Below are 57671 nucleotides of genomic sequence, written 5' to 3' on the forward strand. Positions count from 1 at the left end.
AAATCGACAAGTTGAATGTTGAGCGCGCAAAGGCATAGGGGCGGGAGCCATTGTGCCCAGTAGCCAGGGGGAGTTGGCGGGGGAAAGAGTCTTAAAAAGGAGGACTACAATAATTAGAGAAAGAGCCTACGAAAACTTGTCAGCGCATGATGTAACAAGCTCTTTGACGCTCGATGCCAGGTTATTCGGCGATCAGGAGGAGGATAAGTTCAAGGTTCATCCAGGTGTCGCGCGGCGACCACAGCATGTTGAATTCGGCCTGGATAAAATAGACCGTCATCAACGGTTGGTGAGCGGCCAGCAGGTTCTGCGAGTTGCGTAATAACAACTATCGCGCCTGCTTTATGACCTTTCGAGCAGGCGTGTCATGGTGCAGACGATTTGCCTCCTTGGCACGGACACGTTCAATCACTTCTCGGGCATAGAACGCCGGTTTGTTAGATGTGTTTGCTCGCACGAACATCATCAGCCAAATCGGCGTTCTTGTTTACATGTTTCCCAAGATTACGTGATGGACCTCAAAAAAGCACTTTGGCCACATCGGTAAACCGCTTGGCGAAGTGGACGGTAATGCCTTCCTTCAAATAGTCGGGTAACTCTTCGAAGTGCCCCTGGTTGGCGTCCGGCAGGATCAATGTGTGAATTTTTTGCCGGCGCGCAGCGATGACTTTTTCACGCACGCCGCCGATCGGCAGCACATGCCCGGTGAGGGTCAGTTCGCCGGTCATGGCGATGCCTTTTTTCGGCGGCTGGTTACGCGCCAGCGACAGCAAGGCGCTGGCCATGGTCACGCCCGCGCTGGGGCCGTCTTTGGGGGTTGCGCCTTCCGGCACATGCAGGTGCACAAAGGCTTCGTCAAAGAACTTGGGGTCGCCGCCAAACTGTTTGAGGTGCGAGCTGATGTAACTGTAGGCGATTTCAGCTGACTCCTTCATCACCTCGCCCAATTGCCCGGTCAGCTTGAAACCGCGGTTAAGCGTGTGGATGCGGGTCGCTTCAATCGGCAAGGTCGCACCGCCCATACTGGTCCAGGCCAGGCCGGTGATAACCCCGGTACCGCTGATGACCTGTTCGTTACGGAACACGGGCATGCCCAGCGAAGACTCGAGGTCTTTAGGGCCTATCTTGATCACGGCCTTGGGGTCGTCCAACAGCTTGACCACAGCTTTGCGCACCAGTTTGCCCAACTGTTTTTCGAGCTGACGCACCCCGGCTTCACGGGCATAGCCGTCGATCACGGCGCGCAGGGCGCTGTCGCTGATGGTCAGGTTGGTTTTCGACACGCCTGCTTTGTCCAATTGCTTGGGCCATAAGTGGCGCTTGGCAATGGCGACTTTTTCTTCCGTGATGTAGCCCGACAGGCGAATGACTTCCATGCGGTCGAGCAACGGGCCGGGGATCGAGTCCAGGGTGTTGGCGGTGCACACAAACAGCACTTTGGACAGGTCCAGGCGCAAGTCCAGGTAGTGGTCGAGGAAGTCGACGTTCTGTTCCGGGTCCAGGGTTTCGAGCAGCGCCGAGGCCGGGTCGCCCTGGAAGCTTTGGCCCATTTTGTCGATTTCGTCGAGCATGATCACCGGGTTCATCACTTCGACGTCTTTAAGCGCCTGCACCAGCTTGCCCGGCTGAGCACCGATGTACGTGCGGCGATGGCCCTTGATTTCGGCCTCGTCGCGCATACCGCCTACGCTGAAACGGTAGAACGGGCGGCCCAGGGATTCGGCAATGGATTTGCCGACGCTGGTTTTACCCACGCCCGGCGGGCCCACCAACAGCACAATCGAGCCGCTGACCGAGCCTTTGTAGGCCCCTACGGCGAGGAATTCGAGAATGCGGTCTTTAATGTCATCGAGGCCCGCATGGTGGGCGTCGAGTACTTTGCGCGCATGCTTGAGGTCCAGTTTGTCCTCGCCCAACACGCCCCAGGGCACTGAAGACGCCCAGTCAAGGTAGTTGCGCGTCACCGCGTATTCAGGCGACCCGGTTTCAAGGATCGACAGTTTGTTCAGTTCCTCATCGATGCGCTTGCGGGCCTGGGCGGGCAGGGTTTTGCCTTCCAGACGCTGCTGGAACTGTTCGATATCCGCGCTGCGGTCATCCTTGGTCAGCCCCAGTTCCTGCTGGATCACCTTGAGCTGTTCTTTAAGAAAGAACTCGCGCTGGTGCTCACCGATCTTGAGGTTGACCTCGGCCGAAATTTCCTTTTGCAGGCGCGCCACTTCGACTTCCTTGCGCAGCATCGGCAAGACTTTTTCCATGCGCTTGAGCATGGGCACGCAGTCGAGCACTTCTTGCAATTCGTTGCCGGTGGCCGACGTCAGGGCCGCCGCAAAGTCGGTGAGGGGCGATGGATCGTTGGGGCTGAAGCGGTTGAGGTAGTTTTTCAGTTCTTCGCTGTACAACGGATTAAGCGGCAGCAGCTCCTTGATCGCATTGATCAGCGCCATGCCGTAGGCCTTCACCTCGTCGGTGGGCTCGCGGAATTCTTTCGGGTATTCGACTTCCACCAGGTACGGCGGGCGATGGTGCTTGAGCCAGGTGCTGATGCGCACGCGGGTCAGGCCTTGGGCCACAAATTGCAATTTGCCGTTTTCGCGGCTCGCGTGATGCACTTTCACCAGCGTGCCGTATTCCGGCAAGCTGTTGGTGTCGAAGTGGCGTGGGTCTTCGGTGGGCGTGTCGACAAAAAAAAGCGCCAGCGAGTGATGAGGCGACTTGCTGACCAGGTCGAGGGTTTCGGCCCAGGGTTCTTCGTTGACGATCACCGGCAGTACTTGCGCCGGGAAGAACGGCCGATTGTGGATTGGAATGATGTACACCTTGCCCGGCAGATTCTGGCCGGGCAGCGCCAATTCGGTCCCTCCCGAGTGTTCGAACTCGGTCGGTTCAACGTCGGATAGCTCAGCGGTGTTGTCCGCAAGATCTTGCTGGTCGCTCATGGGGGCACCTGCACAATGGGATATGAAACTTAGATGGGGCGTGGTGGCGGTGGTTTCAATGGTGAAGCGACTTTCATCCTGGTGTCAGGTGCCGCGATCGCACCAGCGCGTGTGGCTGAACCTGTTAAGCGCACAAAAAAAGGCGGCTATCCGAAGATAGCCGCCTTTTTCAAACCGTGCGGTAACGTTTACTCGGCCAGTTTGAACGCCATGATGTAGTCACCTTTTTGGGTGCCCAGGCCACCGTGACCGCCCGCCATGACGACCACGTACTGGGTGCCGTCTTTGCCGGTGTAGGTCATTGGGGTGGCTTGACCGCCTGCTGGCAGACGACCTTCCCACAGCACTTTGCCGTTGCTGACGTCGTAAGCGCGCAGGTACTGGTCGAGGGTGCCGCTCAAGAACGCAACGCCACCGGCCGTCGTGAACGTCCCGCCCAAGCTAGGAACGCCCATTGGCAGCGGGATCGGTACCGGTGAGCTGTCACGCACGGTGCCGTTTTTGTGTTTCCAGATCACGTTGTTGTTGGTCAGGTCGACCGCGGTAACGTAACCCCACGACGGTGCCTGGCAAGGCAGGCCAACCGGCGACAGCAGAGGCTCAAGGATCACGCCGTACGGAGCGCCCTTGTTCGGCTGCACGCCGGAGGTTTCGCCTTTACGCGGGCCCATGGCCGCCACGTCTGCCTGAGGCACCAGTTTGGACGTGAACGCCATGTAGCTCGGGTTCAGGAACGCTATTTGACGAACCGGGTCAACCGAGATGCCGCCCCAGTCAAACACACCGAAGTTGCCCGGGTAAACGATCGAACCTTGCAGCGATGGCGGCGTGTACATGCCGTCGTAACGCAGGGATTTGAAGTTGATCCGGCACAGCATTTGGTCAAATGGGGTCACACCCCACATGTCACGCTCGGTCAGTTGCGGCGGGATCAGGTTCAGGTCCGAACGCGGTTGGGTCGGTGCGGTATGGTCGCCTGCTACGGCACCGCTCGGTGCCGGCAGTTCACGGATCGGCACGATGTCTTCGCCATTACGACGGTCAACAACGTAGATGCTGCCTTGTTTGGTCGACGCCAGCAGCGCCGGTTTCACGCCGTCAGCCGTCTTCATGTCCATGAGGGTCGGTTGACCGCCCACGTCCATGTCCCACAGGTCATGGTGAGTGAACTGACGGTACCAACGAACTTTACCGGTGTTGATATCCAGAGCCGTCACGCCAGCGCTGTAACGCTCGGAATCTTCAGTGCGGTCGCCACCATATTGGTCAGGCATCTGGTTGCCCATCGGCAGGTAGAGCATGCCGAGGTCTTCGTCGACTGCGAACATCGACCACATGTTAGGCGAGTTACGGGTGTAGGTTTGGCCTTCGGCAATCGGCGTGGTGTCGTCCGGGTTGCCGCTGTCCCAGTTCCACACCAGCTTGCCGGTACGCACGTCATACGCACGGATCACGCCCGATGGCTCGTCAGTGGAAATGTTGTCGGTGACGTGGCCACCAATCACCACCAGGTCTTTGGTCACGGCAGGGGGGGACGTGGAGTAGTAGCCGCCCGGTGCAAAGTTACCGATGTTGTGGCGCAGGTCGACCGAGCCGTGGTCACCGAAGTCTTCGCAGACTTTACCGGTGTCGGCATTGATGGCAATCAGGCGGGTGTCGGCGGTTGGCAGGAACAGACGACGCGGGCATGCATTGCTCGACGTGACGGCAGCCGGCTCGGCAGCGCTGTGTTCAGTGCTGGCTTTGGCGTAGGCATTTTCGTCGTGATAGCTCACGCCGCGGCAGGTCATGTGCGCCCAGCCTTTGAAGTTGGCAGCATTTTGCGTGCTGATCTTCGGGTCGTAGCGCCAGATTTCCTTGCCGCTGTCCGGGTCAAGGGCAATCACCTGGCTGTGCGGCGTGCACACATAGAGCATGCCGTTGACTTTCAGCGGGGTGTTTTCGGCGGTGGTTTCGCCCGGGTCGCCTTCACCCGGGATGTCACCGGTGCGGAATGTCCAGGCTGGAACCAGCGTGTGGGCATTTTCAGGGGTGATTTCTTTCAGCGGCGAATAGCGATCGCCATAACCGGTACGCCCGTAGGACTGCCAGTCACCGTCCGGCATGGCCGGTGCGGTGTTGGTCATGCCCGGTACGGCATCACGGTCCAGTTGGCCCTTGATTTCGCCGGGGTGGGTGAACTGGCTAGCCAGTGCAGCTGCGCCAGCCAGCACAACGGCCACACTCAGTACACCAGTCGCGAGCGGGGCCGATTGGCCGCGCAGCACAGGGCGACGAAACCATGGCAGCAACAGGACGATACCGATGGCAAACCATAGCGCCAGACGCGGCACCAATTGCCACCAGTCCAGGCCAACTTCCATCAGGGCCCACACGGTGCTGGCAAACAGCACCAGCGCGTAAAGGCCCAGGGCGGCAGGGCGCCGAGCTATCAGCAATGCGCCCGACAGGCCAAAGCCGATACCGGCCAGCAGGTAGTACCAGGCCCCGCCCAATGTGACCAGCTTGATACCCCCGATCACCATGGCCAGGCCCATTAACACCAGCAGGATACCGAGCAAGGTCGGCAGCACGCGGCTTCTACTCAAAGCACCATCAGTGCTCATAGTGAGGTTCTCCGTGAAAACAAGTTTTAGTAGGTAGCGGTTAGCTTCAAGCTGCAAGCGTGTGGCTTGAAGCTTGAAGCGCTCGGTCAGAACGAACTTTGAATTTTCAGACCGCCGATCAGCGCGTCATCCAGTTGGCTCACGCCCCCCGGGTGGCGGATGTATTGCAGGTTTGGTCGAACGGTCAGCCAATTCGTGACCTGTACGCCGTAGTACAACTCAGCGCTGTATTCGGTGTCCTGAGGTGGCAGGTAGTTCGGGTTATCGAAATCGTAAAGGGCGCGGGCCTGATTGCTGGCCTCGGCGTTTTTGCGGTAAGCGGGGTTGACGTGCACCCGGGCCATGGCGAAGCCGATGTCGTCCTTGGCGCGCGAATCGAACACCCCTTTGTACACGATGCCTGCCTGGACATAGTGGTCGATGGGGTTGGTCTTTTTGTCATGCACGGTGGCATTGGCGAACACACTCAAGCCCCTCGACGTGTCGCTGGCGCGGGTGGTGAGTTGCTGTTGCACGCCCAACCACATGCCGTGTTTGCTTGAGCTGCTGCGATAGGCTTCACCGCTCAAGGCGGCCGGCTGGCCATGGGTGTCTTTGTACACGTCGCTGGCCTTGGCGCTGCTGTAGTAATACCCCGCTCGGTATTCGCCCGGCAGGCCGTTTACCTTCGGTGTCCACACCAGTTCAACGGGCAACACCGCACCTTGGGTGCCGCTGCCGCTGAGCTTGAAGCCGTTACCGCGATCCAGGTTGGACGGGTTCTGCTCATAGGCACCGATCTGTGCATACAGCTCTGGCGTCAGGTGGTACTTGACTCGCAGCGCCCATTGGCTAACCGGCCAGTTGTACCAGATGCTGCCCGCCCAGTTACCGACCTGCGAACCGCAAAATGCCAGGTTCTGGAAGTCACACGGGAAGCTGTTGAAGTCTTCGCCTTGACCAAAACGACCGGCCTTGATGTCGAGCTTCTGGTCGAAGAATTTTTGCTGGTACCACATTTGCGTCAGGCGCGTGGTCTGGCCACGGCCCCAGACTTCCTGGGCCGAGGTGAAGCCACCTACGCGCGGGTCGTTGATGCGGTCATTGCTGATGTTGTTGCCGCTGCGCTGGGTAATCGTCAGTTTGAACTCAGCATCGTGCCAGCCCAGAATTTTTTGCAGGTCCAGGTGCGTGCCCAGGCCGAACTGGTCGCTGTAGCGGGCTGTACGATCGTGGTCATAGCCGCCGCGCAGGTTCGAGCCCACTTCGCCCACGTAGTCGAGTGAAAACCCATAGCCCTGTTTGGCCAGCTCGGTACGGGTGCCGCCCCAATCGCCGAGCATCCACGGTGATTCACGGTCAAAGGCGGGCGTGGCGTGTGCGCACGTAGCCAGACCGAGGGCGGTCATGCCGCCAAGCAATGCCAGGGTTTTTTGCCCGGCCATAGGAAGCAGCGCGCGCGGTGCGTGCAAGTTCAGGAATGTAGACATAGGTTGAGGTGTGAGTCTTTATGGGTATGGCTGTACGGGGGTAGCGCTGTCTAGTAAGGCAGGGCCAGGTTTTGGCATTCAGGGTTGGATGAAACGTTTCAGCCCCTAATGCGCAAATGATAGAGCTCTGAAACGTTTAGAAACAGCGCTTTAAATGACAAGGTTCATTTCAGAATGGGTAACAGTGGCCTGCGACCGTTCGTCTCAGAGGCTTTTTGCCTCACGTTCGCCGGTGTTTGCGGGAAATAAGAGCGGGAAGGGAGATTGAAAAAATTGTAGGCGCGCGCTTGCTTGCGATCTTTTGCTCGTTAAAAAGATCGCGAACACGCGCGCGCCTACCTGAGTATTGCGGGTTTTAGAACGTGGTGCGCAGGCCTACTTCAACGCTGCGACCCGGTGCTGGAGCGATGTCGCGCAAGATCGAGCTGGCATAACGCACGGTCTGGTCGGTCAGGTTGTCGCCTTTGACGAAGGCTAGCCACTGACTGCCGCCGACATTGAAGGTGTACCCGGCGCTCGCACCCAGCGTGGTGTAGCCCTGGGTGCCCGATTCGTTGGCCGGTACGCGGCCTTGGTTGCTGGCGTGTTCAACATCGACCCGCGCTTGCCAGCGATTGAGTTCCCACAGCACACCGCTGCTCAGGCGCAACGGAGCAATACGTGGCAAGGCTTCGCCCGAGTCGAGGTTGGTGGCGCGGGTGTAGTCGCCCGACAGCTCAAGCGCGAATTTGCCGTAGGCACCTTCGCCCAGCTTCCAGTGATCTTTGGCTTCGAACCCTACGAAGCGTGCGCGCACGCCCGAGTAGGTGTATTCCGGTATGCCGTCTGCCTCCAACTCACCTTCATCATTGAGCGTGCGACCTGTGCCCAGCAGGCCGATGTAATTGGAAAAATGGCTGTAGAACACACCCACGCTGCCGTTGTGGGTGCCATTGTCAAAGCGCAAAGCCAGGTCGCTCGACACGGCTTTTTCTTTCGACAGGTTAGGGTTACCCAGCTCGTAAGTGCCGGTGGCAACGTGCGCGCCGTTGGCATACAACTCGTAGAAGGTCGGCGCACGTTCGGTGTAACCCAGCGTCGCGGCCAGCGACCAGATCGGCGTCAGGGTGAAGACCGCGCCAGAAGACAAGCTGCCCGCCGTGAAGCGCTTGGCGTTGTCGGCCGCTTCGAAGCGCTCTTTGCCCTTGGCATTCGGGTCAACCACGGTGTGTTCCAGGCGCCCGCCCAGGCTCAGCGTGAGTCGCTCAGTGGCTTGCAACTCTTCAAGAATAAACAGCGCACCCGTGGTGGTGTCGGTTTGCGGCACGAAGGCTTCTTCACCGAGGGCTGAAAACTCGTTGCGGTTCACTTGCGCGCCAATCACCCCGTTCAGTGGGCCAATCGGCACATGACGCGCTTCAACCCGCGCCTCGTAACCTTTGTTCTTGAACGTGGTGCCGACTTCGCCGCCTTCGATCTCGCGGTGTTCGTAGTCGGTGTAGCCGGCGTTCAGTTTGAGCGAGCTGAACGGCCCTTGCAGGTTGCGGATCTCCGAAGCGAAGGCGTAGTGATCTTGCTTCATGCGGATGCGCACGTCGTCTTCGGCAGGGGAACCGTAGTTGGCGTCGTATTGGCTGTAGGAGACGCCCGCGTAGCCGTCGTCCCATGTGTAGGAACCGCCAACCGCGCCGCCGTCCTGACGGCCACTGCTGTTACTCAGGCGGCCTTTCTTTTGATCGCTGTCGTCTTCGCTTTCGGGAGCGTGACGGTCGCGGGCGTAACCCGGGATTTTCAGGTCGTTGAATGTGCGAGCGTTGGCATCCAGGTGCAAGGCGAACGTGCCATCACCGGCTTCCAGTTTGCCTGCGCTGCTGCGCGTGGTGTCGGCACCGCCATAACGTAATTCGCCTGCGCCCTGAATACCGTTGATGGCTTCGGTCGGGATGCGGTTGTCGAAGGTGTTGACCACGCCACCCATGGCATTGCCGCCGTAGAGCAGGGCGGCCGGGCCGCGTACGATTTCGATGCGTTCAACGTTGACCGGGTCCAGCGGTACGGCGTGGTCATAGGACAGCGACGAGGCGTCCAGTGCGCCCACGCCGTTGCGCAAGATACGAATACGGTCGCCATCAAGCCCGCGAATAATCGGTCGGCTGGCGCCTGGGCCGAAGTAGGACGATGACACGCCGGGCTGCTTGTTAAGGGTTTCTCCGAGGCTGCCTTGTTGCAGCAGCGTCAGGTCATCGCCCTCCAGCACGCTGGTCGGTGACGCCAGTTGGCTGCTGCCCAGCGGGTTGCCGGTAATGACTTGGGGTTGCAGTTCAAGGGCGTAAACCGGTGAAGTCATCAGCAGCGCAGTGGCGAGCGGAGTCAGGCGCAGACGCCGTAAGGGTTGTGGGAAAACGCGGGATGGCATTGCAGGTTCCTTGGCAAGGGAGAGAAGCGTTGGCGCTGAGCGCTCTAGAAATGGAATGTATTAGTTACACTATAACATTTCATTTGATTGCGCCAAGCGGAACTTCATCGAATGCCGCAGGTCACCCGCCGATACAACCGGCGGCAAATGACTTCCCCCTGAGCAGGGGCTCGGCTAATGTGCGCGGCTTTCCCTCTTCTGTTTTAAAGGCTTGGCATGACTGAACCCACCCACAACGCTTTGCATGGCGTGACGCTGGAACACATCCTCACGGCGCTGGTGGCGCACTACACGTGGGAAGGCCTGGCTGAACGGATTGATATTCGTTGCTTCAAAAGCGACCCGAGCATCAAGTCGAGCCTGACCTTTCTGCGAAAAACGCCGTGGGCGCGGGAAAAGGTCGAGAAGCTCTACGTGAAATACGCCCGTACCAAGCGCGAGCTTTGACCCCTTGATGAGTGCCACGCTCAAGCAACGGCTGTGCGCGCTGATGGCGCTGTTGGGGTGGAGCGGCCTGGCGATTCAGCTAGACCTGATGCTGTTCGCCCGCTGGACCTCGGGCGCGAGCCTGCTGGGCGGGTTGGTGAATTACTTCAGTTTTTTCACCGTGCTAACCAACACCTTGGTCGCCACCGTATTGACCTGCGCCGCCCTCTCGCAGGACTCAAACGCCCGGAGGTTTTTCTTGCAGCCGTGGGTCACCAGCGGTATTGGCGTGAGCATCATCGTGGTGGGGGCGGCCTACAGCCTGCTGTTGCGTGGCCTTTGGCAACCTCAGGGGCTGCAATGGCTGGCCAATGAACTGTTACACGACGTCATGCCGGTGCTGTTCACCCTGTATTGGTGGTTTTGCGTGCCCAAAGGTACGTTGCGCCTGGGCCATATCGCGGTGTGGGCGTTGTACCCAATTGTGTACTTTGCGTATTTGCTATGGCGTGGGCATGCGCTGGGCCTGTACCCGTACCCGTTTATTGATGTCAACAAACTGGGGTATGCGCAAACGTTTGTGAATGCGCTCGGGATTCTGGCGGGGTTTGTTGCGGTGGCGCTGTTGGTGGTGGGGATCGACCGCTGGCGCGGGCGGCCAAACGCCTAAACCTGTGTAGGAACGAGCTTGCTCGTGATCTTTTGATCTGGCTTTTGATCTAAAGGGCCCCCTTGAGCCACGCGGGTCTCGCGCCGGTTTTGCGCAGAGGTTAACCCGGCAGGACGCCGGGTTAGCCGCGACACGGCCAGGGACGGCCGATCGCGGCGTAAAGCCGGAACCTTAAGTGGCCGTGACCGCAGCAATGGATCGGGTTGCTGAACGACAGCGCGGTTGTCATTGAGCTTTTAAAAATCAAAAGATCGCGAGCAAGCTCGCTCCTACAGAGCATGCTTTTGATCTGGCTTTTGATCTAAAGGGCCCCCTTGGGCCACGCGGGTCTCGCGCCGGTTTTACGCAGCGAGGCCACGAAGCAAGACCTGTAGGAACGAGCTTGCTCGTGATCTTTTGATCTTGCTTTTGATCCAAGGGCCCTCTTAAACCACGCTGGCCTCTTATAGAACAAACGCTAAGTCATTGATCCTGAGCATGAATTTTTTACTCATTTTTAGGTATCTATCAATGCGGCGTACCCCCAGTTCTTTGCGCGACAGCGCGGCGTCGAAGACGGGGCCCCTCCTACGCAAAGAACGCAAGGTTTTACGCTTGCGGGCTGTCGTCCAGGCGCCAGTAGCCAACGGCTTTGACGAGTTCTTCGTTCAGGCCATGGGTGTTGAGCAAGATGCGGCGGACCTTGCGCGACAGCGCGGTTTCGGTCGCGACCCAGGTGTACAGCTCGCCTTCAGGAATGCTCAGATCCTGCACTGTTTTCAGCAGTTTCTCGGCGTTTGCATCACGATGCACCCAAATCACTTCAACCGTTGCAGCGCTGTCCAGTGGCTGCTCTTCGCGTGCGCTTTCTACTTCGATGACCACTAACGCCCGGCGATTGGCTGGCAACTCTTCGAGGCGGCGGGCAATGGCCGGCAGGGCGGTTTCGTCGCCGATCAGCAGGTAGCTGTCGAAGCTATCCGGCACGATCATCGAGCCACGAGGGCCGCCGATGTGCAGACACTGGCCGGGGTTGGCCTGTGCAGCCCAGGTCGAGGCAGGGCCGTCGCCGTGCAAGACAAAATCCAGCTCCAGTTCCAGCGTGTCCAGGTCATAGCGCCGTGGTGTGTAGTCGCGCATGGGCGGCATCACTTTATTTTTGATCCCGGCGCTCAGCTCCACGTTTTCCAGCGCGGCGTGTTCTTCAGCACTCTGCGGGAAAAACAGCTTTACGTGGTCATCGCTGCCCAGGCTGATAAAACCGGCCAACTCGGGGCCGCCCACCGTGATGCGGCGCATGCGCGGGGTCAGGTCGACCACGCGCAGCACCTGCAGTGTGCGACGTTTGATTTCATGCATGACGCGGTGAATGGTGTGGGCGTTAGCAGTGTTCATTCAGCGTTCTCCTGCGCGGGCTGGGCAGTAACAGGGCCATCGACGATGGCTTTGGCGGTGGTGTTGAGCAGGTCCCGTACCCGGGCGATTTCTGCCGGGTTCCAGCGCCCGTGGTGCATGTGCAAGGCGTGGCGCAGGTTATGCACCGCCTCATGAATTTCGGCGGGGCGATCATGGCCGCGCAAAGAGCGTTTGCTGACGTCCATGCGCATGCGCACGCCGTCCAGGGCGATGGCTTGATCAATCAGGGACTGACGACCGGCGTCGGTCACGCTGTAGCGTTTCTTCCCGCCCTTGGCGTCGCCTTCAATCAGCTCGCTTTCTTCCAGAAAGGTCAGGGTGGGGTAGATCACGCCAGGGCTTGGGCTGTAGGCACCTTCGAACATGCCTTCGATCTGGCGGATCAGGTCGTAGCCATGGCAAGGCTGCTCGGCAACCAGGGCCAGCAGCAGTAATTTCAGATCGCCGGGGGCAAATACCCGCGGGCCTCGGCCGCCACGTTGGCCGGCACGTTTTTCAAAACCGTCTTGACCGACATTGTGTTCGCGGTGGGGGTGATGATGCTCTCTCATTATCTTCGTCCTCTGTGTGTGCGAAGTAACTTAAGATATATCTTAAGAGTGTGCAAATAGAATTGACGAACGGTAATTGCTCTCATCTTCTCCAGCGTGGCCGGGAGTGTGGGGGTTGAGGCAAAACCGGGGCAGCTGCGCAGGCCATCGCCGCCTGCTGCAGCGACTACAGATTCCGTTGGTGCGCAAAGTGAGGGAATAGAGCCCTTGCCGGGGGGTAAATACGGCCTAGGTAGGGGCATGACTGTGCACCAACCCTGTGCAATACTCGCCGCCGATCTCAGCAGGGCAACTCCCTTTCGACCCATCAACCTACAAGGTCAGGGCCGGTCGTGAGGAAAGTCGGGTAACCCACCGGCTTTGCAGAGCGCCTTGTTGAAGCACATCCAATAACAATACGAGGTTGTACTTTTATGCCAGTCGGCAACCACTCGCCCCAAGGCGACACCGCACAAGGCGGCCCGCTTAAACGCGAACTGGGCGAACGTCATATTCGCTTGATGGCACTGGGTGCCTGTATCGGCGTAGGCCTGTTTCTGGGGTCGGCCAAAGCGATCGAAATGGCAGGCCCTGCCATCATGGTGTCTTACATCCTCGGTGGCCTGGCCATCTTGGTGATCATGCGGGCCCTCGGCGAAATGGCCGTGCACAACCCGGTAGCGGGCTCTTTCAGCCGCTATGCCCAGGACTATCTTGGCCCGTTGGCGGGCTTCTTGACCGGCTGGAACTACTGGTTCCTGTGGCTGGTGACCTGTGTGGCCGAAATCACGGCCGTGGCGGTGTACATGGGCATCTGGTTCCCGGACGTACCCCGTTGGATCTGGGCCCTGGCGGCGCTGATCAGCATGGGCTCGATCAACCTGATCGCGGTCAAGGCGTTCGGTGAGTTCGAATTCTGGTTTGCCCTGATCAAGATCGTCACCATTATTGCGATGGTGCTGGGCGGCATTGGCATCATTGCGTTTGGCTTTGGCAATGACGGCGTGGCGCTGGGGGTATCCAACCTGTGGGCCCACGGCGGCTTTATGCCGAACGGGGTGACCGGCGTGTTGATGTCCCTGCAGATGGTGATGTTCGCCTACCTGGGTGTCGAGATGATCGGCCTGACCGCCGGTGAAGCCAAGAACCCGCAAAAGACCATCCCCAGCGCGATTGGCTCGGTGTTCTGGCGCATCCTGCTGTTCTACGTCGGTGCGTTGTTTGTGATCCTGTCGATTTACCCGTGGAACGAAATCGGCACACAGGGCAGCCCCTTCGTCATGACGTTTGAGCGTCTGGGCATCAAGACGGCGGCGGGTATTATCAACTTCGTGGTGATCACGGCGGCGCTGTCATCCTGCAACGGCGGTATTTTCAGCACCGGTCGCATGCTCTACAGCCTGGCGCAAAACGGTCAGGCCCCGGCCGGTTTCGGCACCACCTCGAAGAACGGTGTACCGCGAAAAGCGTTGCTGCTGTCGATCGCGATGCTGTTGTTGGGCGTGGTACTCAACTACCTGGCCCCAGAGAAAGTCTTTGTGTGGGTAACGGCGATTGCGACTTTTGGTGCGATCTGGACCTGGCTGATGATTTTGCTGGCGCAGTTGCGTTTTCGCAAAAACCTGAGCCCACAAGAAGCGGCAGCCCTGAAGTATCGCATTTGGTTGTACCCGTACAGTTCGTATGCCGCGCTGGCATTCCTGCTGCTGGTCGTCGGCCTGATGGCCTACTTCGAGGAAACCCGTGTGGCCCTGTTCGTAGGCCCGGCGTTTTTGATTTTGCTGACGGTGTTGTTCTACGTGTTCAAACTGTCGCCTAAAGATCAGACCGTAGCGTCGTCGTCTGCTCATTAAGGCCCGGTTCTAAAGCGCATATTGACCGGTAGGCGCGAACAAGCTCGCGCCTGCCACGTCATGTTTTGGTTGGCTGGCGCAGCCGTTTGTTCCAGTCCAGCCACGCGGCCAATACGGCCATGATCCCCACGCCCATCAAGGCGCTGAACAGCTTGATTATCAGCGTGTCACCGCCCAGCGCGTTCAGCATGTCGGCCAGCGGGGCCAGAATGACGCCCAGGCAAAACACTTCCAGCGAATAACGGCCCATGCGGCACGTTTGCCGCACCAGGGTGTTATTAAACCAGCCGCTGCGTGGCACCACTTTGGCGGCCACATAGGCCAGCGCCAGGAAGTGCAGCAGGCGGGCCGGCGAAAGGTTGGTTTTACTGATCGGGTACAGGTATTCGGCCACCAACGCTGGCATCAGCGCATCGTGAACCGACGGCCAGCGCCAGGACAAGGCAACCGCTCCCGTGACCAATAAATACAGCACTGCGCCGATAAAGATTGGCTGGCGGCGTAGCGGTGTGGTTTTAGGCACGGTTGGGCGTTGGCTGTAACACGCGGCAGCGCCGCCCAGAATAAACAGAAATTGCCAGGCAATCGGGTTAAAGAACCACACGCCGCCTTCCTGTGAAGCCAGGTTCCAGAAGGGGGCCGTCAAGTACAGCATTAAAGACACGGCCACCACGTATTCCGGTTTGCGCAGCATCATCGGTAAGACCAGCGGCAAGCCCAGCAGTAGCACGATATAGAGCGGTAACGGGTCCATCAGGTTGGGCTTGAAGCGCAGCAGCAACTCATCGGTCAGGGCTTGTTGCGGGTTGCTCAAGAAATACTGCATGCCCATTTCCTGCACCAGGTCACGGGTTTCAACGTGGCTGTTGGCATAGAACACAATGCCCATCAGCACCGCCAGCAAGAAGATATGCACCACATACAGCACCCAGGCGCGGCGCAGGATTTTGATGCTGGCAATCAGCAACCCCTCGCGTTGGGCAATTTTTCCGTAGGCCAGCACGGCGGCATAACCGGCCAGAAACACAAAAATTTCCGCCGCGTCACTGAAGCCGAAATTGCGCACAGTCAGGTCGCCCAGCGGGTTGTGCGGGATGTGGTCCCAGAAGATAAAAATCAGCGCCAGCCCTCGGAAAAAGTCGATGCGGTGGTCGCGTCCGTTAGTTATCACGGCGAATTCTCAAACTGAAGTTAATTAAGACTGACGCGCTTAACAGAAAGTGCGCGCCGCACATCGGCGGCGCGCAGGGTGAGGCTATTGGCGGGTAAATGCAAAGTGCGGATATTACCGAATGTCACCACGAGCCCGTTCCATTACTCCAGAATCGGTGATAACGGTTTTTTATCCAAAATCCTTTGCGTGAGTTTGACCAGTACGTTGTCGAGCTCGTCTCGGGTTTTTAACTGTAACGCGTAGTAGTCCTCGTCGGGCATCGGCGCTCCGGTAAAGATTTTTTGCTCTGCGATTCCCAGCGTGTCCGCTAACACTTTCAATTGATTGGCCAAGGTTGTCCGGGTTTCACTATCGCCTTCAGCCTGTGTTTCAGCCCACTGTTCCTGCTTGTCCTGCAGCAGGTCAATGTCCTTGATACGTTGCTCGAACGGCGCGCGCTCAACGGCAATCTGTGCGCGGTAGCGCTCATTCAGGAAGTCTGTCCAAGGCTGCTCTTCCAGCATTTTTTTGGGGAGATAGCCGGGCACTTTTTCCTGGTTGATGACCAGGTTAAAAGCCTCTTCTATTTGCTCCTGGGTGATTTTTGCCAGGTTTCTGAACTTCATGTAGGCAGGTTGCCAAGGCAGTTCCAGTCGCTTAGCCAAATCCACTTGATAAATGAGTTCAACTTCAAGCGGGTCAGGTTTGAGTTCTGCCAGTTGTGTCAGTGTGAGAAGGCCTTCCTCTCGGGCGATGTCGTACATGGCCTGCTGGAGATCGATCTGGGTCTGGGCGATGTCATCCAGTTGCAGTAGGCGGGTACGGCCTTTGATCACCTTGATCAGTTCGGTCTCTTTGGCGGTGCCTGTTAACAGTCCTATTTCATGCAGCAGCACTTTGTAGCCAAAGCGGCTGAATACCGTTGAGACTCGGTCAATGCAGGACTCGTGTTCCGCTGCGCCGCCAAACAAGGCATGCCTGAGCGTGGTGTCTTCGGCCGCCGCCCTGAGCACGCGCCACACGCGCTGTGTTAACTGCTGGCGTGCCTGAGTGAAGTCGGGTGATACCATCAGGTCCTGAATCACCCTGAAAAAATCATGATTGTCTGGTTCAGCTTGTAGCGCGGCCCACAGTTCGACTCTTTCTGCACGTTGCTCAGCGCTCAGGGTGTGATCCAGCCAAAGATTGGCTGGATGAGGCTCTACCGCCGGGGCATGCACCCGTGCTTCAAAGCGAAGCCCCAGTTGTTCACGGTAGGCCATAAGGGCGTCGAACACGGCGGGCTCCAGCGGGTTGCCGTGCAAGTACGTCCTTTGCATGCGCTCCAGGGGAATTTGGTAAAAACGCTGTGGCAGGGTTGTCAGGCGGTTTTCTCGCAGATCGAGACGGGTGAGGTGCGGCAGGCCCTCGACGCCAGCAGGCCATTGGGTGATTTGGGTGTTCCGCAAGTTTAGCGTGCGCAATTCATTCAATTGGCTGAAGTCGGGCACATGCTCCAACGGATTTCCATTGAGTTCGAGGGTACGTAGCTGCCTCATCCCGCTAATCCGCTCGGCGGTCTGAGCTGACAGGTTAATCAAGTTGTCACTCAAGTGAAGTTGGGTCAGTCCGCTCATCTCGAAAATGGCTGCAGGCAGTTCTCTTATATGGGTTGAGGTCAAACTCAGCGTGGTCAACTTGGGGAAACGCCTCAGAAATGTATTGATGCTGGGCTGCAGGTACATGTTTTTGAAGTGCAACTGGGTCACGTGGCTGAAATCAGCGGTCAGGACAGGAAGTGTTCCGAACTGGATGCCATCAATGTCCAGTATGAAGCCCGTGTCTGTGCCTGCACCGGTTCTGGGCCGGGCACTTCTTCGTTGCCAGCACTTGATCAGTTTGTTCACAACCCGTTGTCTATCGTGCGGGTTTACAAGGCGCACATGCTGCCTGTCGATTTGAACAAGCTCGCGGGGGATGGCTTTCCATTCCTCCAGCGCTTTGACCAATGCCCGGAACTCCACCCGCAAGGCTTCAAGACGCTGCAGCCCTGCACGGCTATACAGGTCCTCAATGCCCAGAAACTCCTCGACCGTTTCCGGTGAGTGGGTCGGGTACAGCTCTTCAAGCAAGTGCCTGATGCGTCGCGGAGTGGATCTCAAACATTGAAAGGGTGAGCGCAGGCAGCGTTGCGCAGGTACCTCGGGAAATGTGTCTACTGGGCGGCCTCTTGCCAGTTGCAGCGGTGATTGATCTTTAGCGGGGGGCATCTGTAGCACCTCCCTGAGCGCTTTACGGGGCATGGGGGGACGCTTGGCGAGCGCTGCTTTCAGGGCTGGGCCTTGATCCGGGTCAGGAAAGCCCAGCTCTCGACGCTGCGTATCGGTAAGGGCGTGCAAGACACTGGCATAAATATCCTCTGGCCCATGCAAGGTCACCTGTTGTGCATTCTTCGTTTCATAACGCACGCCATCCTTGACCAATACCGTACGTAGGGAGGCATTGGCGTCACCGACATGGTCGCGCAATGGCCCTTCATACCCCTCTTCACGCACCTCGATCCTGACGTCACGCGGCCATCCCGGCATGTCGGCAAGGCTGTGCAGAATCAGCGCTTGGGTGTCCGAATTATTCAGGTAGTCAAGATAAAGGCCTTCAAAGGCTCGGGTCAGGCGCAGTTCCTGGCTATAAATGGACGCTTCTTCGGCCACGCGCACCGGCACTCGAATGCCCCGATTCAATTGATCATATTCGTCATATGTAAGCGACCCCAGCAGTTCGTCCACCACAGGCCCCGGGAGTTGGGGGAACCGTTTGAGCAATTGCCGGGCGGCAGGTGAGTCGGGCATCGGTGGGGTCAGGTAGCGCGACATAAACAATTTGTCCATCCGCTCTTTTGCACGTTGGGTCAGGCGCTTGAGCAAGGCGGCGGCTTTCTCTGCCAAGGTGCTGCCCCTTTCCCCTTCAGGTATGGTGCCCAGCAGTGTGTTCACTTCCTCGGGCTCCAGGGACTCCAGCACGATGGTTAACAGGTCTCCACGGCGTAACTGGCTGTGGAGGATCTGGATGATGGGTATTTTTCTATCTTTGACATTGCCATATTCCCTGATGGTTTTTCCTTCGAAATCGACGAAACGCAAGGCCGTGCTGGGTGGCCACAGGTCTTCCTCCATCAGTAACTGCAGTTGAGTTTGAGGCTCCGCGTTTTTGTTACCTGCCGCGATCCCTTGGATAAAACGCTGCAGGTCCTGATCGATGGTAAGGCGGGCCATAGCGTCATTGAGCAACGCCGGAGGCGGGGTTTTGTCCATGTGTATCTGGCGAAGCTCGGCTTTGTCGATATCACAGGCATGCAACACACTTTCAATGTTCTTATAGTCAATTGCGGTCATGTCGGGGTGTAAGCGCCTGAGCATGGTTTCTCTGTCCCAGTCGCCGAGTTCTTCTATGCTGTGCTTCCAGGCACCCAGGCCGTTATGTGCCAGTTCGGGACCGTAAGCATTGACATCGTCGGGGTGAAGCAGGCGATAGGTCTGCTTTCCGACTTTTTTGACGCTGTAGGTCCTGAAGTTCAGTTGCACGTAGTACTGGCCCTTATAGTAATAAAGGCCTTGAGCATTAGGCTTTAACGTCGGCGGCAGAGTGACCTCATGCTCGAACGGTATGAGGTCGGGTTTCCATAATCGGGTCTGCCCATCATCCAGAGTAAAAACAGCCATTTCTTCGACCAGTGGCACAGGTTTTACAGGCAACGGCCGAGCCAGTTCCGAGGCAAACTTGCCAATGGCCGCCGCGGTGGCCAAATTGATCAGTACGCCTTTGGTATAGCCCCAAGCCAGGTCCTTCTCATCTTGCTCCCAGGCTTCAATGCCGTGGTACACATCGCCCATGATCTGGGCGGCAAACACCACGGCCATGACTTCCCCCAGCCCTGGCACAAAGAAGGCGGCGACATTGAGTACGTTCAGGCTGGCGTCCAGGTAATGCTCAAGTCGATCCAGCAGTGCAATGCGATTGATGTCATCCGTGGGAACGGCCAGGAACCGGGCGTCAATCATCAATTGTTGGGTTTTTTGCGTGTATAAATATCGGAAGAGACTGCCATGGATAAGTTGCTGGCTCATCCCCAGCGGGTCTCTGCTACCGCGTTCAAAGCGATGGTTAAGGCGTTTGGTTAATTCAAGCTTCTGGGATTGAGGGGCAAGCTGAATAAAGAAATTGCGATAGCCCGGGTCCTGTAGTTTAACCATCAGGTCGGCATGTGCAGACCTTAAGTTTTCATATTCTTTAACACAACTGATCGGGTCACCGGGGATATAAACAATGCAGCGCTGTTTTTCTTCCAGCGGATCACCGTGGGAAATAATCATGGATGAGAACGTTATCTCATCGAGTTTCATAAAGTTGCAAACCAAGGGCAAGCCGTCGAATAAAGCGTGCACGTCACCCGCGCAGAACCGCATTAATGTCGCGTGGGTATCGGATGTGATGTGATGATTCATGAGTGCCATATCGGCCTGTAACAACAGCGTACTACGCTCGTGCTGGATAAACGCCAGCTCCAGTTTTTGCTTGTCGCGGACGTCGGGAGGGTTCAGCACGGCCGCTAAATGCTGCTGATAACGCTGTCCAATATTGAGTTGTCTGCACGTGCGTGCGAAGTCTGTAGGGGAAAGCTCAATCAACTTGGGCGCTGGATCGCTGGCGCGTGTGGACTTGTAATCCCACAGGTGTGAGCCCCATGGGATGCCACCGTCTTCGGCTTGCTCCGGCAGGAAGTTATGCAGCGCTGCCTGAAGAAGCGTTTGGGTGGTTCGACTTTCAATCTCACGGGTGAATGCGTTCAATGTGGTGAGGGTCATGACATTTCGGGTGACGTCACACTCAATCCCGTGATTCTCTCGCAGTGTTCGGGTTAATAGGGGAATGGCGAAATCATCAATACTGCTGATGACATCCAGGTATTGACGCACCTTGATCAGGCTGGCTCGCACCAAGGCTTGATGTTCGCGAAGACCGGTTTTTTGTTCTGTCGTGAGTGTGTTGTACCCCGGTGGCAGCTTATAGGCGTGTTGACTCAGGGCTGGTATCAAAGAGGGGTGGAAGTTATTAATGGCATCTTGTGCTTGGGCTTTGATCAGGTCATGGTGAATGCCCAGTTGTTTTAAATCGGGCACTTTTACTGATGTTGCCTGTGGAGTGTTCGTCATTATTCAATAGCCTGGTTATTAATAATAAATCCAGTCTAGAAATAGATGACGGGCCTGAATAGGTTAAATAATTGATGGTCGAGGTGGGCGGTTTAGCAAGTATTAGCGTATGAGTAATAACTATGCAGTGCCTTAGGGGCTCGGACGTGTGCGTAATGTTTCCCGACTATCAGCCTGCCTGATAGTCGGGAAGCGTAATCCCGATCACGCGGCGGCGATTACATGGGCTTCAAAGCTGTCTGCACGGGCCATTTGCCACATGCGCGAGTAGAACTCGCCGTTGACTTCGCCGGTCAGCAGTTCACCGGGCTTGAGGAACACGTGCAGTTGCGAGAACAGTTTAATTTCGGTGGCTGACACGCGGCGCACCAGGTGCTTGGCCTGGAGTTGCGCGGGATGGTCCAGGCCAGCTGCCGCCAGCATTTCGGCCAGGGCCTTGAGTGTGTTGTGATGGAACTGCAGCACGCGCTGGGCTTTATCCGGTACCACCAGTGCGCGCTGTCGCAGTGGGTCTTGGGTGGCCACGCCGGTCGGGCATTTATTGGTGTGGCACGACTGGGACTGAATGCAGCCAATGGCAAACATAAAGCCGCGCGCGGAGTTGGCCCAGTCCGCACCGATGGCCAGTACGCTGGCAATATCGAACGCACTGATGATTTTGCCACTGGCACCGAGCTTGATTTTGTCTCGCAGGTTCAGGCCGACCAAGGTGTTGTGTACGAACAGCAAACCTTCGCGCAGGGGCACCCCGATATGGTCGGTGAACTCTACCGGTGCCGCGCCGGTACCGCCTTCCTTGCCATCAATGACGATAAAGTCCGGCAGGATGCCCGTTTCCAGCATGGCCTTGGCAATGCCCATGAACTCCCAGGGATGGCCCAGACAGAACTTGAAGCCCACTGGCTTGCCCCCCGACAGCTCACGTAACTGGGCGATGAACTGCATCAACTCGATCGGTGTTGAAAACGCGCTGTGGCGCGAAGGCGAAACACAGTCTTCTCCCATCGGTACGCCACGGGTTTCGGCAATTTCCGGGGTGACTTTGTCTTTGGGCAAGATGCCGCCGTGGCCCGGTTTGGCTCCTTGGCTCATCTTGATTTCAATCATCCGCACTTGCGGGTTTTGGGCTTGTTCGGCGAAGCGCACCGGGTCGAAGCGGCCATCTGCGGTGCGGCACCCAAAGTAGCCGCTGCCCAGCTCCCACGTCAGGTCGCCGCCGTGCTCACGGTGGTAAGGGCTGATGCTGCCTTCGCCCGTGTCGTGGGCGAAGTTGCCGAGCTTGGCCCCTTCGTTCAAGGCACGAATGGCGTTAGCGCTGAGCGAGCCAAAACTCATGGCCGAGATGTTGAAAATCGACGCCGAATACGGCTGAGTGCATTGCGGGCCGCCAACAATGATTCGAAAGCTGCCGGGGTCGCTCAGCGGAGCCGGGCGCATGGAGTGGCCAATAAACTCGAAGCCCGGCTGATACACATCAATCAACGTACCGAAGGGCTTGTCGGCACTTTCGTTCTTGGCGCGCGAATACACCAATGAGCGTTGTGCGCGTGAAAACGGCAACGCGTCACTGTCCGATTCCAACAGGTACTGACGAATCTCCGGGCGAATGGCCTCTACCAGATAACGAATATTGCCCAGGATGGGGTAATTACGTCGGACCGAATGAGGGCTTTGCAGCAAGTCGAAAATGCCGAGCAGGCTTAAGGCCAGTGTCACGGCGGTAAAGGGCCATAACCATTCGTGGTGCATAAACGGCAGGCTGGCGAGGGTGAAGATCACGCAAACGGCAAAAAACGCATAACGGCTTAACAGTGACAGGCTCATACGGTTTCCTGTTTCAGGCTGGGCTGTTGTGTGCAGCGATTAACAGCAGCGGGGCGGTTGACCCTGGCGAAAAAATGGCTTGGAGCCTGGAGGCTCTCTTTGGGGCGCAGGTGTGCAAGACAGTGTTGGTCATGTGGCGCGTTAATTCCATTAGCGCATAGATACATATCCTACGAAACCCGAAGCATTGTGCGACCTTCTGTTGAGGACGATACCCCGTCCTGCGGCGAGGGGCTGAGTCAGTGTTCCGAGAGAATGAAGCTGTCCATACAGACAGTTCGCTTATGCGTGTCATCTGTGTCTTTGCGTAAGGCAAAAGACATGTGATTCTTTGTGCTCTTTTTCCTTGTTGGTTGATCCCCGTGACGGTTGTCGAGCCCCCCCCTGTAACGCCTAACACCCTTCGTATTGCCGCCGCGCTAGTGATCGGAGCTGACGGCCGAACCCTGCTGGTGCGCAAACGCGGCACATTGGCGTTTATGCAACCCGGTGGCAAAATCGAGCCCCATGAACAACCCATCGACGCTCTGGTCCGTGAGCTGGAAGAAGAACTGGCGTTGACCCTCGACCCTTCGAGTGCCAGCTATTTGGGCCACTTCTGTGCCCCGGCGGCCAATGAGCCGGGCTTTGACGTGCAGGCCGAACTGTTTCTGGTACCTATCAAACAGGCCGTAGCCCCTGCCGCTGAAATTGAAGAAGTGCAGTGGATTGATCCGAGCGGTGATGGCGGCCTGGTGCTGGCACCGTTAACGCGCGACCTGATTCTGCCGTTCTACCGGCGCAGCGTGCACACCCCTGTCTGAACCCTTCGTAACAAGGCGTCCTCCATGGTCCCTACTCATGATTTACTGATTTTTGCTGCCGCGTGTTTGCTGATGGTTCTGACACCGGGGCCGAACATGATTTACCTGATATCGCGCTCGATCTGCCAGGGGCGAAAAGCCGGGGTGACGTCCTTGCTGGGCGTCGTCGCCGGTTTTTTCGTGCACCTGTTTGCGGCGGCGGCCGGTCTGACGGCGGTGTTTTTGGCGGTGCCCATGGCCTATGAGGCGTTGAAGTGGGCCGGTGCTCTCTATCTGCTCTGGATGGCCTGGCAAGCGGTGAAGCCGGGAGCCCGTTCGCCCTTCGAGGCCCAGGACCTGGCCCCTGACTCATCGCACAAACTGGTGTTGATGGGCTTTATGACCAGCGTACTGAACCCTAAGGTCGCGGTCTTTTACCTGTCAGTGTTCCCGCAATTTATCAGCCCCGAACACGGCTCGATGTTCACCCAGAGCCTTGCGCTGGGCCTGACCCAAATCAGCGTCAGTTTTACCGTTAACCTATTGATCGCGTTGTTTGCCTCCGGCATTGCTTTCTGGTTTGTTCGCAACCCGTTGTGGCTGGCGGTGCAACGCTATGTGATGGGCTTTGTACTGGCCGCCCTGGCGATCAGATTGATGCTGGAACAACGTAAAACCGTATGATTTGGACCCGTCGTCATGGCTATAGAACTGCTTGATCCTTCCCGCGCCAAGGCCTTTCGCCAGTTGATGCTGGAAGCGTACTCGCTGCACCCGGAAGCCTTTGTGTCCAACCTCTCAAACCGTGAGAAATTGCCGCTCAGCTGGTGGGAAGGGCAACTGGATGATGAGTTGAGTACCGTGTTCGGTGCTTTTGTTGACGCGCAACTGGTGGGCATTGTCGGTCTGGCGTTTGAGCCTTGGGAAGACGCGCAGCACAAGGCCACGCTTTTTGGGCTGTACGTGCCGCAAGCGTTTCGCGGGCAAGGGTTGGGGGAGCGTTTGGTGCAGGCTGTCGTGTCGCTGGCCGAACAAGAGCCTGTGATCAAGGTGATCGATCTGACCGTAAGCGCCAGTAGCACGGCAGCGCTGGCGTTGTACGGGCGTTGCGGTTTTGAACAGTCTGGGCTTGAAGACAGCGCGATACGCGTGGGAGAGGATTATTACGACCGCGTGCACATGCGCCGGTTTCTCTCGCGGTAATAGTCAAGAGCAAAGGCCCGCGAGCAAGCTCGCTCCTACGGGGCGAACTTCACTTCTGAAGATGCAGGCACGAGCTTCCAAGATCAAAGCAGTGTTGTGGGATTAACGCACCGCGCTCACCCCATCCAGGGTCGAAAACGAGGTGTCTTTTGCCGTCAGCAAGAAATCGCGCATATACGGCGCGTCGAGCATGTCGGCCCGCACCGCCGCATACAGGGTCGCAAATAACCCTTTTTCCCCCAGCCGCTTGGCTTTGACATACCCCCGGGCGCTGTATTCGTGCAGCGCCCAATGAGGCATTCCGCACACGCCACGGCCGCTGGCAACCAGTTGCATCATCATGACGGTGAGTTCAGAGGTGCGAACTTGCGCGGGTTCGACGTCGGCCGGCTCCAGGAAACGGCTAAAAATGTCGAGCCGGTCGCGTTCCACCGGGTAGGTGATCAAGATCTCGCTGCTCAAGTCTTCGGGCACGATAAACGCCTTGTTGGCCAGCGGGTGCTGATTGGCCACGGCCAGCATGGCTTCGTAAGTAAACAGCGGCACATAGGTCAGCCCCGCTATCTCTTGAGGGTCGGAAGTGACGACCAAATCCAGATCGCCCCGTGCCAGGGCCGGCAACGGGGCAAATGCAAACCCTGACGCCAGGTCCAGTTCGACTTCGGGCCAGACATCGCGGAACTGGTCGATGGTGGGCATTAGCCACTGAAAGCAACTGTGGCACTCAATAGCCATGTGCAAGCGCCCCGCGGTACCGCCCACCAAGCGTGCAATATCGCGTTCGGCAGTGCGCAGCAGCGGCAGCATGGCGTCTGCCAGTTGCAACAGGCGCAACCCGCCGCTGGTAAAACGCACAGGTTTGGTTTTACGCACAAACAGCGGCATGCCCATGCGTTCTTCCAGCTCTTTGAATTGGTGCGACAACGCGGATTGAGTCAGGTGCAACCGCTCAGCGGCTTCTACCAGGCTGTCGGACTCGCGCAAGGCATGCAGGGTTTTGAGGTGGCGAATTTCCAGCACAGGGGCTCCATGAGAAAAATTGATGCTAAATCAGAAAGCATTGAGTTTGGCTCATGTTTCTGCGGGTGTCGATCATTGAGTCATCTCTGATACGAAGCCATGCGCCGATAGCCCCGACTTCTCACGCATCGCGACCTGGCCTCGAACGTAAAAAGCGTGACGCGTCCTGAGCTGCCGACATTAACCAGGCTTCTCAGCAGGGAGTTGATTCATGGGATGTCGATTACGCGCCTTTTTTCGCACACCATTTTTCTGCTGAAAAAACTACAGAAACTGTAATTTCTGACAGTAGCCAAGGCCATCTCCGTAGGCGCGTAATCACGTCAAACAGAGCTTATCCCCGACGGGACGTCGTGGGGTTTCCTCTAGAAGATTCCTTCTCACACGCGGGGCTGGTCATGAAAAAACAGAAACGTACACTGTTAGCAGGCCTGGATGTGCCGGCCAAACGCCTAAAGCTGTTGAGTGAGGCTTTTCCTTCTGTTCTGGACCTGTCGGGTGCCACCGTTTCGCAATTGCTGGCGCTCGACCCGCACATGCATATCAGCGAAGCCCGTGAGTTACTGGAGCGCGCCAAAACCGTCGCGGTGGTGACGGCCCGTCAGTTTCGTGAACGACGCCTGAGCTCGGGCGTTCGCACTGCCTTTATGCCTGAGACAGGCGTCAAGGGCTTGGTGCAAGGCCCTACCTATACCGAGATGTTTACCCCGAACTGGGCAGAGATGTGCCCGCCCAATGCGATTGAGGCTACCACGTCACCGATTGCTTACCTGACCGACCTGTACCGCGAAGTCGACAAAATCGAAGCCACGGCCAAAGGTCAATCCTTTCCTTTGGCGACACGCCGGCCAGATCTGGCAGGGCTGATGCTCGACCACACGGCCCTCAATCAGATCGTGCCGACGCTGACGTTGTCCAACGAAATCCTCGAGACCTCAATCAGCCAATTCCTTAACGAACACCACAATGGCATGGCGGTGGACGATGCCCTGCTGCAAACGCGCTACCCGATGGGCCTGCCTTACGAGCGTTACCAGCAACAAATCACCTACGTGCTGGGCCGTAAGAAACAGTCCCCGGGCGACGCGATTCGCTGTACCGACATCGACTATCCCTACTTCAAGGAGCCGGGTGTTCACTCCCTGCGTTCCGACGACGCCTTGCAGCAGGACACGGGCTTTGGGCCAGAGCAACAAAGCCTGCTATTGGAGGCACCGTATTTTCCGTTTGGTGGGCAAGAACAGTCTGATAAGCAGGGCGCTGTACCGAACGCGTCATTGCTGATTAACCCTCGCTCACGATTGATTGAAGAGGGTGAGACTCGTGCTGCTGACTTTTTTCAACGCCACTACGGTGTAAGCGACAGCGGCGAATTGTTTGATACCCAGACGTTTTGCCTGCGCACCGGGATTACCACTGACGAGCTCGATTCACTGCTGTCTGTAGGCCCCTACGCGCCTACGGCATCCCCCAATGGCGGCGTCGCCGTAACGCCGATCGATGGTGCTACGTTTGGTTCGGTGTATATCAACGGCGGCACAAGCCCGGCCATTGCCATTGAAACGCTGACCGACACCGCGACAGGGGTCGATGGCAGCGTTGTGACCGTCACGCTTGGCCATACCCTGGTCAACTGCACCCCGGACCGTTTTGACCGCATGAACCGCATGCTGCGCCTGGCCAAGTGGTTGAAGCTGCCTTTTGACCAGGTTGATCGGTTGTTGTGCGCCTCTAGGGCAGCCGAGCAGCGCATTGACAGCGCTGACTGGGACCTGACTGCCGACACGTTGCGCACGCTTGGGCTGTTCCAAAACTTGCGCGACAGTCACAAGGTTAGCGCCGAGGAATTCGCGACGTTGATTGGTGCGATTGGGCTCTATGGCTTGGGCAAGGAGCCTGCGCAATTTGATCGGGTATTCAATGGTCAGGCATTGTTTACGGTGCCGTTTGTCCTTGATGATTTACCGTTTTCAGTTAACCCGGATAACGAATCCGATCGTCGAAAAGTCGATCAGATGTGCGTTGCGTTAGGTATGAGCAACGAAACCTATCATTTCTGTGCTGCCCTTATTCAGCAAGCTCAAGGGCATGAGCAGTTGAGCTGGAGCAGCCCGGTGGTCTCGGCGTTTTATCGATTGGCGCGTCTGCCTCGTTACCTTGGGTTAAGCGCAATTGAGGCCGCTGCACTGCTTAAGTTGCTGGACAGTGGGGGTACTCAATTGATCGCCACCCTGGCGGGGATCCCCCGTGTGGCGACTTACCAGTCATCAGGCAGAAGCGACACATTGAGCACGCTGCATGCTTTGGTTGATTTTCACCTGTGGATGGTGGAAAACCAATGGACTGCCAGCATGCTGTACCAACTATTGCTGCCTGGCGCTACCAGCTTGATTGCCACACAAACTGAGTACAGTTTGATGCTGCTAATGAGCCAGCAACTGAGCTCGGCGTTGATCACCGACAGCAGTTTTTCCGAGATTGGAGCCAGTAGCCCTATGGCGTCTGACGCCAAGCACGTGTTGGGCTCTGTCCCTCATTCACTGGAGCCGATCAATTGGTTCTTCGAACTGAGCGAGTTCATCCATGGCACCTCAGATACACAAAGCTCAAAAGGCCTGGTGAAGTATCTACAAGGTGAAACAGACGCCTTGTTCGAAGAAGTTCTGAGCGCCAGGATTCAGCAGGTGTTTGACGCCCGTGCAGAGTCCAGTACGAACCTGTTACCCAAGTTGGTGAACATGATCATGCGGGCTAGAGGTATGCAAGATGCCTTGCTGATGGAAGGGTTGGGCAATTATTTGACAGTCTCTGTCGACTTGGCCAAAGAGCTGTTGGCCTGGGTGGGGGCCAACCGCGAAGAAGTCCTCAGCGAAGTGCAGAGAGTGGCCTCAGGAAGTGCGCGTGGCCAAGAGGCAACGTTGCCCATTGACGATAAAGTGCTGCAAATACTGGCAGCATTGAGCAAGCGCGCAGCCGTTACCCGGCATTTGAGCCTGAGTCCTGCTCTGGTAGCGGTGTTTGTCCATCAGCCGCAATGGTTTGCGTTGCCCGACAACACACTCTCACTGCCTGGCGTGTACATCCTGAGCCAATACACGCAGATGTTAAATCTCAGTGAACACACCGAAGAACAACTGCTTGATTATTTTCGGCTGATCAACAGCAGTTGGCCCAACGAAGACATTCCCATCGATACCCCGGAATATGAAGCGCAACAAGGCCAACGGCAGATTATTCGTGGCAGTGCTGCGAACAAACTGGCGACGCTCCTGCGCTGGGGTATCCGTGAAGTCCTGAAAGCGGCGGCTCATATCAATCCTGAGTACGGAGTAGTCTTAAATCTGCAGGCGTTTGATCAGTTGGTACGCATGCGTTTGTTTGAGCAAGAGGTCGGGTTGGATACCCAGGCCTTATTGGCACTCGGTAGCCTTACGCCAACCAGTGATCTAGAGACCTACCGATACGCTGCAGAGTTAGCATTGACTAGCCTCAATGAAACGCTTTTGGGCAGACCTGCCAATGAGGTTGGACAGAGTAACTCCAGCGTTATTACGGTCAGCAAGGACTACTTGGTCGCTAATGATCCGTCCAGTCCAGTGTCAGTGATCACTTTGACGTTGTGCGACCTTATGGGCCAGCCGTTGCCATTTGTTGACGTCATCTGGAGTACCGATGAGGGCTCATTGCAGAGCCTGGAAAACAAAACAGATAAAGACGGTCAGGCGATCAATTACCTTAAGGCTGGCACCGTCATGGGTGTTGCCCATGTCATGGTGAAATATGGGCTGGATGAAATGGTACGTGCCCCCATCATCACCATTGATTGCGATGACGCCTCACTGAGTTTTACCAATGCCGGTAATGCGCCGTTCTCAGGGCATGCCAATAACCTTGATGCGTTGGAGTTTTGGGTCACGTTGGTTGACCGGTTCGGTAACGTGGGTAGGGACCGCAGTGTTGATTGGGGAACTAACCTGGGCGAGTTTCAACGTTATATGACACGTACCGATCAACAGGGTGCCACGCGTGCAAGCCTGCGCAGTCTTAACCACGGCATTGCTCGGGTAGTGGCGCAACTCAGCAATGGAGCAAGTCATGCATTTGGAGCCGTTTCCTTTATCAATACACCGTATTTTGAATATATACAGAGCAGTGGCACGCTGACGGTAGGGGATACTGTATTTTTTAATTGCCGGGTTATTGATATGGATGGCCATCCGGTCGTCGGGGCTACTGTTAAGTTTGAAGTCAACTTTCCACAGTGGGAGAAGTCCGCTGTTACCCGTGGCGACGGTGGTTGTTCTGTTAATTATATTTCCAAGCAAGAAGGGAAAGGGCTCGTCAAAGTTTCATTTGTCTATGAAGGCAAGACTGTGGTTGATGTACTTCCAATTACGGTTTTCCCAGCATTTACTGTTGTAGATCCTTGGCAGTCATCCTTGAAATATGCTGAAGGCGACCCTGCCCCTATCGAGTTTTCCATTTACTTGCAGTCGGGTGGGAGTTTTATATCAGGGGTATATGTGGTTTGGAGAAAGTTAGGTTCGGGTGTCGGAATTCATACAAAAACGGATGGCACTGGTTATACTCGGTTTAAAACAAAGGAATTTAAACGGGGCAGTAATATATGGGTTGCGGAAACGGCAAGCAGACGAGAGCTTGCGCGATTCGAAGTTGAGGGTGTTGAAAAATTCACTTTAAAAGCTGTGCTCATATCACCTGATGCCGAACACGCACGGCCTAATTTTTTGTCGTCGAATAAGGCTTACATCCTGAATGTTAAGGCGTTTAATGCCAAGGGTGAAGTTGTTGAGGGTGTGAGGTTCAAGCTTTTAAATCTTGGTGCCAGTTTGGAATTGTTGGGTGTATCGATTCCCGACATCGATGTTGAGATTGAATCCTCACTGCAAGGTCATGATTATTCTGTACGCGGAACTCTCGGCAGGAATGGCGTGCTTACGTTGGGTGTTAAAGCGATAGACCAAACGGAAATTTTTCGGTTGGATGACTATACGCTCGGTCAGTTGTTTTATATCAGCGCTGTTAAAGTTACGCAGTTTAAAATGGAGTTAACCTATACCCTGTTTTCGGGCGCTCTGATGCACGTTCCGGATTATGCCCCAGTTCTGAAGATTTATGTCGACAGAAGTCCTGTGGGTCATAGTATGTATAATTTTGAATCAACGCCTGATCAGGGAGATGGGCAATTGGGGGGGCTGGCATATTCGATCCCTTCTCTGGTTAGAGATGGATCGAATTATTTATATGTTGAGGGCAGTATTATCAAACTTCCTGAGGTTGTTGCAGAAGGAGGGCACGTTGTACTGGAACCCCATACATTTACGGTTGCATTGGAACCGGATGCTCACGACTAATTAATCAGAGGCTCTATCATGAATACCGCCATCATTGCAGAACTCGAAGAACAACGTCGTGACGCGCTGGTTGATTACTATTTGGGGCAGATCATTCCCTCAGCCGAAACCAGTGCCCCACCCACTATCATTACGCCAGAAGACTTGTACGAGTATTTGTTGATCGATAACCAGGTCAATGCGCAAGTTGAAACCAGCCGCGTGGCGCAAGCAATTGCCAGTATTCAGCAGTATATACATGCTGTTTTTAATGGCATGGAGCCTGGTTACCCCGACGGTTTTGATACCGCGTACTTGCAGCTCTGGCGAGAGGGCATCAGTGAGTACAGCGTGTGGGCCGGGTATCAGATGATTGAAGACTACCCGGAAAACTATATCGATCCTACATTGCGGCTCAAGAAAACTGATCAATTTAAAGACTTTGAAATGGATTTGGGGCAAAGTCGGATCACGGAAGAAAGCGTGCAGTCAGCCGTCAGGAATTATTTGAGTAAGTTTGAACGAGTCAGCAATCTGAAGGTGGTGTCTGGTTATATAGATGGAACTGATTTTAAATTGTCAGATTATTACTTCGTTGGACGGGAAAATGTTGAGCCGTTTTCTTATTATTGGCGGAAAGCTGAATTTCGTTTAACAAGTGAAAGCGAGTCTATTCCTCCCACTATATGGGGTGAGTGGAAAAAGATAGATGTTGCGTTGGCCGCTAGCGTTATAAAATCCCGGCTTGTAGTGGTAGGGGCTAGACTTTATCTTGTCTGGCTTGAGGTTGGTCGGAATATAGTTGATAAAGAGGGCTCACCTACCAGTAGGTATGAGTTCAGCATTAGAATGGCTTATAAGCAATTGAATGATATGTGGTCGCCACAGTCAATTCTGCACACTGGGATTTATACTGAGGGCGAGGGCGACTATGAGGTTGCCAATGACTTTGTCTTTGTCGTAACCATCGATCAGCGTTTTGCCATGGAACCGAGGCTGGTAATAACTTTAGAATCGTTTTTATCAGTTACAGATAGCGTGGTGTTGGCATATGATAAGTTGTTTTTCCCCATTCTTGTTGAGGACGAATTGGTTGACGAGCTTCTGAAATTGGGTCGATTGATCTACCAGCAGAACCCAATGCGGCTTCAGTTTCCCTATGACGGTTCGGGCGAGAGTGATCAGCCTAGTTATATCCATTCTGTGACGTTGGATGAGAAGCTTAGTGTGACTCCTGACGATCCGACAAAAGGGCTTAATCAAACGCTAAGTGTCGAAGTTTCTTTGATGAATGGGGAGGGGAAGGAAGACAAGCCCAAGTTTCTGGTGCAAGGTTTTTGTGAGGCAAAAAAATATACCAAGGATGGTTTGAATATTTACTTGGGTAGATGGCATTCCTCAAACACTGGTATTTCGTCGTCAGAGTATAGAGTTTACTCGGATTCAACAGGGAGGATGTTGTTTGCGAGAATTGTTGTTGAGCATAAAAATGGTAATTTAAATTTAAAAGCGGGGAAATGGTTTCTTAATGGGAGACAGTGTGGGGAAGTTAAGTTGTCTGATTATCGAGGGACAAGTACTCGTAAAGAGGCTGTTATTTCGCTTAATTTTGATTATATGAGTGTTGGGGTTCCTTCAAGTTCGGTGATATTGAGTGGTGGTGGTTTTTACTTTGAAATGGCTGATGGTCAACGGCCGGATATGAGTAATTCGAGTAATGTTTTTAGTGAGATTGTTGCGGCTGCTGTTATCCGTTTTAATGTTTGGTATGGCTACAAAGCCGATGATGGGAGATTGATTAAAAGAAGTGTTGGAGTGTTTTCTTTGCTGCTTAATGGTGCCGCAAAGACGCCTGTGGTTGAGTGTCAGTTGGAGCGGGAGTGGAAGAATTCATATTTTTCTTTTGGTGTAAGTGGTGAGTCTAATCAGCTCGAAAGTTGGAATGCTTATAATGTAGTACTCGTTAATGAATCGCGATTATCACCCGTTATAGTGACTGAGCCTAGCGGTGCTTGCTTCCTGAATCTTGAAAGTTTAGACCTGAATGATGAGCTTAGATATGTGCGCCTTAATACATTACTTGCCAAGGAGTTAACCAGTAAAGCACTGATCTCAATAAAAAGTTTGATGGGGTGGGAAACTCAGCACACTTTGGAACCTCCATCACCAGCTGTTCCGACCAAAGCCGATGATGAAGATTCTGAAAATCAATGGGTCGCGCTTGACTTTAATGGTGCCAATGGTCGTTATTTTTGGGAAATATTCTTCCATGTGCCTCATCTTGTCGCCTATCGACTGAATTCAGAGTTTGACTACGTAGGAGCAGAGAACTGGCTTCATTATATATTTAATCCATTGGTAAGAATTCCTCAGCTTTATCCTGCCCCAACGGCTACTATGGATTATTGGGTCTCTCGGCCATTAACAGCTGAGGACGAGTTTAGCTATGAGCTAGACGGTTTGGGTGATCCGGATGCTATCGCTTACAGTGTGCCTTCGCATTACCGGAAGGTTATTGTAATGCTTTACATGAATAACTTGATTTCCCGTGGTGACTCCCTTTATCGGATGTTGACGCGTGATACGCTAAATGAGGCAAAGTTACACTACGTAAGAGCGCTTTCTCTGTTGGGTTCTTTAAATAAAGGCCGCAGTATTAGTAAGTGGGAGCCCATCAGGCTGCAGGATGCAGCAAAAAAAGATAGCGCTGTATTCGCTGACTTTAGTAGTGAATTGTGGGATGGAAATTTTAGAGCTATCTCGGCGAATGCAACTGGCCAACCGTGGTTGCGATTACTCAATGCACCTTGGTTCAGGTTGCCGGTGAATACGGCCTTACTCGATCAATGGGAGCGTCTGGGCCTGCGGTTAAGCAATTTGCGTAACAATCTTACTTTGGATGGCAAACCTCTGCAGTTAGCACTTTACGAACCTCCGGCCAATCCCATGGATTTGTTACGTGCTCAATTGGCGGCTGGAGGCAGTACTCAGCGGCGATTGGGGTCATTAGCGATCATCCCACCCTATCGTTTCCGCGCCATGTTGCCGCGGGTGCAAAGTGCGGTTGAAATATTGATTCGATACGGCGATCAAGTGCGTAGCTATATGGAGATGCGTGACCGTGCCAATCAGGAGGAATTGCAACAGTCTCATATACTGGAATTTTCAGCTTTTACACAAACGCTCCAAAAACAGGCACTGGAGCATTCGTTAAAATCCCAAGAGGTGCTAGAGCAAAGCAAAAGGACTATTGAATCTCGGAAGAATTATTATGATGGACTGATTGCAGAAGACGTTTCCAAGCTGGAAACGGCTGCTATTGAAAAGCAGACGAGCATAAAACCCCGTAATATTGCGAGTGGTGCAGCCACTACTGCAACTCATATTTTTGGAGCAATAACCCCTGTCATATTTGGCGTGGCATCTGGTGGTATGCTCATTACTGGTACTGGCCACGCCGCTGCAGCAGGCATCCAGACTGATTTGGTTAATGATACATATAACGTTGAACAAACGATGCTCTCAGAGCAATACCGCCGCCGTCGCGTCGAATGGACCTTCCAAGTGGAACAGGCCGAGCTGGAACTTGAGGCCATTGACAAGCAGCTCGAACTGCAAACCCTTGCCATTCAGTCCGCTGAAACCAGCCAAGCCCAAGCGATCAAAGCCCAGGAGCAAGCGCAGGCTTATTACAGTTTCCTGAAAAACCGTGCCACGGGCCCGGCGTTGTATCAGTGGTTGTTGAGCCAGATGGCAACGATGTATTTCCAAGCCTATGACGTGGTGCTGTCGATGTGCCTGAGTGCCGAGGCGTGCTGGCAATACGAGATTGGTGATCGCGATACGCATTTTGTGCCGACCAATGCCTGGACAGACAACTACCACGGGCTCACCGCCGGGGAGGCCTTGAAGCTGGGGCTGTTGCGCATGGAGTCGGCGTACCTCAATCGCCATGAGCGTCGCCTTGAACTGACTAAAACCGTTTCGCTCAGAAAACTGTTTGAACTCAAGACCAAGGACGCACCTGAAGGCATCAAATGGGAACAGGTGGTGGAAACCTTTTTAGGCAGTGAAGGCACCGGCACCCTGCCGTTTAATTTGACGGCGCTGGCCTTCGATCAGGATTACCCCGGCCATTACTTGCGCCAGTTGGTCAATGTGTCGGTGTCGATTCCGGCGGTGATCGGGCCGTATCAGGACATTCGCGCCACGCTGACGCAATTGGGCAGCCGCACCTTGATGAAGCCGGACATCGACGGCGTGAAGTCGCTGTACTTGAGTGACAACACCTTGCCGGAAGGTGAGCAGGATAATGCCGATGGAACCCAGGTGATGAGTAACCCGCGTGCCTATCAGCAGATCGGTATTTCCCATGGGGTGGATGATCGCGGCCTGTTCAACATGGACTTCGGTGATGAGCGTTATTACCCCTTCGAAGGCACGGGGGCGGTGTCGAGCTGGCAGTTGCACTTCCCGCGTCATACTTCGCCTGAGCAGGCCGCGATGTTGGCCTCACTCACGGATATCATCGTGCATGTGCGGTACCTGGCCGTGGATGGCGGAATTCCTTTCCACAACCAGGTTGAAGCGTTGATGGATCAAGTTGAAAAGCCGCCCACTGCGCCAGCCGCTAAAAAACGTGCCACGGCGGCTAAAAAGAAACGTCACTGAACGTGAGCCGGGTGCCGAGTTCAGGTGCCTGGCCTTTACCTCACAACTTTGTCGACATGGATGTCGAGTTTCTTCAACCGATACCAGAAGCTGCGTTCTGATATGCCGATCAATTGCGCGGCGGCGGCTTGTACGCCTTGGGCTTGTTGCAAGGCGGCGAGGATCCAGGTTTTTTCGACTTCTGCCAGGGCGGCCTCCAGGTCAGGGGGCACGCTGGGGCCAGGGCTGAGCATGGCGCTGGTCTGGCTCGGTTGAGTGCTAAACAGGTACGGCGGCAAATCGCTGTCCTGAAGGGTGTTGCTGGTGGCTACAATCGTGGCGCGTTCTACACAGTTTTGCAGTTCGCGGATATTTCCTGGCCAGTGATAGTTTGCCATCGCCTGTAAGGCACCTGGGCTGAAGCCGGTGATGCGTTTACCCGCCGTTGCCCCTAAGATGTGGGCAAAGTGCCGCGCCAGCGGTGCGATGTCTTCCACGCGTTCGCGCAAGGCGGGCAGCGGTATTGGAAAGACGTTCAGGCGGTAGTACAAATCTTCGCGGAATTCTTTATTGGCCACCGCTTCCAACAGGTTCTTGTTGGTGGCCGCAATGACCCGCACATCCACCTTGCGCTCGCGGGGATCACCTACAGGTTCGATCACCCGCTCTTGCAGGGCGCGCAATATTTTGGCTTGCAAGGCCAACGGCATGTCGCCGACCTCATCGAGAAACAGCGTGCCCTTGTCGGCCTGTAAAAAGCGCCCCACGCGGTCAGCGACGGCACCGGTAAACGCGCCTTTGCGGTGGCCAAACATCTCGCTTTCCAGCAGCCCTTCCGGGATCGCTGCACAGTTGACAGCGACAAAAGGTTTGTCGGCGCGGCTGCCGTGTTTGTGGATGGCCCGGGCGACCATTTCTTTGCCTGTGCCGCTCTCGCCGGTCAGCAGAATAGTGGCATTGCTGTCACGCACCGAATCGATGGCCTGCAGCACCCGGCGAAAACTCGGGCTGTCACCGATCAGGCTGTCGATGTGCTGGTGTTCGTCCAGCTCCGCGCGCAGGCGGGCGTTGTCGCGCAGGATGTCGCGAAATTGCAGGGCTTTACTAACCGTGATGTCCAGCTCGTCGATGTCGAACGGTTTGGCAATGTAGTCGTAGGCACCATTACGCATCGACTGAACGGCGTTTTTCACTGTGCTGTAGGCCGTCATCACGATCACCGGCAAGTGCGGGTAGCGCACTTTGACCTCAGCCAGCAACTGCGGGCCGTCCATGCCGGGCATGCGCCAGTCGCTGATGACCAGGTCGATGTCTTCCTGTTCCAGGATGGCCAGTGCTTGCAGGCCGTTACCAGCGGTAAATACGTGCACGTCGTTTTGGCTGAGTGCCGAACTGAGCAGGTCGCAGAGTTTGGGCTCGTCGTCGACGACCAGTAGGTGATGGGTCATGTCTCATCCGCTCCCTGGGCCGGAATGTACAGGTTGAACGTGGTGCCGGCGTCTTTCTCGCTGAAGCACTCAATACGGCCGTCGTGGTTTTCCAGAATCGAGAAGACTTTAGGTAATCCCAAGCCAGTACCCGACGCTTTGGTGGTCACAAACGGGGTAAAAATACGCTCAATCATGTCAGGTTCAATGCCTTGGCCGGTATCGATAATGCTCAGCACGGTGTCCCCGTTTTCATCATGAGCGATGCGCAGGGTCAGGTGCCCACCGTCGGGCATGGCGTCTATGGCATTGATAATCAGATTGAGACAGGCCTGCTTCAACTGACGGGCATCTGCGTATAGCGTTGCCCCCGGGGCCTGATCGTCGATATGCGGGGTGATGGCGTGGCTGTCCAGCTCGGGCTGGCAGAACCCCAGAATGTCGTCGACCAGTGGCCGTGCGAGCTGCACCGAGCGTACGGGGGCGCTGGGCTTGGCGAAATCGAGGAAGTCGGTAATCAATTCGTTGATCCGCGACACTTCGCTGACCACGTATTCGAGGTGGCGTTTGTCGGTGTCGTCCAGATTGGCGCGGCGGTGCAGCAGTTGGGTCGCCGTTTTGATAATGCCCAGTGGGTTGCGTATTTCGTGGGCCAGGCCCATGGCCACTTCGCCCAACGCATGCAACCGGTCACGGCGCCGTAGCTGGGCTTCCAGGTGATGCAACTGAGCCAGGCGCACCGCCATGTGGTTGAAGGTGCTGCCCAGTTCGGCCAGCTCGTCGTGGCCCGACACCGCCACGCGTTGGCTGTAATCCCCGGCCGTCACGGCGCGTACACCCGCTGACAGCTCGCGCAAAGGCCGTGTCAGGCGTTCGGAGACCAACCAGCCAACGGTCAGGGACAGCAGCGAGCCGAGCAGGAAAATCAGGGCGAACAGGTTGGTTTGGTTGACCAGGCCGACAAGGCTGGTGTGGCGCAACAGGCCGCTGTAAATCACCCCTTGCAGCTCGCCGTTATCACTGAAAATCGGCCAGTACAAACCGCTGTAGCGCCGGGTGAACTGCTCGGTGGGCTGCTTGGTTTCGCGCAGCGTTTGCTCGATGGCAGGCGGCACCGCCGGCTGGCGGTCTTCAAAGCGCTGGCTGGAGAAAATTTCGGCAAACCCGGTCGAGTTGGAGAGGTAGAGGCGTAAATCGAGGGAGTGCACGTCTGCCACGCTGGTCAGGAAGCTGCTGTCCATATAGGTGGCCACCAGCAACTGATAGTCGACGCCGTCCTGCGACGTGGGAAACGTCGACACCACGGTGCCCGTGGGCACACCGCCGACATTGATGGTTTGCAGCACAGCATTGGGTAACAGGCTGATCTGGTCGACGATATTGTCGCTGGCGGTGCTGAACACGACGGTGTGATCGCTGTCGCGAATCAACGCCACGACGTCGATGCCCATGGCGTCGGCGATGTCGGCGGTGAGTTTGTCGCGGCGGATCGCTTTCTCTGAGGACGGCGGGTGGGTGTATTGCAAAAACAGCTTCGCCACCCGCGCGTTATCCGACAGGATCTCGCTGATTTCGTCTTTGACGATCTTGGTCGACTCCTGTAACCAGACGCGCACGTTGCTATCGAAAATCTGCGACAACGTGGTGGCGGCCAGTTCGGCGGCGATCATGGTCGGGATGACACTGACCAGCCAAAAAGCCAGCACCAGTTTGCGCTGCACCGTCCAGCGCGAGACTTTGAACGGTTGGGCGTTGCGGGTCGATTCAGGCGTGTTGGGCATTAAGACTCGCTTATCGCTGCCGCCAGGGCGGGGTCATGGCGGTCGGGGCGGATGAACAGTTTGACCCGTTTGAGTGGGTGATTGATCAGCCGGTGCTCGTCAACCCGCCTCAGAGCGAACGCCTACCGTTGCGCGTCGAGCCCATACAGGATCACCCCGTTGCTGGAGAATACCCGTGAAATACGCCGGCGGTAAGCGCTCCCATTGCAGCTCGCTGCGCGGCAGGCGGGCTTCGTACCGGCCCATCATTCTACGTTTTGCGGTGGATGGCTGAATGGATGAACAGGCGTGGGCGGTGATCATGGGGCGTCCTGGTTGGGAGCTTGTGTTCGGTATGGCGAAGGAGAGCGCTAACGCATCAAGCGCTCACGCTTTCCCGGACGGTGCTGTTCTGTTTCACGAAATCGGCACTCAGTTCGATAACGCGGGGGTATTGCAGGTCGACGGTGATCATGTGGTAGCAGTTGTCGAGCAACACTTTGGTCACCGGCCCGCCCAGGTGGCGTTCCACGTAGTCGGCATTCCACCGGCTGGTGATGTCGTCTTCGATGGCGTGCAACACCAGTGCTGGCGTGGTGATCGACGGCATGCGTTTTTTGACCCTCGCGTTCAGGCGGTGCAACTCGCGCACAGTGATGCCTTCCATCGTCAGCAACCCGGCATGGCTGCTTTCGCCGGCCTTCATTTGTCGCTCGACAATGGCGCGCAAGCGTTCGTTTTTGATGCCGTAGGGCGGTTTCTCTTCAAAGCTGCACAGGTGCACACCGAAAGGAATGGCCATCAACAGCGGTGTGAGGAACGCCAGTTTGTTGATGCTCCAGCCGTCGTACTTCAAGGTGGTGGAATACATCAACAACCCCACCACTTGCCCAGGGTGCTCGGCGGCCACCAGCATGGACATCACTGCGCCCATCGACAAGCCGCCGACAAACACCTGTGCATGGCGCTGTTTCACGCCAACAAAGGTGTTGCGCACGCCTTCGTACCAGTCCTGCCAGCCGGTGGCCTGCAGGTGGCTGTTGTCCCCGCAGTGCCCAGCCAGCGTGGGCACGTACACCGTGCAGTCACCGGTTTTGGCCAGTCCCTGGGCCACCCGACGCAGTTCCGTCGGGGTGCCGGTTAGGCCGTGGATCAACAGGATCCCGACCGGACCGTGACCGAGAACGAAACCGGCATCCCCTTCACCGAGGTCGATCTCAGAAGTGTTCACCGTTGGGTTGCTCGCACCAGCAGTTGCTCAAGCAACTTCAGGCCCAGGTCGATTTCCGGGTAGCTGATTTCCAGGGACGGAGCCAAGGTGATCACGTTTTTGTAGTAACCGCCTACGTCGAGGATGAGCCCCAGTTTCTGGCCATCTACCACCATGTCACCCTTCATGCCTTCCTCGACCATGTAGTCCAGGGTCGCCTTGTCCGGCGTGAAACCATCCGGGCCGCAAATTTCGCAGCGCAGGGCCAGGCCCAGACCGTCGACGTCGCCGATGATCGGGAAGCGTTTTTGCAGGTCTTGCAGGCCTTCCAGGAAGTATTTGCCTTTGGCCATGACCATGGCACCGTAGTCGATCTCGTTGGTCATTTTGAACATTTCCAGGCCCACCGCTGTGCCTAGTGGGTTGGACGCGAAGGTGGAGTGGGTTGAGCCTGGCGGGAAGATTTTCGGGTTGATCAACGCTTCACGGGCCCAGATGCCGCCCAGCGGGTTCAGTCCGTTGGTCAGTGCCTTGCCGAACACGATCACGTCCGGTTGCACGTCGAAGTGCTCGATCGACCAGAGTTTGCCGGTTCGGTAAAAGCCCATCTGGATTTCGTCAGACACCATCAGGATGCCGTGCTGATCCAACACTTGCTTGAGTTCGCGATAGAAGTTCATCGGTGGAATCACATAGCCGCCGGTGCCTTGAATGGGCTCGACATAAAACGCGGCGTATTCGCTGGAACCGACTTTGGGGTCCCATACACCGTTGTATTCGGTCTCGAACAGGCGGGCGAACTGTTGCACACAGTGGCTGCCGTATTCTTCCTTGGTCATGCCTTTCGGGCCACGAAAGTGGTACGGGAACGGGATGAATTGTGCGCGTTCACCAAAGTGCCCGTAGCGGCGGCGGTAGCGGTAGCTTGAGGTGATCGACGACGCGCCAAGCGTGCGGCCGTGGTAGCCGCCTTCGAAGGCGAACATCAGGCTCTTGCCGTTGGTGGCGTTACGCACGACCTTCAGGGAGTCTTCGATGGACTGCGAACCGCCCACGTTGAAGTGCACGCGCCCGTCCAGGCCGAATTTTTTCTTGGCGTCGACGGCGATCATTTCCGACAGCTCGATCTTGCCCTTGTGCAGGTACTGGCTGGCGATTTGCGGCAGGGTGTCGATCTGTTGTTTCAGCGCGTTATTCAAGCGCGGGTTGGCATAGCCGAAGTTAACGGCCGAGTACCACATTTGCAGGTCGAGGTAGGCCTGGTCTTCGGTGTCCCACACGTAGGAACCTTCGCAGCGGCTGAAAATGCGTGGCGGCTCGATGTAGTGAACGGTGTCGCCGTAGGAGCAGTACTTGGCTTCTTTATCCAGAAGAATCTGGTCTTGCGCGGTGGCGATTCGAATATCAGACATGGTTGAAGAGTTCCTGCTGTTCACGAGAGTCATGAGGGGTGTTGGCGGCGTGGCTGGGCAATTGGCCAAGCAAGGCCGGGAGTTCGGCAAAACGGTCGAAGCGGGCGTAAGGGATGCCGTTGCGTTCGCAGTGCTCGGCCAGGCTGCCTTTGGCGAAGACGAAGTCGGCGCTTTCGGCCACGCACATGTCAGAGCGCCCGTCACCGATTACCAGCACGCGTTTGCCGTGGGGGGTGGATTTGCACTTGCAGTTGCCCGAGGCGGCGCGGCAGACGTCGCTGGAATGGGGAAAGTCGATGCGCCAGCTGTTCTGGTCGACCTGGCGCAGGCGGTTGGCCAGAATCGGCAGCAAGGTCACGTAGTTGCGCGAAAGAATCCGTGCGATACCTTGCTCGATGCCATCGCTGACCACCTCCAGGGTGGCCCCGAGGCCTATGACGTGATCCACGAAGTCAGGGAAGTCCGGGTCAATTTCGACACTGTCGAAATAAGCCAGCAGTTCAGCCGGTGAGGCTTTCACGAGCGACAGTTGGCGGCTCAGGCATTCGCGCGAGCCGATCTCACCGTTCAGCCATTGCGTTTCGATCACTTCCCAACGGGGGTCAGCGAAGCGTTGAAGAATGTTGTCGATGACGTCGGTGCGGGTAATGGTCCCGTCGAAGTCACACACGATATGCCATTGCATCATCTGCATTGTCCTGTTGAGAAGAGGCGCATGTTGCGCATGTACAGGTCATAGCATTGACTGTGCCAACTGGCCAAAGCCCGGCGGGCCGGGGCTTTTCTCAGATTGCGCGGATATAAAGGGGAGGCGAGCTACAATTTTTGTAGGGGGCTACAAACAACATCAGTGCTTGCGTCGATCGCCCGAAAAAGCGATTGATGCGCGCATGAACGTTGATGAGATCCGCGCAATGAAAACCACGGTCTATGTTTTATTTCTGCTCTCCCTGCTGAGTGTCGGCGCGCACGCCGCTGACGGTCTGAGTGGCGAGGTGGGCATTGGCGTTGGCTATCAGCCGTATGATCCCAGCGGCAGTCGCTATCAGACCGTGCCGTTGCCTTACTTCGATGTCGACTGGGGCGATATCAGCCTTGATACCGACGACGGTCTGACCTGGAGTGCCTTGAAAGCTGATGGCTGGAGCGCCGGGCCTTTTATCAATGACGTGTCGGGGCGCAATGCCCATGGCGCGTTGCGCGGCTTGCGCGATGTACCTGACATGGCGCAGCTGGGTGGTTTTGTGCAGTACAGCCCGGCCGAGTTCTGGCGGGTGTACCTGCAACTGGGGCAGGCGCTGGGCGGTGCGGGCGGGCAGGGTGGCGTACTGGGCCAGGTGGGCGGTGAGTTGGGTTACCCGCTGGGGGGAGGGAGGGTGGGCAGCAGCCAGTTGGCGGCGCACTTTGCCGATGGGCGGCAGATGTCGACGTTCTTTGGTGTGACCGACAAGGAAGCCCAGGCCTCAGGCATGACGGGGTATAAGGCCAGCGGCGGGTTTCAGAGCGTGACGCTGACGCAGAACGTCGAATTTCCATTGACCACGCAGTGGTCGCTGGTGGCCAGCGCCAGTTGGATCCACCTGGTGGGTTCGGCGGCGCAGAGCAGTATCGTCAAGCAGGTAGGTGATGTGAACCAAGGCAGCGTACAGACAGCGGTAAGTTACAAGTTCTGATATGACCCGCGTAGGCGCGAGCAAGCCCGCTCCTGCACATCAGTGCAACCTAATCCAAACGCTGACCAGAACAGTGGCGGCCATGAGCCAGGCTACGGCGGCCAGTGCCAGCGACGCTTCAAGGCGCATGCGGTCGACTAGCAGGTACAGCGCGGCAAGGTAGACGAAGTAGGGGATGATCGACCACATGCCAAACACAATGGTGGTTTTCAGGTCGTCGATCGAGCGGCCTTTGCCGACGATGTAGTGCGCGATCAGGGCAAAGGTCGGAAACAGAGGGACCAACCCTGCGATGTAGTAGTTTTTGGTTTTTGCCAGCATCGCCAGGATGATGACCACGCCTGCGCCCAGTGCCGCTTTTAAAATCAGATCCATCAGTGTGCCAGCCCGTATTTTTTGACTTTATCGAACAAGGTGGTTTTGGCCATGCCCAGCTCTTGGCTGGCCTGGGTCAGGTTGCCGCCGCTGCGTTGAAGCGCGTCGCTGAGCAGGTTGCGCTCGAAAGCCTCGACGGCCTCCGAAAACCCCACGCCTTGCGCCGGATGGTTGCCCGTTTTTTTAAATGCGGGTAGCCCGAGGGCAAAGCGTTCGGCCACGTTACGCAATTCGCGCACGTTGCCCGGCCAGTCGTGGCTCATCAGGTTTGACAGGGTCTGGTTGTCCAACTCCGGAGCCGTGCGGTCGAAGCGCAGGGACGACTGCTGCAGGAAGTATTCGAACAGTTGCAGGATGTCTTCGCGACGTTCGCGCAAGGGCGGCAATTCGAGGGTGACCACGTTCAACCGGTAGTAAAGGTCGCTGCGGAACTGGCTGACTTTGCTTAACTGGTCGAGGTCGGATTTGGTCGCGGCGATCACCCGGCAGTCTACGTCGATGCTCTGGTTGGAGCCCAGGCGTTCCAGTGTTCGTTCCTGCAGGACCCGTAACAGTTTGATTTGCAGGTTCAGCGGCATGCTTTCCACTTCGTCGAGAAACAACGTACCGCCGTGGGCATGTTCGATCTTGCCGATGCGGCGTTTGCCGGCACCGGTAAAGGCATTGGCCTCGTGGCCAAATATCTCGCTCTCAAACAGGTTTTCCGGCAAACCACCGCAGTTGAGCGCAACAAACTGCTGGGGCTGGCGGCGGCTGAAGTCGTGCAGGCAGCGGGCGACCAATTCCTTGCCTGTGCCGGTTTCGCCTTCGATCAGGACGTTGGCTGAAGTATCGGCGACGTTGGCGATCAATTCGCGTAATTGCTGCATGGCGGGCGAGCGCCCGATGATGCGCCCTTCCAGTGAGTTGCGCTCGGCCAGTTGGCGGCGCAGTGACCAGACTTCACGCGCCAGGCTACGTTGTTCCAGCGCCCGGCGCGCAACATCGACCAGCCGCTCGGGCGAAAACGGTTTTTCCATAAAGTCATAGGCACCGTCGCGCATGGCCCCTACTGCGATCGAAATGTCGCCGTGCCCGGTAATCAGTACGACCGGCAGGCTACGATCACGGGCCTTGAGCCGCTTGAGCAACTCCAGGCCGTCAATGCCCGGCAGGCGAATATCACTGATGACAATGCCCGGAAAGTTGTCGCCTACCCGTTCCAGCGCCTGTTCGGCGCTGCTCACGCCTTCGCAGTGAATATCTTCAAGTGCCAGTGCCTGCTGGCAGCCGAGCAGAACATGGGGGTCGTCTTCGACAATCAGGACGGTCAGTTCGGTATTCATATCGGCTTGGCCTTAGCGGGTTGCACCAGCGGTAAAAGAAGGACAAAGGCAACACCCCCGGCGCTGGGGAACTCGGCACTGAGGCTACCGCCTGCCGCTGCCGCGAGGCTGGCTGACAGGGTCAGACCAAGCCCCAGGCCGTGTTCGCCGGGTTTAGTGGTGTAAAACGGTTCAAACAGATGCTTGCGGGTTTCGAGGTCGATGCCGGGGCCATTGTCACGCACGCGCAAGCGGTATTTGCCTTCGCTGAGTTCGCCTTCAAGCCACACCTGAGGCGGCGTTGACTGGCTATGCATGGCGTCGAGTGCGTTGCTGATCAAGTTGACGAGAATTTGTTCCAGGCGGGTTTGGTCGATGGTGAGCAGGACGTCACTGACGTCACGGTGCAGTTCGACCGATGAAGCTTCGAGGCGCGTGCTCAGCAGTTGCAGTGTGGCATCGATGGCTTTTTCCAGGCTGGCCTGGCCCTGGTCATCGCCACGGCGGGCGAATGAGCGCAGGTTGGCGGTGATACGGCCCATGCGGTCAACCAGGTTATTGATGGTGCTGAGGTTATCGGCGGCCACCTTCAAGTCGCCCCGCTCAAGAAAGCGCACGGTATTGCCGGACAAGGTGCGCAAGGCTGCCAGGGGCTGGTTCAGCTCATGGGCAATGCTGGTGGACATTTGACCGATGGCGGCCAGCTTGCCGGCCTGCACCAGTTCATCCTGGGCATGACGCAACGTGTCTTCGGCCTGGCGCCGTTCGCGAATCTGGCCCTTCAGGCGTTCGTTGCTCGCGCGCAAATGCGTGGTGCGCTCAGCGATTTTTCGCTCCAGCTGATTGTTGGCTTGCAGCAGGGCTTCGCGGGCTGCCAGACGCGTGGCGATGACCTTGCGGCGTTCGTTCCAGGCAATTAGCAAAAATGCCAGCAACGCAAAGGCGACGGCTACGAGCATGCCCTGATTGGCCGCGCCGCGTCGCAATTCTTGCAAGGGAGTCAGTAAGGTGATGTCCCATGGCGTGTCGTTCAGGTTGCGGGTCTGGGCCAGGTAACTGACTTTTTTCTCATCAGTGACCACGGTGTTATTGATGGCATAGGTGACCTTCTCGACCCCGTCGCTCAGTTGCTCCCGGGCCAGAGGGCTCAGTTCATTGAGCGGCCACCAGTAGTACTGCATGCTGCGCGCCAGCCGTTCCTTGGTGTCGGCACTCAGCGGGCGCACGGATTTGAGGCGCAGTGACGGGTCACTGGTGAGGATGATGATGCCGTTTTCATCGCTCACATAGGCTTCGAGGCGGGCGCGTTGCCAACGTTCTTCAAGGGCTTCGAGGCGAACCTTGATCACCGCGACGCCAATGATTTTGCCTTGTTCCTCAAGGCCATGAGCCAAGTAGTAACCCGGCTCGCCATTGGTGCTGCCAATGCCGTAGAACCGGCCTGGCTGGCCGCGTACGGCGTCTTGAAAGTAGGCGCGAAAGGACAGGTCTTCGCCCAGGTAACTGTCCGTATCGCGCCAATTACTGGTGGCCATGACTCGGCCTGTGGTGTCGAGTACGTAAATGGCTCGGCTGCGGCTTCGGCGGTTGAGGCCTTCCAGGTATTGATTGACGGCGGTGCGATTTGTGGCGGTTGGGTCGGCCAGCAATTGTGAAACGCTGGACTCCAGCTCAAGCAGGCTGGGCAGGTACGTGTATTTGCCGAGTTCACTCTCGACGGTGCGGGCGTGCAGTTCCAGTTGGCGTTCGCCGTTCTCACTGAGGGCGCGAATACCCACGTGCTCGCTGATGCGATAGCCCGCATAGCCCAACCCGACGGTTAGCAGGATGATCAGGGGCGGCAGGAGCAAATGGCGAAGCAGTCGAGGTTTCACGGCAAGTGAGGGCGGGGCACCGCGATAAAGAGTGGGGTCGCATTTCATCACAGATGCCTTGGGTCAACCACTGCGCTGTGTTGTCGGGTGTATTCCCGGCAGTCAGACGAATCAGGTGGCTTTACTGCGGGAGCTGGCTGGCCAGCTCCCGCAGGAACGGTTTTAAGCGTTGAATGGCTTAATGTTGCAGGATCTTGGCGAGGAATTGCTGTGCACGCTCGGAGCGAGCGTTAACGTCACCGAAGAACTCTTCTTTCTGACAGTCTTCAATGATCTGGCCCTGATCCATGAAGATCACGCGGTCGGCCACTTTGCGGGCAAAGCCCATTTCGTGGGTCACGCACATCATGGTCATGCCTTCGTGGGCCAGTTGCACCATCACGTCCAGCACTTCGTTGACCATTTCCGGGTCGAGCGCCGAGGTGGGTTCGTCAAACAGCATCACAATCGGGTCCATCGCCAGGGCGCGGGCAATCGCCACACGTTGCTGCTGACCGCCCGAGAGCTGGCCCGGGTGTTTGTGGGCGTGAGCCGACAAGCCGACACGCTCCAGCAGTTCGAGGCCTTTTTTGGTGGCTTCAGCCTTGCTGCGGCCCAACACCTTGATCTGCGCGATGGTCAGGTTTTCGGTGATGGTCAAGTGCGGGAACAATTCGAAGTGCTGAAACACCATGCCAACGCGTGAACGCAGTTTCGGCAGGTTGGTCTTCGGGTCGGCGATGGACGTGCCGTCAACCACGATGTCGCCCTTCTGAAACGGTTCCAGTGCGTTGACACACTTGATCAGGGTCGATTTGCCCGAACCTGACGGCCCGCAAACCACGATCACTTCGCCTTTTTTGACTTCAGTACTGCAGTCGGTCAGTACCTGAAAGTCCCCGTACCACTTGTTGATGTTCTTGATCGAGATCATACGGCAAACCTTTTTTGCAGACGCTTGACCAGCAGCGAGGCGGAAAAGCTGATGATGAAATACACCAGACCGGCGAAGATCAGGAATTCGTTGGAGCGGCCGATGATATCGCCACTGGAGCGCGAGGCATTGAGGAAGTCAACCAGCCCTACGGTGTAAACCAATGAGGTGTCTTGAAACAGGATGATGCTCTGCTGCAGCAGCAGTGGCGTCATTTTGCGGAACGCCTGCGGCAAAATGATCATGCGCATGGCCTGGCCATAGGTCATGCCCAAGGCTTTGGCAGCGCCCATCTGGCCTTTGGGTATGGCCTGTACCCCGGCCCGCACAATTTCACAGAAATACGCGGCTTCGAACATGACGAAGGCCACCAGGCATGATTCGAAAGCCCCGATGGGGGTGTCTTTGCCGGTGATCCAGCGCAGCACGAACGGCACAGCCAGGTAGAACCAGGTAATCACCAGCAGCAACGGGATCGAGCGGAAGTAGTTAACGTAGGCACCGGCCAGGTTGGACATCCACTTGCTGGACGACAAACGCATCAGGGCCAGCACGGTCCCGAGGGCCACACCACCGACCACGCCCATCACCATCAGCTTCAGGGTCATGATCATGCCGTTCCACAAGCCCGGCAGGGCGGGAACAATACCGCTGAAATCGAAGAAGTCCATTATTTGCCCCCCAGTGACATCAGGCCGGGCACTGCGACTTTCTTCTCGATCAAGCGCATCAGCAGCATCAGGCTCATGTTCAGGGTGAAGTAAATCAACGTAGCCAGGGTGAACGCTTCAAACAGGTTGGCGGAAAACTCGGCCGTCTGTTTGGTTTGTGCCAGCAGTTCCATCAAGCCGATCAATGAAGCCACGGACGAGTTCTTGAACACGTTGAGGAATTCGGAGGTGAGGGGTGGAATGATGATGCGATAGGCTTGGGGCAGCAGCACGTTCCAGTAGATCTGCGGCAGGCTGAAGCCCATGGCGCGGGCAGCTGCTTCCTGGCCGCGCGGCAACGCTTCGATACCGGTACGCACTTGTTCGCACACACGAGCGGCGGTAAACAGGCCCAGGCACACGACAACACTCAGGTAGGCCGAGGTCGTCGGGTTAAGGTCTTGTTTGTACCAATCCTGCAGGTCTTGAGGCAGCAGATCGGGTACCAGGAAGTACCACATGAACAGTTGTACCAGCAGAGGTACGTTACGGAAGATTTCCACGTAAACCGTAGCAATCCCCGCAATAAAACGATTCGGCAGGGTACGCATTACGCCTAACAGCGAACCCAGTATCAAGGCCACAATCCATGCGACGACAGCGATCGCGATGGTCCAGCCCAAACCTGCGATAAACCAGTCGAGATACGTCTCGCTGCCAACGCCGGTGGACTTGAAGAACACGCTCCAGTCCCAATTGTAATTCATGCAGGGTCTCCCCTCGGATGGGTCTATAAACAAGCACTTGCTTCAGGGAATCCGTTCTCGCCGGACGCGATCGTCAGGCACACGCTCCCCGCTCGACTACCAGCGGGTCGAGTGCTCTCTTATGCAATTAAGAAGCTAGTACAGCAGGTCAACACAGCGTGTGAGTGCGCAGATGCCCACTCACTCGCCGGGGTGTTCAGCAATCAGGCAGCGGGTTTTTCTTCTGGCGCTGGTTTGTCATTCGGGTTGGCAATCAGCTCTTTAAGCTCTTTGCTCATCGGGAAGCCGAGGTTCAAATTTTTAGGTGGGATAGGGGACTGGAACCATTTGGCGTAGGATTTCTCGACGTCACCCGACTTGTAGTAGGCAACGATGGCATCGTCCACGGCTTTTTTGAACTCAGGGTCACCTTTGCGCACCATGCAGCCATAGATCTCGTAAGACTGTGGCGTGCCGGTAACGGCCCAATCACCTGGTTTCTTGGCCTTGGCCATTTCGCCTGCCAGCAAGGCGTCGTCCATCATGAACGCGACAGCACGGCCCGACTCAAGCATGTTGAACGCTTCGCCGTGGTCTTTTGCGGAGATCACGTTCATGCCCATCTGCTTGTCGGCGTTCATCGCCTTCAGAATGCGCTCGGAAGTGGTGCCGGCCGTGGTCACGACGTTTTTGCCCTTCAGGTCAGCGAAGTCCTTGTAAGACGAGTCCTTTTTGGACAGCAGGCGGGTACCGATTTCGAAGATGCCGACCGAGAAATCGACTTGCTGGGCGCGTTCGGCGTTGTTGGTGGTGGAACCACACTCAACGTCAACGGTGCCGTTTTGCACCAGCGGGATACGTGTCTGGGAGGTAACCAGGTTGTACTTGACCTTAAGCTCCGGCATATCGAGTTGCTTTTTCAGCCCCTCAACGATTGCCAGTTGTACATCGTGCGAGTAGCCAACCGGTTTGCCGGAAGCATCTGCAATGTAAGAGAACGGAATAGAGGAGTCACGATGCCCAAGGGTGATGGTGCCGGATTCTTTGATTTTCTTCAGTGTGCCGGTGAGTTCGGCTGCGAAAACTGGAGTGCTAATCAGAGCGGCAGCAATCGCTGCGGCCAACATTTGCGGAACGATACGCATCAGTATTTCCTCGACATTGTTTTTTTTATTGAACCCGTTAGCGGGCCCTTTATGTACTTCGAATGGTTGAGCATTCGGCCCTGAGTGTAGAGCATGAGCCGTGCCATACTTGGTATTTATTGGTAAGTGTATGAATTATAAGGAGATTATGTATTTATTTGGTTGTTTGCATCCAGGCTGATGCCCGGAAAGCCGAATCATTAAAGGGCAGGCGTTCGGAAAACCGAATAGGTTTGGTGCATAGGAAGTAGTTGTAGGATCCGGCAAGCCGGTTCCTACAACTGATGGGGCGGGGTCTTAAATTGCTATAGGCGTGTTATCAGGCTGCTTCAACGCGGTGTTTCAGGTTGAGGCTGGTCATGTAACGGCCCAGATGCTCTTGCTCTTGCGCGGTGGTGAACAGGCCCAGTTTGGTCCGTCGCCACAGGATGTCCTGTGCATCGAGCGCCCATTCTTGACGACACAGGTAGTCGACCTCGCGGCTGTAGAGACCACTGCCGATGTGTTCGCCCATGTCGGTAAGGCTCTGCATGCCCTCTAGCAGGTGCCACGAGCGGCTCCCGTAGGTAATCGCCCAGCGTTTGGCAATGGCAGCGTCCAGCCAGCTGTGCTTGCTGACCAGGGCCGCGCTCAGGGCTTGCGGGGTTGTCATACCTTCACCGCCCGGCAACGTGGCGTTGGCGGTCCAGCTCGGCTTGAGCTGAGTGAAGTAAGGCGTCAGTTCGGCCATGGCCGACTCGGCCAGTTTACGGTAGGTGGTCAGTTTGCCACCAAAGACAGAGAGCAGCGGTGCTTCACCTGGCGTGCCGGACAAGGCCAGGGTGTAGTCACGCGTCACGGCCGAAGGGTTATCGGATTCGTCATTGCACAGCGGTCGCACGCCGGAGTAGGTGCGCAGAATATCGCTACGGCTCACCTGCTGTTTGAAGTGCGAATTGACCACCTTGAGCAGGTAATCGGTTTCCTCTTCGGTGATGCTGACTTTGGCCGGATCGCCTGTGTATTCACGGTCAGTGGTGCCGATGATGGTGAATTGGTCCATGTAGGGGATGGTGAATACGATGCGTTGGTCTTCGTTCTGCAGGATGAACGCGTTGGGTGCGTCATACAGCTTGGGCACGATCAGGTGGCTGCCCTGGATCAGGCGAATACCATAGGGCGAGTCCATTTTCAGATCGTCTTTAATGAACTTGGCAACCCAAGGGCCTGCCGCATTGACCAGCGCTTTGCTGCGAATCGAAAACAGGCTGCCGTCAGCACGCTCCAGGTTCAATTCCCACATGCCTTTGTCACGCCGTGCGCTCACGCAGCGGGTTTGGGTATGCACGTGTGCGCCTTTTTCGCGTGCGGCCATGGCATTGAGCACCACAAGCCGGGCATCGTCGACCCAGCAATCCGAGTATTCGAAGCCTTTGGTGATTTCAGCTTTGAGTGGGCTTGTGGCATCGAATTTCAGGCTGGTCGACCCGGCGAGCTTTTCGCGTTTGCCCAAGTGGTCATACAGGAAAAGGCCCGCACGAATCATCCAGGCAGGGCGCAGATGCGGACGGTGTGGCAGTACAAAGCGCATGGGTTTGACGATATGAGGAGCCTTGGCCAGCAGCACTTCACGTTCAGCAAGGGCCTCGCGCACCAGCCGGAACTCGTAGTGTTCGAGGTAGCGCAGCCCGCCGTGAATCAGCTTGCTGCTGGCTGAGGAAGTGTGACTAGCCAGGTCGTCCTTTTCGCAAAGGAACACAGACAGGCCTCGGCCGGCAGCGTCTGCCGCGATCCCGACACCGTTGATCCCGCCGCCAATAACGGCAACGTCGTAAACCTCAGCGAGCGGAGTGGCAGGCAAGGGGGTGTGCGACATGGAAGAGCCTCGCGTTCTTTACGCATATTTGAATTCGAACATTAATGTTCATTTTCGAAAATACTAGCGGATAATTGCGGGCACAACCAGCACCATTCGATTGAAAAAACTGATCGAAGAGGGCTTAAAGGAATAATTTCGAACTTTTTCGAGTGCGTCTCTGATGATTCAGAGGGAGCAGGTATTTCGGATTTACTAATAAATCGCTGAAAAGAGTGCTCCCACAGGGTTCTGGTAGGCGCTGCTTAAACCACTTCCACGCGGATCTTGTGTTGAGCGAGCAGTTGAGCAAGCTCCGGCACGGGGAGTTGGTCTGTCACCAGGCAATCAATCAAGCTGATCGGGCCCAGACGAACCATTGCGTTGCGGCCAAATTTGCTGGAGTCGGCGGCGAGTATGGTTTGTCGGGCGTTAGCTATGATCGCCTGCGACACACGTACTTCTTGATAGTCGAAGTCCAGCAGGCTGCCGTCGGAGTCAATACCGCTGATGCCTACCAGGGCAAAATCGAACTTGAACTGGTTGATGAAGTCGACGCTGGCCTGGCCCACGATACCGCCATCACGGCGCACATTTCCGCCTGCGATCAAGACTTCAAAGTCGTCTTTGGCGCTAAGGATCGAGGCAACGTGCAGGTTGTTGGTGATGATTTTCAGGTGACTGTGATTCAGCAGCGCCCGGGCAATCGACTCGGTAGTGGTGCCGATATTGATAAAGAGCGAGGCGTGGTCGGGAATCTGGGCGGCAATGGCTTCAGCAATGCGTCGTTTTTCATCGCGCATCTGGTCGGCGCGCATGGCATAGGCGGTGTTCTCAACGCTGGAGTCATAGGCGGCTCCACCGTGGTAGCGGCGCAACAGATCGGCCTCAGCCAACTGGTTGATGTCTCGGCGGATGGTCTGCGGGGTGACAACAAAAAGCTGCGCCATTTCCTCAATGCTGACATAGCCGCGTTCGCGAACCAGTTCGAGGATCTGCTGTTGGCGGGGGGGCAGATTCATGGGATTTCCTTTGGGCGGCCGAGCAAAATTCGCCCATGATGCCGCAGGAAAGCCTCGTCTGCTACTTGCAGGTGTTAGACGCGCGTTGCTACTGCGGGCCCGGGTGGGCACCGCAGCAGCCGTCAGGTGCGGCGCTTAGTTGCTTTCTTCGTGGGGTTCCCAGTCCCGCGTGCGGCTGACGGCTTTTTTCCAGCCTGCATAGAGCTTCTCCTTGGACGCTTCATCCAGAGTGGCCTCGAACTGGCGTTCGATGACCGCCTTGCCTCGCAGCTCGTCCAGGCTGCTCCAGAAACCGCAAGCCAGACCTGCCAGGTAGGCTGCACCCAAGGCGGTGGTTTCACGCATTTGTGGGCGTTCAACCGAGGTGCCGAGGATGTCTGCCTGGAACTGCATCAGGAAGTTGTTGGCAACAGCACCCCCGTCAACGCGCAAAGCCTTGAGGCGCTCGCCGGAGTCTTGCTGCATGGCGTCCAGTACATCCCGGGTTTGGTAGGCGATGGATTCGAGTGCGGCGCGAATGATGTGGTCTACGCGCACGCCGCGTGTCAGGCCGAACAGCGCACCACGGGCGTAGGGGTCCCAATAGGGGGCACCCAGGCCGGTGAACGCGGGCACCAGGTACACACCGTTGCTGTCTTTGACCTTATTGGCAAAATATTCAGTGTCGTGAGCGTCGTTGATGATCTTAAGTTCATCACGCAGCCATTGCACGGTAGAACCGCCATTGAACACCGCGCCCTCAAGCGCATAAGCCACTTCCCCGCGCGGGCCGCATGCGATGGTGGTCAGCATGCCGTGGGTGGATTTCACGGCGTTGGTGCCTGTGTTCATCAGCAGGAAGCAGCCGGTACCGTAGGTGTTTTTTGCCTGGCCCGGTTCTACACACATTTGGCCGAACAAGGCGGCTTGCTGGTCGCCCGCGATACCGCCGATGGCGATCCCGCTTTTCGTGCGGCCGTAGATTTCGGATGACGATTTCACTTCCGGCAGCATTTCACGCGGGATATCCAGAACATCCAGCATCTTGGCATCCCACTCCAGCGTGTGGATGTTGAACAGCAGGGTGCGCGAGGCATTGGTGTAGTCGGTGACATGGGTTTTACCGCCGGTAAACTTCCAGATCAGCCAGCTGTCGACGGTGCCAAAGAGCAGTTCGCCCTTGCGCGCGCGTTCTCGGCTGCCTTCGACGTGGTCGAGGATCCATTTCAATTTGGTGCCGGAGAAGTACGGGTCGGTGACCAGGCCAGTGGTATCGCTGATGTATTGCTCATGGCCGTCGCGTTTAAGCTGTTCGCAGATTTCGGTGCTGCGTCGGCACTGCCAGACAATGGCGTTGTAAATCGGGCGGCCGGTGATTTTGTCCCATACCACGGTCGTCTCGCGCTGATTGGTAATGCCAATGGCGGCGACCTGGTCGTGATGCAGGCCGGCTTGCGCGAGGGCCTCGACCATGACGGCGCTTTGGGTGGCGAAAATTTCCATCGGATCGTGTTCAACCCACCCGGCTTGCGGGTAGTGCTGTTGGAACTCGCGCTGTGCGGTGCACACGACATTGGCGTCACGGTCAAAGATGATCGCTCGCGAACTCGTCGTGCCTTGGTCCAGTGCAATGATGTAGTTCTTATTTTGAATGTCGGTCATGGGCTTGCCTTGCAGAATGAGGGAGTGGGCTCAGGGCGCGAGACAGTAACGGGCAGTGGTCTCGTGCGCCCTGCTTCAAAAGTCGATATCAGGAGGCCTGGGTTTTCACTTCAGCACTGGTTTGAGCTTGCGTCGTCGCGGGCTCGAGATCAGGCAAGTGGCGGGCAAGCAACCCGCGATAGATACCTGCGCCGAGGCAGGCCCCCACGATAGGGGCAAAAATCGGGATCAGAAAGTAGGGAATATCCCGCGCGCCGGTCATTGACACCTCACCCCAACCGGCGAAGAACGTCATCAGTTTAGGCCCGAAATCACGCGCCGGGTTCATCGCAAAGCCTGTGAGTGGGCCCATTGAGCTACCAATTACGGCGATCAGCAAGCCAATTAATAACGGGGCCAAAGCACCGCGAGGTAAACCGTTCTTGTCGTCAGTCAGTGCCATGATCACGCCCATCAGAATCGCCGTGATCACGACTTCAACCAAGAAGGCTTGCAATGTCGACAGCGAAGGATGGGGGTAAGTGGAGAAGACTGACGCCAGTTCCAGGCTGGCTTCACTTCCACGAACCATCGCGTGGGCTTGTTCGTAATCGAAAAACAGATTGCTGTACAGCGTGTAGACCAGTGCAGCGGCACAAAAGGCTCCCGCGACCTGGGCGAGGATATAAAACGGCAGTTTGCGCTTATCGAAATCAGTGAACAGGCAGAGCGCGATACTGACAGCTGGGTTCAGGTGGGCGCCCGACACGCCAGCCGTCAGGTAGATCGCCATGCTGACGCCAATGCCCCAGATGATGCTGATTTCCCATAAACCAAAGCTGGCACCCGCGACCTTGAGCGCCGCGACGCAACCTGTTCCAAAGAAGATCAATAAGGCAGTGCCGAGGAACTCGGCCATACACTGCCCTGAAAGCGTGGGGTGCTGCGATGCAGTCGTCATTTTAAACCTCGTTTTTGTTGTTTTTTTGACGTCTTAAGTCAGGGAGTCGTGGAGAGAGCCAAAAGCCGGGTGGTCTAAGCCCGAGTCTTTTCATAGGCGAGTAAGGGTGTTCATGTTGTGAGTAGATATATTCAAATTCGAAAAATATAGACAAGAAACACGGCTGTCAAAGGTCGAAAGTGAACGGGCATTCATATTCTGACTTTCAAGCGGGGGGTTGGTACTTATTTTTCTGTAAGTAAAAACTACAATTTGGTAGGTTTGAGTGTATCGATTCAGCGCCATTCGCGGCTCAAACACCTGTGCTAGCGCCTTTTTGTTGCCTGTTGACCTAGAATTGGCCGTTGGTTTTTTCTCATCCACGTCGAGACTGGAGTTGCCATGACGCCTGCATTGGACCTTTTGAAAAAAGTTCGCGCCGAACACCGAGTACACAGCTATGAACATGACCCAAAAGCTGCGTCGTATGGTTTAGAGGCGGCAGAAAAGCTGGGTCTGGAGACGGCTCAGGTGTTCAAGACGCTGGTGGCGAGCAGTGAGAAGGGCGAATTATTGGTCGCAGTCGTACCGGTCGTCGGAAGTCTTGACCTGAAAGGGCTGGCGCAGGCAGCGGGCGTAAAAAAAGCTGAAATGGCAGATCCGGCAGCTGCGCAACGTTCAACGGGTTATTTATTGGGCGGGATCAGCCCGCTGGGGCAAAAGAAGCGGCTCCGTACCTTTATTGACCAGAGTGCGCAGGGATTTTCCACGATCTTTGTCAGCGCGGGCCGTAGGGGCCTGGAGGTGGAGTTGTCACCTGCGGTACTGGCAGAGAACACGCAGGCGACATTTGCAGAGATAGGCAGAGTTCAGGTTTAAAGGGGTGCCGCCGCACTGGCGGCGGCAACAGGTTCAACGTTTTCAATGGCCGGTGCTAAACCGTCTTACACCAGGCTCCGTGTGGGAAATTTGCGCGGCAGTGCTGCCGCTGGCGTGGAACATGACCAGATGCTCGGCGGCTACGCGAATACCAACGTCTGTGCCGGGCTGGTGATCGGCATGGCTCGGGAAAATCGATTCCAACTGGCTGCCAGTGGGCAGTTGCAGGCGGTACAGGGTGGACGCGCCGAGGAAGGTCTTGCCGATGATCCGGGCTTTCAAATCGCTGTCCGGTGCGTAGACGATATCGTCCGGGCGCAGCAAGACATCCACGGCACCGCCGGTTGGCCAGGTATAGGCTCGGTTTCCACGCAAAATGCCTAGCTCGGTTTGAACCGATTCAGGGCTCAGCAACTGGCCGCGAATGAAATATCCCTGGCCGATGAAGCTCGCTACGAATGGCGTCAGCGGTTCATGGTAGAGGTTGTAGGGCGTATCCCATTGCTCAAGACGGCCTTCTTTGAACACGCCAACATGATCGCTGACAGCGAAGGCTTCTTCTTGGTCGTGCGTCACTAAAATCGCGCTGGTACCGCGGGCTTTCAGGATATCCCGCACTTCATGGCTGAGCTTGCGCCGCAGCTCGCCATCGAGGTTGGAAAAAGGTTCGTCCAGCAAGAGCAGTTGTGGCTCTGGCGCGAGGGCGCGAGCCAATGCAACACGTTGTTGCTGCCCCCCGGATAGCTCGTGGGGGAAGCGTTTGCCCAGGTTCTTGAGGTTGACCAGTTCAAGCAACTCTTCGGTCACGCGCTCTTTGTTCGGGTGCTTGCGAATGCCAAACGCGATGTTGTCAGCCACGCTCAGGTGCGGAAAAAGAGCGTAGTCCTGAAACACCATGCCGATACGACGTTTCTCAGGCGCCAAGGTGAATCCGGCGCTGGAGATGGTTTCTCCTGCCAGTTGGATTTCACCCTGATGCACGGGTTCAAACCCGGCAATGGCGCGCAGCGTGGTGGTTTTACCGCACCCTGAGGAGCCCAGCAAACAACCAATATCGCCGGCATTGAGGTGCAGGTTAAGGTTTTGCACCACGCTTTGGCCTTGGTAACCACAGGCCAGATCACGGAGATTGAGCAATAGCGGCTGACTCATGCCGGTTGGTGCGCAGGCTGAACAAGTAACTCAAGCAGCGCTTTTTGCGCGTGCAAGCGGTTCTCGGCTTGGTCCCAGGCCACAGAGCGCGTGTCATCCAGCAGGTCCAGGCTGATTTCTTCGCCACGGTGAGCTGGCAGGCAGTGCATGAACAGCACGTCATCGGCCGCCAAGTCGAGCAGGGCGCGGTTGACTTGATAAGGCGCAAACAGCTTCAGACGTTTGTCCGTTTCTTCTTCCTGGCCCATGGAGGTCCAGACATCGGTGCTCACCAGAT

Annotated in this window: 38 protein-coding genes and 2 pseudogenes (1 of these 40 running past the window's edge); 10 read left to right on the forward strand and 30 right to left on the reverse strand. The window is 56.5% G+C overall.

Features of this window, described 5'->3' with window-relative positions; genetic code table 11:
- Positions 1-253: 253 nt before the first annotated feature.
- The 5 genes and pseudogenes from Q1W15_RS17505 to Q1W15_RS17525 all read right to left on the reverse strand — a co-directional run.
- Positions 254-430: pseudogene (locus Q1W15_RS17505) on the reverse strand (ISL3 family transposase); the annotation flags it as partial.
- A gap of 88 nt (positions 431-518) precedes the next feature.
- Positions 519-2939 carry an endopeptidase La gene (gene lon / locus Q1W15_RS17510; protein ID WP_300730650.1) on the reverse strand — a complete coding sequence of 807 codons (2421 nt, stop codon included), beginning with the start codon at positions 2937-2939 and terminating at the stop codon, positions 519-521.
- Positions 2940-3127: 188 nt separating this feature from the next.
- Complete coding sequence (locus Q1W15_RS17515) at positions 3128-5545, reverse strand: glucose/quinate/shikimate family membrane-bound PQQ-dependent dehydrogenase (protein ID WP_300730651.1); 2418 nt, start codon at positions 5543-5545, stop codon at positions 3128-3130.
- Positions 5546-5631: 86 nt separating this feature from the next.
- Positions 5632-7014, reverse strand: a complete 1383-nt coding sequence (locus Q1W15_RS17520) for a carbohydrate porin (protein ID WP_300730652.1) — start codon at positions 7012-7014, stop codon at positions 5632-5634.
- 355 nt (positions 7015-7369) lie between these two features.
- Positions 7370-9409, reverse strand: coding sequence for a TonB-dependent receptor (locus Q1W15_RS17525; RefSeq protein ID WP_300730653.1), 2040 nt, complete (start codon positions 9407-9409; stop codon positions 7370-7372).
- 216 nt (positions 9410-9625) lie between these two features.
- Between Q1W15_RS17525 and Q1W15_RS17530 the strand changes: the two genes are divergently transcribed.
- Positions 9626-9856, forward strand: coding sequence for a VF530 family protein (locus Q1W15_RS17530; RefSeq protein WP_300730654.1), 231 nt, complete (start codon positions 9626-9628; stop codon positions 9854-9856).
- Positions 9857-9863: 7 nt separating this feature from the next.
- A complete protein-coding gene (locus Q1W15_RS17535) occupies positions 9864-10505 on the forward strand; it encodes a Pr6Pr family membrane protein (RefSeq protein ID WP_300730655.1) in 642 nt (213 codons plus the stop codon).
- Between the two features lie 588 nt (positions 10506-11093).
- Here Q1W15_RS17535 and Q1W15_RS17540 read toward each other — a convergent pair.
- Positions 11094-11879: a siderophore-interacting protein gene (locus Q1W15_RS17540; protein ID WP_300730656.1), complete on the reverse strand. Its 786-nt coding sequence runs from the start codon at positions 11877-11879 to the stop codon at positions 11094-11096.
- Positions 11876-12451 (reverse strand): PadR family transcriptional regulator, encoded by a 576-nt coding sequence (locus Q1W15_RS17545; protein WP_300730657.1) that lies wholly within the window; start codon positions 12449-12451, stop codon positions 11876-11878. Before Q1W15_RS17545 ends, Q1W15_RS17540 begins: the two co-directional genes overlap by 4 nt.
- A gap of 413 nt (positions 12452-12864) precedes the next feature.
- Here Q1W15_RS17545 and Q1W15_RS17550 point away from each other — a divergent pair, with 413 nt between their 5' ends.
- Positions 12865-14283 (forward strand): amino acid permease, encoded by a 1419-nt coding sequence (locus tag Q1W15_RS17550; RefSeq protein ID WP_300730658.1) that lies wholly within the window; start codon positions 12865-12867, stop codon positions 14281-14283.
- A 58-nt stretch (positions 14284-14341) separates the two neighbouring features.
- On the opposite strand, the gene Q1W15_RS17555 is transcribed toward Q1W15_RS17550, so the two are convergent.
- From Q1W15_RS17555 to Q1W15_RS17565, 3 genes are all read right to left on the reverse strand, one after another.
- Positions 14342-15451, reverse strand: coding sequence for an OpgC family protein (locus Q1W15_RS17555; RefSeq protein WP_300730731.1), 1110 nt, complete (start codon positions 15449-15451; stop codon positions 14342-14344).
- Positions 15452-15597: 146 nt separating this feature from the next.
- Positions 15598-20625 carry an NEL-type E3 ubiquitin ligase domain-containing protein gene (locus tag Q1W15_RS17560; RefSeq protein WP_300730659.1) on the reverse strand — a complete coding sequence of 1676 codons (5028 nt, stop codon included), beginning with the start codon at positions 20623-20625 and terminating at the stop codon, positions 15598-15600.
- Between the two features lie 204 nt (positions 20626-20829).
- The gene (locus tag Q1W15_RS17565; RefSeq protein ID WP_300730660.1) at positions 20830-22449 is read right to left on the reverse strand and encodes an FMN-binding glutamate synthase family protein; all 1620 of its coding nucleotides are present in this window, start codon (positions 22447-22449) and stop codon (positions 20830-20832) included.
- 362 nt (positions 22450-22811) lie between these two features.
- Here Q1W15_RS17565 and Q1W15_RS17570 point away from each other — a divergent pair, with 362 nt between their 5' ends.
- From Q1W15_RS17570 to Q1W15_RS17580, 3 genes are read left to right on the forward strand one after another with little or no spacing between them, the layout of a single operon-like run.
- Complete coding sequence (locus tag Q1W15_RS17570) at positions 22812-23252, forward strand: NUDIX domain-containing protein (protein ID WP_300730661.1); 441 nt, start codon at positions 22812-22814, stop codon at positions 23250-23252.
- A 24-nt stretch (positions 23253-23276) separates the two neighbouring features.
- Entirely contained in the window at positions 23277-23915 is a 639-nt protein-coding gene (locus Q1W15_RS17575) for a LysE family translocator (protein ID WP_300730662.1), read from the forward strand.
- A gap of 15 nt (positions 23916-23930) precedes the next feature.
- Positions 23931-24434, forward strand: coding sequence for a GNAT family N-acetyltransferase (locus tag Q1W15_RS17580; RefSeq protein WP_300730663.1), 504 nt, complete (start codon positions 23931-23933; stop codon positions 24432-24434).
- A gap of 102 nt (positions 24435-24536) precedes the next feature.
- Here Q1W15_RS17580 and metR read toward each other — a convergent pair whose 3' ends face one another.
- Entirely contained in the window at positions 24537-25454 is a 918-nt protein-coding gene (gene metR, locus Q1W15_RS17585; RefSeq protein WP_300730664.1) for a transcriptional regulator MetR, read from the reverse strand.
- Positions 25455-25852: 398 nt separating this feature from the next.
- On the opposite strand from metR, the gene Q1W15_RS17590 reads away from it, so the two are divergent.
- Both Q1W15_RS17590 and Q1W15_RS17595 read left to right on the forward strand, forming a co-directional pair.
- Complete coding sequence (locus tag Q1W15_RS17590) at positions 25853-30829, forward strand: Tc toxin subunit A (protein ID WP_300730665.1); 4977 nt, start codon at positions 25853-25855, stop codon at positions 30827-30829.
- 18 nt (positions 30830-30847) lie between these two features.
- Positions 30848-35479, forward strand: a complete 4632-nt coding sequence (locus tag Q1W15_RS17595) for a neuraminidase-like domain-containing protein (protein WP_300730666.1) — start codon at positions 30848-30850, stop codon at positions 35477-35479.
- Positions 35480-35514: 35 nt separating this feature from the next.
- Here the strand turns inward: Q1W15_RS17595 and Q1W15_RS17600 are convergent, their stop codons facing one another.
- The 6 genes and pseudogenes from Q1W15_RS17600 to Q1W15_RS17625 all read right to left on the reverse strand — a co-directional run bounded on the left by Q1W15_RS17600 (position 35515) and on the right by Q1W15_RS17625 (position 41955).
- Positions 35515-36906 (reverse strand): sigma-54 dependent transcriptional regulator, encoded by a 1392-nt coding sequence (locus Q1W15_RS17600; RefSeq protein ID WP_300730667.1) that lies wholly within the window; start codon positions 36904-36906, stop codon positions 35515-35517.
- Positions 36903-38666, reverse strand: coding sequence for an ATP-binding protein (locus Q1W15_RS17605; protein WP_300730668.1), 1764 nt, complete (start codon positions 38664-38666; stop codon positions 36903-36905). Before Q1W15_RS17605 ends, Q1W15_RS17600 begins: the two co-directional genes overlap by 4 nt.
- Positions 38666-38915: pseudogene (locus tag Q1W15_RS17610) on the reverse strand (hypothetical protein); the annotation flags it as partial. The gene Q1W15_RS17605 and the pseudogene Q1W15_RS17610, both read right to left, overlap by 1 nt.
- Positions 38916-39024: 109 nt before the next feature.
- Entirely contained in the window at positions 39025-39876 is an 852-nt protein-coding gene (locus Q1W15_RS17615) for an alpha/beta fold hydrolase (protein ID WP_300730669.1), read from the reverse strand.
- On the reverse strand, positions 39873-41267 hold the full coding sequence (locus Q1W15_RS17620; RefSeq protein WP_300730670.1) for an aminotransferase class III-fold pyridoxal phosphate-dependent enzyme: 1395 nt from the start codon (positions 41265-41267) through the stop codon (positions 39873-39875). Before Q1W15_RS17620 ends, Q1W15_RS17615 begins: the two co-directional genes overlap by 4 nt.
- Positions 41260-41955, reverse strand: coding sequence for an MtnX-like HAD-IB family phosphatase (locus Q1W15_RS17625; RefSeq protein ID WP_300730671.1), 696 nt, complete (start codon positions 41953-41955; stop codon positions 41260-41262). Before Q1W15_RS17625 ends, Q1W15_RS17620 begins: the two co-directional genes overlap by 8 nt.
- Before the next feature lie 226 nt (positions 41956-42181).
- Between Q1W15_RS17625 and Q1W15_RS17630 the strand changes: the two genes are divergently transcribed.
- Positions 42182-42940 carry a MipA/OmpV family protein gene (locus tag Q1W15_RS17630; RefSeq protein WP_300730732.1) on the forward strand — a complete coding sequence of 253 codons (759 nt, stop codon included), beginning with the start codon at positions 42182-42184 and terminating at the stop codon, positions 42938-42940.
- Positions 42941-42979: 39 nt separating this feature from the next.
- Here Q1W15_RS17630 and Q1W15_RS17635 read toward each other — a convergent pair whose 3' ends face one another.
- The 11 genes from Q1W15_RS17635 to Q1W15_RS17685 form a co-directional block, all read right to left on the reverse strand.
- The gene (locus tag Q1W15_RS17635) at positions 42980-43306 is read right to left on the reverse strand and encodes a GlpM family protein (RefSeq protein ID WP_300730733.1); all 327 of its coding nucleotides are present in this window, start codon (positions 43304-43306) and stop codon (positions 42980-42982) included.
- Between the two features lie 8 nt (positions 43307-43314).
- A complete protein-coding gene (locus tag Q1W15_RS17640) occupies positions 43315-44640 on the reverse strand; it encodes a sigma-54 dependent transcriptional regulator (RefSeq protein WP_300730672.1) in 1326 nt (441 codons plus the stop codon).
- On the reverse strand, positions 44637-46541 hold the full coding sequence (locus tag Q1W15_RS17645) for an ATP-binding protein (protein ID WP_300730673.1): 1905 nt from the start codon (positions 46539-46541) through the stop codon (positions 44637-44639). The genes Q1W15_RS17640 and Q1W15_RS17645 overlap by 4 nt, the downstream gene beginning before the upstream one ends.
- A gap of 130 nt (positions 46542-46671) precedes the next feature.
- Positions 46672-47406, reverse strand: coding sequence for an amino acid ABC transporter ATP-binding protein (locus tag Q1W15_RS17650; RefSeq protein WP_300730674.1), 735 nt, complete (start codon positions 47404-47406; stop codon positions 46672-46674).
- Entirely contained in the window at positions 47403-48077 is a 675-nt protein-coding gene (locus Q1W15_RS17655; RefSeq protein ID WP_300730675.1) for an ABC transporter permease subunit, read from the reverse strand. Before Q1W15_RS17655 ends, Q1W15_RS17650 begins: the two co-directional genes overlap by 4 nt.
- Positions 48077-48823 carry an amino acid ABC transporter permease gene (locus Q1W15_RS17660; protein WP_300730676.1) on the reverse strand — a complete coding sequence of 249 codons (747 nt, stop codon included), beginning with the start codon at positions 48821-48823 and terminating at the stop codon, positions 48077-48079. Before Q1W15_RS17660 ends, Q1W15_RS17655 begins: the two co-directional genes overlap by 1 nt.
- Positions 48824-49026: 203 nt before the next feature.
- Complete coding sequence (locus Q1W15_RS17665) at positions 49027-49947, reverse strand: glutamate/aspartate ABC transporter substrate-binding protein (protein WP_300730677.1); 921 nt, start codon at positions 49945-49947, stop codon at positions 49027-49029.
- Between the two features lie 319 nt (positions 49948-50266).
- The gene (gene glpD / locus Q1W15_RS17670) at positions 50267-51802 is read right to left on the reverse strand and encodes a glycerol-3-phosphate dehydrogenase (RefSeq protein ID WP_300730678.1); all 1536 of its coding nucleotides are present in this window, start codon (positions 51800-51802) and stop codon (positions 50267-50269) included.
- Between the two features lie 245 nt (positions 51803-52047).
- Complete coding sequence (locus tag Q1W15_RS17675) at positions 52048-52803, reverse strand: DeoR/GlpR family transcriptional regulator (protein ID WP_300730679.1); 756 nt, start codon at positions 52801-52803, stop codon at positions 52048-52050.
- A gap of 135 nt (positions 52804-52938) precedes the next feature.
- The gene (gene glpK, locus Q1W15_RS17680) at positions 52939-54444 is read right to left on the reverse strand and encodes a glycerol kinase GlpK (protein ID WP_300730680.1); all 1506 of its coding nucleotides are present in this window, start codon (positions 54442-54444) and stop codon (positions 52939-52941) included.
- An 88-nt stretch (positions 54445-54532) separates the two neighbouring features.
- Complete coding sequence (locus tag Q1W15_RS17685) at positions 54533-55384, reverse strand: MIP/aquaporin family protein (RefSeq protein ID WP_300730681.1); 852 nt, start codon at positions 55382-55384, stop codon at positions 54533-54535.
- A 381-nt stretch (positions 55385-55765) separates the two neighbouring features.
- Between Q1W15_RS17685 and ybaK the strand changes: the two genes are divergently transcribed.
- Positions 55766-56242, forward strand: coding sequence for a Cys-tRNA(Pro) deacylase (gene ybaK, locus Q1W15_RS17690; RefSeq protein WP_300730682.1), 477 nt, complete (start codon positions 55766-55768; stop codon positions 56240-56242).
- Positions 56243-56284: 42 nt separating this feature from the next.
- On the opposite strand, the gene Q1W15_RS17695 is transcribed toward ybaK, so the two are convergent.
- Both Q1W15_RS17695 and argF read right to left on the reverse strand, forming a co-directional pair.
- Complete coding sequence (locus Q1W15_RS17695; RefSeq protein ID WP_300730683.1) at positions 56285-57394, reverse strand: ABC transporter ATP-binding protein; 1110 nt, start codon at positions 57392-57394, stop codon at positions 56285-56287.
- Positions 57391-57671 carry the end of an ornithine carbamoyltransferase gene (gene argF, locus Q1W15_RS17700; RefSeq protein ID WP_300730684.1) on the reverse strand. It continues 640 nt past the right edge of the window, so the window shows 281 of its 921 coding nt (coding positions 641-921); its start codon lies off the right edge, out of view; its stop codon occupies positions 57391-57393. Before argF ends, Q1W15_RS17695 begins: the two co-directional genes overlap by 4 nt.

Origin of the sequence: Pseudomonas sp., from assembly GCF_030150285.1 — a bacterium.
In the GTDB taxonomy this organism is placed as follows: Bacteria; Pseudomonadota; Gammaproteobacteria; order Pseudomonadales; family Pseudomonadaceae; genus Aquipseudomonas.

Excerpts from the sequence above, each read along its gene's own strand:
- glpD (WP_300730678.1), bottom strand. The coding sequence starts at position 51,802 with ATGTCGCACACCCCCTTGCCTGCCACTCCGCTCGCTGAGGTTTACGAC.
- Q1W15_RS17575 (WP_300730662.1), top strand. The coding sequence starts at position 23,277 with ATGGTCCCTACTCATGATTTACTGATTTTTGCTGCCGCGTGTTTGCTG.
- Q1W15_RS17665 (WP_300730677.1), bottom strand. The coding sequence starts at position 49,947 with ATGCGTATCGTTCCGCAAATGTTGGCCGCAGCGATTGCTGCCGCTCTG.
- Q1W15_RS17590 (WP_300730665.1), top strand. The coding sequence starts at position 25,853 with ATGAAAAAACAGAAACGTACACTGTTAGCAGGCCTGGATGTGCCGGCC.
- Q1W15_RS17625 (WP_300730671.1), bottom strand. The coding sequence starts at position 41,955 with ATGATGCAATGGCATATCGTGTGTGACTTCGACGGGACCATTACCCGC.
- Q1W15_RS17605 (WP_300730668.1), bottom strand. The coding sequence starts at position 38,666 with ATGCCCAACACGCCTGAATCGACCCGCAACGCCCAACCGTTCAAAGTC.
- Q1W15_RS17550 (WP_300730658.1), top strand. The coding sequence starts at position 12,865 with ATGCCAGTCGGCAACCACTCGCCCCAAGGCGACACCGCACAAGGCGGC.
- Q1W15_RS17655 (WP_300730675.1), bottom strand. The coding sequence starts at position 48,077 with ATGGACTTCTTCGATTTCAGCGGTATTGTTCCCGCCCTGCCGGGCTTG.
- Q1W15_RS17685 (WP_300730681.1), bottom strand. The coding sequence starts at position 55,384 with ATGACGACTGCATCGCAGCACCCCACGCTTTCAGGGCAGTGTATGGCC.
- Q1W15_RS17520 (WP_300730652.1), bottom strand. The coding sequence starts at position 7,014 with ATGTCTACATTCCTGAACTTGCACGCACCGCGCGCGCTGCTTCCTATG.
- Q1W15_RS17535 (WP_300730655.1), top strand. The coding sequence starts at position 9,864 with ATGAGTGCCACGCTCAAGCAACGGCTGTGCGCGCTGATGGCGCTGTTG.
- Q1W15_RS17600 (WP_300730667.1), bottom strand. The coding sequence starts at position 36,906 with ATGACCCATCACCTACTGGTCGTCGACGACGAGCCCAAACTCTGCGAC.
- Q1W15_RS17565 (WP_300730660.1), bottom strand. The coding sequence starts at position 22,449 with ATGAGCCTGTCACTGTTAAGCCGTTATGCGTTTTTTGCCGTTTGCGTG.
- glpK (WP_300730680.1), bottom strand. The coding sequence starts at position 54,444 with ATGACCGACATTCAAAATAAGAACTACATCATTGCACTGGACCAAGGC.
- Q1W15_RS17540 (WP_300730656.1), bottom strand. The coding sequence starts at position 11,879 with ATGAACACTGCTAACGCCCACACCATTCACCGCGTCATGCATGAAATC.
- Q1W15_RS17515 (WP_300730651.1), bottom strand. The coding sequence starts at position 5,545 with ATGAGCACTGATGGTGCTTTGAGTAGAAGCCGCGTGCTGCCGACCTTG.
- Q1W15_RS17640 (WP_300730672.1), bottom strand. The coding sequence starts at position 44,640 with ATGAATACCGAACTGACCGTCCTGATTGTCGAAGACGACCCCCATGTT.
- Q1W15_RS17620 (WP_300730670.1), bottom strand. The coding sequence starts at position 41,267 with ATGTCTGATATTCGAATCGCCACCGCGCAAGACCAGATTCTTCTGGAT.
- Q1W15_RS17650 (WP_300730674.1), bottom strand. The coding sequence starts at position 47,406 with ATGATCTCGATCAAGAACATCAACAAGTGGTACGGGGACTTTCAGGTA.
- Q1W15_RS17525 (WP_300730653.1), bottom strand. The coding sequence starts at position 9,409 with ATGCCATCCCGCGTTTTCCCACAACCCTTACGGCGTCTGCGCCTGACT.
- Q1W15_RS17695 (WP_300730683.1), bottom strand. The coding sequence starts at position 57,394 with ATGAGTCAGCCGCTATTGCTCAATCTCCGTGATCTGGCCTGTGGTTAC.
- Q1W15_RS17645 (WP_300730673.1), bottom strand. The coding sequence starts at position 46,541 with ATGAAATGCGACCCCACTCTTTATCGCGGTGCCCCGCCCTCACTTGCC.
- Q1W15_RS17580 (WP_300730663.1), top strand. The coding sequence starts at position 23,931 with ATGGCTATAGAACTGCTTGATCCTTCCCGCGCCAAGGCCTTTCGCCAG.
- Q1W15_RS17545 (WP_300730657.1), bottom strand. The coding sequence starts at position 12,451 with ATGAGAGAGCATCATCACCCCCACCGCGAACACAATGTCGGTCAAGAC.
- Q1W15_RS17630 (WP_300730732.1), top strand. The coding sequence starts at position 42,182 with ATGAAAACCACGGTCTATGTTTTATTTCTGCTCTCCCTGCTGAGTGTC.
- ybaK (WP_300730682.1), top strand. The coding sequence starts at position 55,766 with ATGACGCCTGCATTGGACCTTTTGAAAAAAGTTCGCGCCGAACACCGA.
- Q1W15_RS17595 (WP_300730666.1), top strand. The coding sequence starts at position 30,848 with ATGAATACCGCCATCATTGCAGAACTCGAAGAACAACGTCGTGACGCG.
- lon (WP_300730650.1), bottom strand. The coding sequence starts at position 2,939 with ATGAGCGACCAGCAAGATCTTGCGGACAACACCGCTGAGCTATCCGAC.
- Q1W15_RS17675 (WP_300730679.1), bottom strand. The coding sequence starts at position 52,803 with ATGAATCTGCCCCCCCGCCAACAGCAGATCCTCGAACTGGTTCGCGAA.
- Q1W15_RS17660 (WP_300730676.1), bottom strand. The coding sequence starts at position 48,823 with ATGAATTACAATTGGGACTGGAGCGTGTTCTTCAAGTCCACCGGCGTT.
- Q1W15_RS17560 (WP_300730659.1), bottom strand. The coding sequence starts at position 20,625 with ATGACGAACACTCCACAGGCAACATCAGTAAAAGTGCCCGATTTAAAA.
- Q1W15_RS17530 (WP_300730654.1), top strand. The coding sequence starts at position 9,626 with ATGACTGAACCCACCCACAACGCTTTGCATGGCGTGACGCTGGAACAC.